Here is a 56,195-nt window from a genome sequence, read left to right as displayed (position 1 = left end):
GTATCCGCGCTCCTTCGCTTCGTCGATGGCGCGCGCGAGGTGCATGCGCAATGCCGGCTCGCCATCAATGAGATTGGCGAGCGCACGCACGGCAGCCACTGAGGGTGTCTTTGACGGACGAGACAGCGCTTGCGCAACCAGCTCGGCGCGAAACGCCGCAAGTTGTGCCTCGCCTTCCGGCAGCCAGTTGCCGAGCCGGCGCCGCCGGTCCAACGGAACATTCGGTGCAGCTTCCAAAGTGGTCTCCTCGTCCATGCGGGAGGCCAAGCAACGTGCGTTCCACATGGGCGCAGTGGCATTCGGGTTGCTTTGTCGTTGCTGTTCTCATTTGCCTGCCCATGAAGAAGCCCCCTCCCGCCTCCCCGCCCGCCAGCAACGAGACCGACCCCGACCAACAGCCGGACTCGCTCGACGCGTGCCGCCGTTGCGATCTATGGCGGCATGCCACGCAGGCCGTACCGGGGGAGGGCAAGCGGCGCGCCCGCATCATGCTCGTTGGCGAGCAGCCCGGTGACGGCGAAGACCTGGCCGGCAAGCCGTTTGTGGGCCCTGCCGGGAAACTGCTCGACCGCGCGCTGGAAGACGCCGGCATCCCGCGGGACGAGGTGTTCATCACCAACGCGGTCAAGCACTTCAAATGGGAACTGCGCGGCAAGCGGCGTCTGCACAAGACGCCTGGCCAGCGCGAGGTGCAAGCCTGCATGTACTGGCTGGAGCGCGAGCTGCAGCAGGAAGCGCCGGCGGTGGTGGTGGCGTTGGGTGCGACTGCGTTGAAGGCGTTGCTCGACGATGCGCATGCGCGCCTGCAAGAGCATTTCAATCAGCCGCTGCGCCATGAAGGCCGTACGGTGTTGGCGACATGGCACCCGTCATATGCGCTGCGCGCGCCAGAGCAGGCGGCGCGTGAGAGCGCCTATCTCGACATCGTGACCGCACTCAAACATGCGCGGCGGCTTGCTGCCGGCAAGTAGCTGCGCGGGCGCGCGAGTTGCGTCGGTGGAACCGACACGGACACTTCACCGGAGCAGATGATGATTCGCACGCAATATCCCACACGCACGTTCTGCGCAGCGGCAGCACTGTTCGTTGCCCTGGGCAGCGGCAACGCGTTCGCGCAAGCAACAGGTGCACAGTCCGGCAGCAGCGACAACGCACCCGCGGCCAACGCAAACAGCACGACCGCAACGGGCACCACAAGCCGCACCGATCGCCCAACCGGGCGTGACGCCACGCGCAACCGGACTCGTACCGACAGGGCCAATCCTTCCGGCGAGTACGTGCCGCGAACGGGTTCCAGCTCGCATCAGGACAAAAACGGCAACGTGGTCAAGGACAGATCAACCGGCGGCAGCCCGCACGGTCGCGAGCGTCCGCCCGCGACCCCGCCGAACATTCCGGCCACGCACCCTTGAAGCAACACATACCGACTCGCGCGCATTCAGGAGCACCTCATGAACAACGAAAACCCCATCCCTGGCACGCCTCCAGCGCCCGTCGCACCTGGCGACGAAGCGGCGCCCGGGGCACCCAGCAGCGGCGAGGCGGTCTGCCCTGTGTGCAACGGCACCGGTCAGCGCGACGATGGCAGCCCCTGCCCCATGTGCGAGGGCAGCGGCAAGATCATTCAAGGGATTGGTGGAGGCTGATGCGCCCCGCGTTCCGCGCTAGCCGCCGGGCGGGGACATCGCAGACACGTCACTCGCCCCTGCACTCAGGCCCAGGCAACGACTGGCTGCATGCAATGAAGAAAGGTGCGCTCAGTGGGACACGGCCATCGAACGGCGGCCGTTGGTGCGAACGTGGCCGGAAGCCTTGAGCAGGACGTAGCCCTGGAGGGTTACCCGGGCATAGCAGTGATCGGGGCCACGGCGCTCCAGCGTAACGAGCTGTCGCTCGATGAGCGCTTCGACATCGGCGCGATCCAGGTCGTCGGATTCAGCGCCGTCGTTGACGAGAAGCAAAACGGCAAATTCATGGGGACTCAGCACAGTTGTCTCCAGCTTGTCTATTGGTCACGGCATGCGACGCGTGACTGGGGTGGGCTTGGTTTTCACTGACACCATGAGCACTGCAAGAGCCGCCAAGACCACCGGGAGAGAGCAGCTGGGCTTGCAGGAGAAGCCAGCATAGGCACGCGCGCAGCCGCATTCAAGAGTGCAAATCGGTGCGTCGCCCACTGGAGGCATGTCACCCAATGGTCGATGATGGGGCACCAACCGTTTGCCGTGCAGTACAGCGCACGGGCGGTAACGATTGCGCAGTGCAGGGAACGCCGCCCTCCTCCGTTTGCGCTAAGTCAATTGCACAAAAGAATGCGCCCCGGTGACTCGCATCACCGGGGCGCTGCACGCTGCGCTGGAGCGTTGACCTTACACGTCGTCGGCGACGATGTTGGCGCGTCGGCCAAAGCCGTGCAGCGGGTCAATGCGTTCGACGCGTTGGAGTCGCGCGTAAGGATCGTCCAGTTGTGCATGCGCACCAAATGCATGCAGCGCGCGATGGCGTTCTGTGGCTCGGTCCGCTGCGTGCACTGCAGCACGGCCGTGCACCACTGCGGTCACGCTGCCGTAATGGCGGGCCATGCCGGGCCGCATCGCGTACGTCTGCACAGGGGACGCAGCCGATTCGGGCGCTTGCGGCTCGACCCAATCGTTGCGGCCCAGACGCCCTCGGTAGCCGAAGCGATGGAAGCCCGAGGCCTCGGCTGTCACGGCATCCACGGCCTTCACCACGTCGCGCGGTTGTTGTGCAGGTGCATCAACGCGCGCCAGCGAAGGCTCTTCCCGATCGAGGTTCTCCAGCACGATCGCCTCGCTGACGGGGCGGGCGCCCAGTACCGGCTCTTCCGGGTCGTATTCCGGGCTGCGGGTGAAGGGTGTGGGCGGCGTGGCGGTGCCGGCAGGTGCAGGGCGGCCCGCCCACTCCTGCCATGAGCGCACATGGGTGATATCGCCGTCGTCGTCGTGATCGACCACCAGCAGGCGCGTGTTGCGCGGACGCTGCCACGCGGGCTGCTGCGCATGCAACGCCCCGCGCGACGCGCGAGCGGCGGCCCCGGCGGATGGAGCCGGCATTGCCGGCGCACGCACGAGCCTGCGGCGAATGGCACGGTCCAGCCGCGACAGAACCATCCACACCACGAGCACCCCACCCATGCCGGCGATGATGTTGCCGTACATGCGCAGTTGCTCGAATGGCAGGCCGCTGGGGCCCACACTGCTGATGGAGTAGCCCACGTACAGGCCCAGCAGGCCCCAGATCGAGATCACGAGCACCGGACGGAAGATGCGGAACCACAGCACATGGTGCAAGGTCCCGACGACACCCTTGTCCGAGAACGACTGTCGGATCGAGTTTCGCGAAACATCAATGACGAGCATGGTCATGGCGAATTCCCCTGTTGTTGTTGGATGCCCCGGTCGGGGCTCGTCCAGCGGGCACGGGCACGGGTACGCTGGAAGGCGACGGCCGGAAAGCCGACCACCGTGGTGACAAGGTTCAGGATCCAGAACGCAACCGGATACCAGACGGTGTCGATGAAGTAGCGCAGGATGTTGTCGTCGTAGCGGCGATCGATAAAGCAGCCGATCAGCAACTGCAGCACGCAGGTGATGAAGAGCAGCGTGCCGTGCCAGCGCGGGAGTGCTTCCATGCGCCATTCGGGAGGCAACTCGACGAAGAAGCCGACCATCGACCACGTGATGACGATCAGCATGTTGTACGCCCACACCACCGACAGTGCGTACTCGAAGAAGATCGGCCACATCATCGATTGCCGCAGGCTCGCCATGGCCGGCGCGTACTTGATGAGCGCCTGGATGCCGCCCTTGGCCCATCGCAGGCGCTGCTTGTACAGGCCGCGGAAGGTCTCGGGCATCAGGATCCACGACAGCGCGCGCGGCTCGTAGCGGATCATCCAGCCGCCCACCTGCAGCTTCCAGCTGATGTCGATGTCCTCGGTGAGCATGTCATTGCTCCAGTAGCCGACATCCTCGATGGCGTGCTTGCGGAACATCACGACCACGCCCGACACCGTCAGCAGCCGGCCATAGACCTGCTGCGTGCGCTTGATGAGCCCCACGATCGACGAGAACTCGCCCACCTGCATGCGCCCCAGCAGGGTGGAACGCGTGCGGATGCGCGGGTTGCCCGTCACCGCGCCAATGGTCGGGTTCTCCATCAGGTGGCGAATCATCCAGGCAATGGCATCCACGTCCAGGATCGAATCGCCATCGATGCACATCAGGTATTCGGCGTCTGTCACCTGCGCGGCGGTGGTGAGGCCAATTGCCTTGCCCTGGTTCGACGACTGGTGGATCACCACCAGCTGCGGGTATTCCGCAGCCAGTTCGTTCAGGCGTTCACCGGTGCGGTCGGAGCTGCCGTCGTTCACGGCGATGATGTCGTAGTTCGGATACCGCATGCGTGCGAGGTGGCTGATCACCTCGCGCACATTGGCCTCTTCGTTGTAGCAAGGCACGATGATCGACACCTTGGGGTAGCTCTTCACCCCAAGGAGTGCCAGCGGATGCCGCACATTCTGCGTGCCGCGCTCGAGCAGGAAGTAGTGCAGCAACCCGCCGATCATCCAGAAATACGACATGAAGAACGGGTAGTAGAAGACAAAGCCAGAGATCCAGCGCTTGGCGGTGAGTGCGTCCACCATCTCAGCCTCCCGCCTTGTTCGCGTGGGACGGCGCTGCCGCTTCGGTGGTCGCGGGCTTCTTGTCTGCACCCGCGGCGTTGCCATTGGGCGACGGGCTCTGCGGTGCGGCGCTGCTCTCGAGCTTCTCAACGCTGGCCTTATTGCCGCCGGGCGGCTTGCGCGTCTCGATATACGTCTTGAGCGACATCACATCGCGCAGCACCTCGGTATCGGGCCGGCCGGCAATGAAGTCATCCGGGTAGTAGCCATAGTTGAGAGCCCCTGCCGAGCGCAGTGCGCGCATCTGGTCACGCAACTCGGTCGTGGGGATCGGTTTGTCCTGATTGCGCCAGTCCACCGCCTGCAGCTCGAAGATGGTCTTCTTCAGGCCATCCTTGTGCTTGGCCACGGCGGCGGTCAGCTTCTTCATCCAATCCTTCGGGTCCTTGGCTTCTTCCATGTACGGCATGGCTTCGAGCGCAACGTAGTCGTACGCCTCCAGGAAGTCGTCATAGTTCTGCGCCGTCCAGGTTTCAGCCTTCGGATCGAGCACCGGCCCCGAAAAGATATTGCGCGCGGTCAGCATGTCGCGGCCGTTCTGATAGCCCTGCGCCACCGCGATCAGCTCTTTCGAGAACGAGATCAACGCAGCGGTCTTGGCGCGCGACCACTTCTGCATCAGCTCGGGCGACTGGCGGATCTTGTTGATATCGCCGGGCAGGCCCATGGCCTCGTAGGCCTTGAGCGCGGCGGGGCTGGCATCTTCGTAGTCGTCGAGCACGCCGTCGTCGTGGAACAGCACGCCGTCGATGATCGAGTTCTTGGCCAGGTCCTCATAGATGTCCCGAATCATCTGGCGCGCCTGCGGATCGAACGGCGACAGGCGCGGCGGCTTGACGGTGCCCGGCTTCTGCGGCGCGCCCGGCAGCGACTGCACCAAGTGCGTGGCCGCCGGATTGTTGGCCGGCAGCTTGTACGACAGCATCGGCAGCCACGCGTATACCTCTACCTTTGCACGCGTCTTCAACTGCCACGACACGCGCGAGAACAGGTCTGCACGCATCGGCATGTGCCTGTTCGGGAAGTACACGGCGTCCACTGCGCCGTTGCCCTTCGGGTCGGCGAAAGCCTGCAGATACACCACACGCGGCGCGAGGTCCTTGATGCGGTCGATCAGCTTGCCGAGGTTGGCTTCCTGCTGCTTCGGGTCCGGGTCGTAGATGTAATCCATGTCGACCTGAACCACGCGCTGCACGGGGTTGATCTCACCGTGGTGCGTCACAGGCTCGCGCAGCGAACGCTCCAGATCACCGGTGTCGGTGTCGTAGCCCATCAGGCTGCGGCGGATGGCGGTGAGCGGCACGTCCGGCGTGTTCGGACCCGGCTCCAGCGTCAGCATGTACTTCAGGCCCACGTTGGCGGCTTCCTGGTCGAGCATCTGGTTGTGGGCGCCATACGGCCACACCACCGTCTGCACCTTGGTGCCCACGTTCTTCTGGATCAGGTCGATGCTGCGCTGCAGGTCGTCATGCACGCGCTTGCGGTACTCGTCGTCGGTTTCATAACGGCCCAGATTGCGCAGATATTCGTGCGTGGTAGCCGCCGGCATCTCGTTGCCCTGCGGGTTGCCCAGCGCACCGTGGTGCATGTCCGCCGTGTGGGTGGCGAACTCGGCCAGCCCCGAGGCCTGCATCTCGCGGATCTGGTTCCAGTTCATGAAAAAGTCACGTGGCACGATCTGCTTGTCCGACAGCTTGATCTTCGCGCCCGCAGGTGCGTTGGTCCACTCCGTGACCAGCCCGAACACGGCGGGGAACCGGAACTGCTTGAGCAGCGGGAAGACCTTCGTGTAGTGGCTTTCATAGCCGTCGTCGAACGTCAGCAGGATCGGGCGCTTGGGCAGCGGCTTGCCGCCGTGGCGCGCGGCGTCGATCTGCGCGAGCGTGACCGGGTGGTAGCCGTTGGCCTGGATCCAGCTGAACATGTTCGTCAGCATCTTGGTATCGACGGCAAACCCATCGGGCAGCTTCTCGAAACTGGCACGCAGGTTGTCGCGGATGTCGTGAAAGCACAGCACGCGGAACGTCTTGCCGTCGTCCGGATCGGGCTTGGGCAGGAAGTCCACCTGAACGGCGGCGGCCGGTCGAACGGCGGCAAGGAAAGCCAACGTCAGGGCCAGCGCCAGTCTCGGTGCCATCCAGGCGAAGAATCGTCGCAATGACGGTTGTCGGAGAGCTTGCATGGGCATCACAGCGGAATGTTGAGGTTCAGGTACAGGAACTTGCGGTTCTCGGGCTGGCCGTCGTAACGATGGCGACCAAAGCCGATGCCGTAGGACACCTGCGTCTTGCGATTGATTTGCCACACGTGCTCCAGCCGCGCTTCGACCATCGGGCTGCTGCCGAACGACTGCTGGTTGTACATGCCACCGGTCAGGTACACGCGCTGCGTGAACGACTTGTCGGCGTAGCGCCAGGGCGTCCACGACCAGATGGCCGTGGCCTGGCCGCTGTAGTCGCGCGACGGGCTGAAGTAGTTCAGCCCCGTCATCGTGTTGCGGCTGGTATCGGCCCCGAACAACACGCCGATGGTGTGCCGCGGCGAGGTGAACACCTGCTGGTAGAAGTTGGCTGCCACGCGCTGGCGCAGGTTGTCGTCGGTGTAGCGCGACACGCCGTACGTGAGCGATGCGTAGCGCGTTTCGTCCCAGGTGTAGCGAACGTTGCCGCTGACGCTCTTGCCGGTCACGCCGACCTGGTACGCCTTGTAGGGCACTTCCAGGTCATCGTTGGTGACCATGCCCGACACCTTCCAGTGGTCACTGGGTATCCACGTGGCATCCAGGGTGCCGCCGGTCTTGCCAGCCGCGCCGACAGACTGGTGCACCTCGCCGTTCACCTCGACGCCGGTGTCGAACCACTGCAGGCCCGCGCCGTTGCGCACGCGGCTCTCCGATGCGCCGTCAAACTGCGCACGGCCCGCAAAGTTGTGGAAGAACAGCCGATAGTGGTCTGCAAACGGCCCGCTGTATGCCTTGGTGTCGATACCGTACTCGTTGTTGGCGAACGCCGAATTGCCCTTGTCCGCCGTCGACTGGATGATGAGCTGCGGGCTCTGATAGACGTCCAGATCCTTGCGCAGCGCACGCACCGAGCCATTCTCCGGAAAGCGTTCGTCCAGCCCGTTGGCGACGTTCTTGGCGGTCTTCAGATCGTCCACCGCCAGCGACGCGCGGCCATAGCCGGCCACCACGCTCAGGTCATCCGGGTGCTCTGCAAGCGCCGTCTTGTACATGTCGCGCGAGCGATACGGCTCGGTCTGCACCATCGCGCCGTCGGCACGTGCGCTGACAAGCGAGGCGGCGAACGGCGCTTCGTGCCGCCACTTGTCCAGCTCGGCAATGCCCTGGTGCGTGCGGCCCGTCAGGATCAGGTACTGCGCTTCCAGACGCTTGATGCGCGAGTAATCGGGATTGGGCGTACCGGCTTCCGGCGCCAGGCGCACGTATTCCGGGTTGTCGGCCTTCATCTTGTCGAGCAGCGCGCGAGCCTCTTCAAAGCGGCCGGTGTCGAGCATGGCGTAGAACAGGCCTTCCTGAACGTCGCCCGTTTCGATCTCGCCGGGGCTCGCATCCTTGAGCGCGCGGGCGTAGGCGTCGGCGGCCTTGTCCGGCGTATCGAGATACGCATAGGCATCGCCCGCGGCCACACGTGTGTAGGCCGGCACCTTGCCCGTCTGCGACATGGCTTCGTAGCGCTTGACGGCGTCTTTCATGCGCCCGCGCGAAGCCAGTGCCACCACTTCATCGGCCACGATCTGCTGGCGGAACTCTGCGTTTTCCGGCGTGTCGGGCACCTTCTTGAGCAGCGCCTCGATTTCGGCCACCGCCTGATCGATGATGACGAAGCGCTCCGGCCCGTTGATGACCTTCAACTGCTGACGCCCCCAGCGGATGCGCTGCGCGGCGGCGGCATGGTCGACGTGCCACGATTCGCTTTCCTTGAACCAGTCCGGATGCTGGCGCAGGTTTTCTTGCGCAAGCGTGGCCGCGCCCTCGCGCGACTCCCGCATGACCTCATCGTGGAACGCCTGACGATCGGTCGGCATCGCGCCTACGGGCGCGTTGTCGGGCGCATTGCCAGCGGCATGGGTGGCCGCCGCATTGGCCGCTTCCGGCGACACCTGCAGCGGTTCGAGCGCGCCGGGCCCTTGAGCGCTCGGGCCTGAAGGCATGGCCGGCGCCTGTGCAGACGTATCCGGTGCAGGCGTGCCCGGCGGCAGGATCACCGTGGGTGACGGCGATGCGGGCCGAGGTGCGGGCGGCGCTGCCTCAACAGCAGGCATTGGCGAGGCGGCGGCCGGTGCGGTTGCCGCGGGCGATGTCTTGACGGACGAGTCTGCCGGCGGCACCGCCTGTTGCGCAACGAGCAGCGTGTTGGCCGGAGACGCCGGCACGTCGTCACCTCCGGCGATGACGGTCGTGGATGCAAACGTGGCCGGGCCCTTGGCGGCGGCGTCGGTCAGTTGCGAATCGATCAAGCGGCGCGTGGCCGCGTTGGAAGCATCGTCGGTCGCGGCGTGCGCGATCATCGGCACCGTGCCGACCACCACAACGGTGGCAGCAGCAATAGCGCAGCGGCGGGGATGCCATGCCGCGGCCGCGCTGGTGCGCTCGGCCGGCAGGCTCCAGGAGAGTGGCTCGTGGGTTGTCATTGTTGTCATGTCCAGTGGGCGGCGCGTGCGGGCGCACGCCATCCGCATTGCATGAAGGGCTGCCGGGGCTGAGTCAGCCGAGGCGGGCCGTACCGTTGGCGGCGCGCACCGGGGCGCGCATCGGCTTGGCAGGCGTCACGCCCCCAAAGGCTCGCGTCATGGCAGCCCAGCGCGATTCGGCGCCCAGTTCAGCGCCCGATGCGGTCACCGACGTGGTGGTCCGTTCGGACGCCCCCGGCTGGGGGGAGGAAGACGCCATCACCGCATCTCGGGCCGGTACGCCGGCCTGGAGCGGAGTCGATGTGCGTGCAGCGGTTTGCACGAACACGTCTGCGTCTTGCGCATCTCCAGACACCTGGACCGATGTCTGTGCGGATGTAGCGTTGGTCGTGGCGGCAGCCCCGCCCTGCAGTTCCAGCGGAATACCCAAGCGCATGGCGGCATACACCGCTTCGCTCTTGTTGCGCACGTTCAGGCGTCGATACAGCGTGCACGCATGCGTCTTGACGGTGGCTTCCGAGATGCCCAGGAGACGCCCAACGCCCTTGACGGAGTGCCCGCGCGAGAGCAGCACCAGCACTTCGTACTGCCGTAGCGACACATTCAGCCGCTGCGCCGCTTCGGACGCATCCAGCGAGAGCATCGGCATGGCTGCATCGGCTGCACGCGGTATCAGGGCCGGATACGACTGGCCGCCGGCCAGCACAAGCCGCAGCGTGGCCAGCAAGACTTCCGGCGATTGCGATTTGGCGCAGTAGGCATCGACACCGCACGTCATGGCAGCGTGCGCTTCTTCAGCAGACAGGCTGGCGGCCAGCAGCACCACGCGGCTGGCCTCGCTGGCGTCCATCGCTTCGCGCAATTGGGCAGCGAATTGACCAGCGTTGAACGGGCCCTCGGCCTCGTCCAGCCCGATGACGAGCAGATCAGCTCGCTCATCGAACGCGTGCAGTTCGCCAGGGATGCCCGCAGGCAATGCCGGGGCGACGACCTCCAGGCCGAGGGTGGGATGCGCCAGCAACTGCGCAAGTCCGGCCCGTAGCAAGGGATGATTCTCCAGCAGGACTGCTTTCATGGTTTCCTCGTTTTCTTGTGAAGCGATTCCGGTCAGGCGCGCACAAGCCAGCCGCTGCGGGCGAGCACGCATATGACCGTCGAAACCCCGGGACCGTCCGAGAGAAAGCGCCCTGCCGCCAGCGATGCGCCGGCTCTGGAGAAGCGAAGTGCGAATGCCGTGGGGACCGTGGGGCCGTGGGGACCAATCCGGTTCCGGATCCGCTTATGGGAAAAACCTGTTCTGCAGGTGGCGGAATTGCCTTGCACATGCAGAGTGACCGCACGACATAGAGCAAGCATCGGGCCACCTCCGTGCAGCGCAACATCTGCTTACACTTGCGGCACAAATGATGACGTGCAGAAGGCGGGCGAAACCCGCTGTGGCAAAGGATTGGCGGGCCGCGGCACCGGTTGGTGCGATGCCGCAAATTCACTTCATTTCTGTAACGATTCAGTTACGAATTCGCGACGTGTGACGACCGGCCCGATCATGCCGCCGGTTGTCCACTGAACGTTTTTACAACCTGTTTTAAAACTTACCGAGCGAGCGCGGCAGACGCCACATCACAGGCATGCCCGCGGTGGATAGATGACCGATGCGCCCCCTTCAGGGCTTATGGCGCATGGCAAAGAGGAAGAGGCTGTCGATGGCGCCCACCATGAAGATGATGCCCGCAGCCGTATGCAGCATCCAGGCACCGTCGGAAAAGGGCAGTTGGATCGACGTGTGTGGAATGGCCGCCACCGCGCCCGCGGCCACCGACATGCGCAACACCGGCACCCACCAGGTGCGCTTGGCGGGCTGCGGATCGTCGCGATGGCGCGGCGCGGGGTCGGGTGTCGAACAAGACATGCGGCAGGGACGAGAAGTGATGGCCATGCTGCATTGTTGAACACAACCGATCGAAGCGAAACACAAAACAGCGCCCTGCAATGCCCGCAATTCCCCTAACTGAAGCTGCCTAGGCTGGATGCGCAGCCAGGTGGGCGAGGTTCTGCAGCATGTCGGTCGTCATCTCCGCCACACCGTATTCGGGCTTCCAGCCCCAGTCGCGCCGGGCAACCGAATCGTCGATGGAATTCGGCCAACTGGCCGCGATCGCCTGGCGGAAATCCGGCGCATACGCCACCTCGAACGATGGACGATGCCGGCGGATCTCGGCCGCCAGTTGCTCGGGCGTAAAGCTCACGCCTGCCAGGTTGTAGCTGCCGCGCTGGCTGATGCGCTCGGCCGGGGCCTCCATCAACTCGATGGTGGCGCGCACGGCGTCCGGCATATACATCATGGGAAGCGCCTCATCGTGCTCCAGGAAGCACGTATAGCGCTCGCCCTTCACGGCCGAATGGAAGATGTCGATGGCATAGTCGGTCGTGCCGCCGCCCGGCGCAGTCTTGTACGAGATCAGCCCCGGATAACGCAGGCTGCGCACATCGACACCGTGGTGCTCGAAATACCAGCGGCACCAGCCTTCGCCCGCCAGCTTGGAAATGCCATAGACGGTCTTGGGCTCCATGATCGTGCTCTGCGGGGTGTTGTCCGCAGGCGTGGTGGGCCCGAACGCGGCAATCGAGCTGGGCCAGAAGATGCGCTCAAGCTGATGATTGCGCGCCGCCTCCAGCACATTCAGCAGACCGTTCATATTGAGCGCCCAGCCCCACGTGGGCGACTGCTCTGCCGCGGCCGACAGCGCTGCAGCCAGGTGATAGATCTGCGTGATGCCGTGGCGCTCGATGATCTCGCGCAACTGGCCGCGATCGGTCACATCCAGCGTTTCGTGACGGATCTGCGGGTGGCGGCCACGGGGCACCATGTCGCTCGTCACGATGTTGCCAGTGCCATAGCGCTCGGCCAGCGCGGCGGCCAGCTCCGTCCCCAATTGCCCATTGGCGCCGATGATGAGGATGCGCGGCGCCGTTCCAAAATTCGCGCTCGTACCGGTGCTCATCAGATGATCCCCAGTTCCTTGCCGGCGGTTTCAAACGCCTTGAGCGCCGCGTCGAGTTGCGCGCGCTCGTGCACCGCGCTGATCTGCACGCGGATGCGCGCCTGCCCCTTGGGCACCACCGGGTAGAAGAAGCCAACCACATACACGCCTAACTCCAGCAGGCGTTTGGACAGCGCCTGCGCCTTCTGCGCGTCATACACCATGATCGGCACGATCGGGTGGTCGCCCGGCTTGATATCGAAACCCAGCTCGACGATCTTGCGGCGGAAATACAGCGCGCTGTCTTCCAGCTTGTCACGCAGCGCGGTGTCGGCTTCCAGCAGATCGAGCACCTTGATGGTGGCCCCGACAATGGACGGCGCCACCGTGTTCGAGAACAGATACGGCCGCGAACGCTGGCGCAGCAGCGCCACCACTTCCTTGCGCGCACTCGTGAAGCCACCCGACGCGCCGCCCAGGCCCTTGCCCAGCGTGCCGGTAATGATGTCGATCTTGCCGAACACGCCGCGGTGCTCGTGCGAGCCGCGGCCGCGCTTGCCAAGGAAGCCCGTGGCATGGCATTCGTCAATGCCGAGCAGCGCACCGAACTCGTCGCAGATGGCGCGGATTTCATCCAGCCGCGCGATGGTGCCGTCCATCGAGAACACGCCGTCAGTAAACACAAGCTTGAAGCGCGCGCCCGCCGCATCGGCTGCCTGCAATTGCGCGCGCAGATCCTCCAGGTCGTTGTGCTTGTAGCGATAGCGTTGCGCCTTGCACAGGCGGATGCCATCAATGATGGACGCGTGGTTCAACTCGTCGCTGATGACGGCGTCTTCGGCCCCAAGCAGCGTTTCGAACAAGCCACCGTTGGCATCGAATGCCGAGCCGTAGAGGATGGTGTCTTCCGTGCCGAGAAACTTCGCCAGCCGCGCTTCCAGCGTCTTGTGCAGGTCTTGCGTGCCGCAGATGAAGCGCACCGAGCTCAGGCCAAAGCCATGCGTGTCGAGCGCCTCGTGCGCCGCCTTCAGCACCTCCGGGTGCGACGACAAGCCGAGGTAATTGTTGGCGCAGAGGTTGATGACCTCCTTGCCGTCAGCCGTGCGGATCACGGCGCCCTGCGGCGAGGTGATGATGCGCTCGGTCTTGTAGAGACCGGCTTCCTCGATCGCCTCCAGTTCGCGGCGGATGTGCGCGTAGAAGGCGTCGGTGGAGGCGTTGGCTTGCGTTGTCCCCATGGTGCTGCTCCTGTAGACTGCGTTGATCGATAAATCGAACATGTTCGATATATCGAATAATTCGTTCAATTTACAAGATACCAACCGATGGCACAAGCCCCCGCCACCGATGTCCTCGCCGACGGCCCGCCCGCCGTTGGCGCCAAGCTGCAAGCGCTGCGCCAGGCGCGCAAGCTGTCGCTCGATGAACTGTCGCGGCGCGCGGGCGTGTCCAAATCCATGCTCTCGCAGGTCGAGCGCAACCTGGCCAACCCGACCGTCGCCGTGCTGTGGCGCCTGGCCACCGCGCTCGGCGTCGGGCTGGCGGATTTCCTCTCGCCTGAAGGCGCGGCCGATGCGGCGCCCTCCGTGACGGTCATTCCCGCTCACTCCATCCCAGTCATCAAAAGCCCGGATGGCAAGTGCGAATTGAAGATTCTTGGCCCGGTGGACCTTGCCGCGCGCTTTGAATGGTATGAACTGGCAATCCAGCCCGGCGGCGTGCTGGCGTCAGAGCCGCACGAGCTGGGCTCGAAGGAGCACATCTCCGTGCTCAGCGGCACGGTGACGGTGCAATCCGGCCCGAGTGAGAAGAAGGTGCGGCACGGGGAATCGGCGCGCTATCCGGGGGATGTGCAGCACGCCATCTCGAACGCCGGCAAGACGGTGGCGACGGCGTTGCTGGTGGTGGAATACGCGCAGCAGTAGGCGCTGCAGATTGGTGCCGCCTAGGCCGCCTGCAGTTCGGGCGCGCGCCACACGCGCGGCAGCAGCACCCCAAGCATCAGCCCGCGCACGGCCATGAACCCCAGCATCGACAACCACAGCCCGTGGTTGCCCCACAGCGGCTGCAGCGTGACCGACAGGCCCCAGAACGCGGCAGCCGCCGCGGCCATCGTCACCAGCAGTTCACGGGTGCGCGTCGCGCCGATGAACACGCCGTCAAACTGGAAGCCCCATACCGACACGATCGGCAGCAACGCCGCCCACACCAGATAGTGGCGCGCGGCTTCGCGCACGGCAGGCTGATCGGTCAGCACGCCGATGATGCCGGCGCCGGCCAGCGCATACACGGCGGCAAAAAGCCCAGCGCCAAGCACCGACCAGAACGTCGACACGCGAATCGCCATGCGCAGCGCAGCGCGGTCCCGCGCACCCATGGCGGCGCCCACCAGCGCTTCGGCCGCGTGTGCGAAGCCGTCCAACCCGTAGGCCATGAAGGTCAGGAAATTGAGCAGCAGCGCGTTGGCAGCCAGCACCACATCGCCCTGCTTGGCGCCCGCGTGGGCAAACCAGCCGAAGGCGGCCAGGAGGCAAAGCGTGCGCAGGAAGATGTCGGTGTTCAGGCCCATCAGGCGACGCCAGGCGTCGCGGGCCAGCAATTCAGCGAGCGTGAGCGTCGGCAGACCAGTGGGTCGTTGCAGCCAGAGCAGCAGCATGCCGAGCCCAAACCCCGCAATGTCGGCCAGCGCCGTTGCCGCGCCAATACCGCCCACGCCCATGCCGGCCCCAAGCACCAGGGCCAGCACTGCCGCCATGTTGACGGTGTTGATGAACACCTGCAGCAGCAGCGCCCGCCGCACCTGCTGACGCCCGAGCAGCGTGCCGAGCACCACGTAGTTGGCCAGCGCAAACGGCGCCGACCAGATGCGCGCGTGGCAATACACCTCGGCCATGCGGGTGACGGATTCGCTCGCACCGAGCAGCGCCAGCGTGATGCGGATCGCCGGCACCTGCAGCACCAGCAATGCCGCTCCAATGGCAAAGGCCAGCAGCAGCGCGCGCACCACGCTCGCCCGCAACGCCTGCGTGTCGCCCGCGCCGTGTGCCTGCGACACCAGCCCCGTGGTGCCCATGCGCAGAAAGCCAAAGCCCCAGAACACAAAATTGAAGAAGACCCCGCCCAGCGCCACGCCGCCAATGTATTCCGGCCCCGGCAGATGGCCGGCCACGGCGGTATCCACCGCCGAGAGGATCGGCTGCGTCAGGTTGGCCAGCACGATGGGAAACGCCAGCGTCAGCACGCGCCGGTGCCACTGCGCAGGTGACGCAGGTGCAACCGAAGTGGCGAAAGAGGACTCCATGGGGAGAAAAAACTGCGAGGAACGATGAAAAAGGCGGTGCAACCGTTCACGATTTCGCTATCATTGCGCCCCATTGCGGGCTCCGGAAATCGGGCGGCAAGTGCGGCACCCCGCACAACGTCGTCGATGACTATACGCGAATCCCCCCGGAAGGCAGACACCGTGTTTTGCCTTTCATCGCGGCCGGACGGGTGCGGTTGATGCTACGCATCATCCGGCACACGCATGTCCTAGGCTGGTGACACCCACCACATGGGACGGCGGGCGACGCCCAAACAGCGTCGCCTCGGTAGAACTAAGCGGACTGGTAAGCAACCGCGATGCCCTGTCGAACTTCCGACTCGCCGGGGCGGAGACTCCTCTTGGAAAAAAACGTACAACGCAATCTGGGCGCCTGGGCATTGATGCTGACCGGGCTGGGCTCGATCATCGGCTCCGGCTGGCTGTTCGGCGCCGGCCACGCTGCAAAGGTGGCGGGCCCCGCTGCCATCTTCACCTGGATCATCGGCGCCGTCGTCATCCTGGCCATTGCCCTGACGTATTCCGAACTGGGCGCGATGTTCCCGGAATCGGGCGGCATGGTGCGCTATGCGCGCTACTCGCATGGCTCACTGGTGGGCTTCGTGGCGGCCTGGGCAAACTGGATCGCCATCGTCACCGTCATCCCCATCGAGGCCGAAGCCTCCATCCAGTACATGAGCAGTTGGCCGTGGCCCTGGGCGCAGTCGCTCTTCCAGCACGGTGAGCTGACGCCGCCTGGGCTGGTGCTGTCGGCCGTGCTCGTGGTCGTGTACTTCCTGCTGAACTACTGGGGCGTGAAGGTGTTTGCCAAGGCGAACAACGCCATCACGATCTTCAAGTTCATCATTCCGGCCGCGACAGCGGTGGCGCTGGTTGCAGCCGGTTTCCACCCGGGCAACTTTGGTGGCAGCTCGGCCGCGAATGTGGCGGGACAGGGCTTCGCCCCGTACGGCTGGTCTGCGGTGCTGACCGCCATTGCCACCAGCGGCATCGTGTTTGCGTTCAACGGTTTCCAGAGCCCGATCAACCTTGCGGGCGAGGCGCGCAACCCGGGCCGCAACGTGCCCATCGCGGTGATCGGTTCGATCCTGCTGGCCGCGGTGATCTACGTGGCGCTGCAGGTGGCCTTCCTCGGTGCGGTGCCGCCTGAGTCGCTCGTCAATGGCTGGCACGGCATTGATTACCACTCGCCGTTCGCCCAACTGGCGATTGCGCTCAACCTGAACTGGCTGGCCATCGTGCTGTACATCGATGCGTTCGTCAGCCCGTCGGGCACCGGTAGCACGTACATGGCCACCACCACGCGCATGATCTACGCGATGGAGCGCAACAACACCATGCCGGCCATCTTCGGCCGCGTGCACCCGCTGTTTGGCGTGTCGCGTCCGGCCATGTGGTTCAACCTGGCAGTGTCGTTCATCTTCCTGTTCTTCTTCCGTGGCTGGGGTGCGCTGGCGGCTGTCATCTCGGTGGCGACGGTCATTTCGTACCTGACGGGGCCGATCAGCGTGATGTCGCTTCGCCGCACGTCGCCGCAACTGCATCGCCCGCTGCGTCTGCCGGGGCTCTCGCTCATCGCGCCGTTCGCGTTTGTGTGCGCATCGCTCATCCTGTACTGGGCCAAGTGGCCGCTGACGGGCGAGATCATCGTGCTGATGCTGGTGGCGCTGCCCGTGTACTTCTACTACCAGGCCAAGGCCGGCTGGCCCGACTTCAAGACGGAACTCAAGGGCGCGTGGTGGATGATCGCCTACCTGCCGACCATCGCCGCGCTGTCCTACTGCGGCAGCACGGAGTTCGGCGGCCACGGCTACATCCCCTACGGCTGGGACATGGGCATCGTGGCGGTGCTCTCGCTGTTCTTCTACCACTGGGGCGTGGCCAGCGGCTGGCACACGCGCTATCTGGATGAAGTCGAACACGTACATGACGACGTGCAAGCGCACGACACCAAGCGTGCGCCGCGCGCCGTGCCGCAACGCGCCTGATACCGCTTTGCTCGTAAGAAAAAACGCCCGACCGGTTCTGCCGGCGGGCGTTTTTTCGTTGCAGCAGTGATGCCGTAGCGAGAACCTCAGCTGCTAAGGTTCAGACGGCGTCTTGGCCCGACCCTGCCTTGATGAAATCGATGAACGCCCGGAGCGGAGCCGGAACGAGCCGCCGTCCCGGGTAGTAGAGATACGGCCCAGGGAACGGCCGCCACCAATCCTCGAGCACGGGCTCGAGCGCCCCGCTCACAAGATGCGGGCGCAGCCAGTCTTCGTAGAGGTGGACGATGCCGACGCCTGCGACGGCGGCATCCACGACAAGATCGGTCGCGCCACCAATACGGACGAGCAGCGGGCCAGATGGGTCCACGTTGACCACTTCACCATCACGCTCGAATTCCCACGGCGGCATGGCGCCGCTCGCAAACCGGCCGCGCATGCAGGCGTGGCCGAGCAGGTCGCGCGGATGCGTGGGGCGACCGCGTCGATCGAGATAGCCGGGTGCGGCTGCCGTCGCGAACCGCTGCGTTCGCGGCCCGATCGGAACGGCGATCATGTCCTGTTCGAGCCGCTCGTCATAACGGATGCCTGCATCGCAGCCCGCTGCCAGAATATCCACAAAGCTTTCTTCGGCCACGACCTCAAGCCGGATCTCAGGATAGGCTTCGAGGAATCCGGGGATGACGGCAGGCAGCACAAGCCGCGCGGCGCTCATCGGCACATTGAGCTTCAGCGTGCCGGCAGGTCTTTCGCGGAAATTGTTGACCACGTCCAGCGCGGCTTCCACCTCGCTCAAGGCGGGCCGCAGGCGGGTCAGCAGGCGCTGCCCCGCTTCGGTGGGTGAAACACTGCGCGTCGTGCGGTTCAGCAGGCGCACACCAAGCTGCGATTCCAGCCGCCGCACGGCCTCGCTCAGCCCGGATGCGCTCGCGCCCATCAGCCTTGCACCTTCGCGAAAGCCCTTGGCCTGCGCCACCGCCACGAAGGCATTCAGGTCACCCAGATCGACTTGCATTGTTCGCCCTCTCGCACAACCCGTGCGGATTATGCCCACTTATCGAGCAGCGAGCTTGCGCCTAACCTGCCGTCACCTCGTCTTTCACACAGGAGTGTGACCATGTCTCCCATCCTTCAATCCGGCACGTTTTCCATCGGCGGCCACCAGGTGCACCGTCTCGGCTATGGCGCCATGCAGCTCGCTGGCCCAGGCGTTTTTGGGCCGCCCAAGAACCGCGACGCCGCGCTTGCCGTATTGCGCGAAGCCGTTGCCTCGGGCATCAACCATATCGACACGAGCGACTTCTACGGCCCCCACATCACGAACCAGTTGATCCGCGAAGCCTTGCATCCGTATCGCGACGATCTGCTCATCGTCACCAAGATCGGTGCCAGGCGCGACGCCCAAGGCGCATGGCTGCCGGCATTTTCAGCGCAGGCGCTGACCGAAGCCGTGCACGACAACCTGCGTAACCTGGGCGTGGATGTTCTGGACGTGGTGAACTTGCGGATCATGTTCGACACGCACGGCCCGGCCGAAGGATCGATCGAGGCGCCCCTCTCGGCCTTGGCCGAGCTGCAACGGCAGGGACTCGTGCGGCATATCGGGCTGAGCAACGTCACGGCCAACCAGATCGCACAAGGGCAACGGATCTGCGAGATCGTCTGCGTGCAGAACCACTACAACCTCGCCCACCGAAGCGACGACGGGCTGATCGACACGCTGGCCGCCGACGGCATCGCGTATGTCCCGTTCTTTCCGCTGGGCGGGTTCAACCCGCTGCAATCGTCCACGCTCAACGATGTGGCAGCGCGGCTCGGTGCAACACCGATGCAGACGGCACTCGCTTGGCTGCTGCACCGGTCGCCGAACATCCTGGTGATCCCGGGCACCTCGTCGGTCGCCCATCTGCATGAGAACCTGGGCGCGGCGACGATAACGTTGCCGGAAGATGCGATGCGCGACCTCGACGCCGTCGCGCTTTCCACGGACGAGGCCGCCTGATTTTGTGCAAACGACCAACGGGCCCTTCGGTCATCATCGAACGCGATCGGTACCCGCCGTCTGCGCCGCTGCTACGCCGCCTTCATCAGCCCTTCCATCGCCTCGCGCACATAGGCGATCAGGTCCGGGCCCATCCACGGGCTCGCGGATAGCTCGGGCTCGCGCTCCATTGCCAGTCGCACCTTGGCTTGCGTTTGCGGATCGTCCCCCGCATACGCGCGGAACAATTCGATCCAATGGCGCGCGAGCTGCTGCATGGCAGGCGCATGCGCCGGCGTGCCCTTGGCCAGATGCTGGCGCACCTCTGCAATCAAGGTCGGCCACTCGTTGGCGCGCTTGCCAAAGTTCTCGCGCATGAACTGCAGCTCTTGCGCCGACAGATACTTCGCATAGATCGCCAGCTTGGTTTCGTTGGCCGCCTCCATGATGAAGTCGAGCATTTCCAGGCTGATGCCGGTGCGCTCCTGCAACGCCGGCTCGTTGATGTGCATTTTGTGCAGCTTGGCCGAGAGGATCGGGTCGAGCGCCGCATCCTGCGCGAGCAACGCCATCCACTGCTTGGCGAGCGCCTGCGCCTCGCTGCTGCGTGAAGGCACCTGGCGCGTCATTGCATCCTGCACGATCGACACCAGCGCCGCCCACCGCTCATGACGGGCCGTATCGGCATCCATGCGTTCGGCACGGGCACGTTCTTCCTGCGAAAGATATTTGTCGTACATGGTCATCCATTCCAAGGTTGTGAGCCACTCGGTCAATTCGGGCTCCTCTTGGCGCACGAGCTGGCCGTGCAGCCGCGACAACCGATCGCGCAGTACGCTGGCTTGCGTGATCTGCTGATCGAGCATCGCAATCTGCCGTTCCACGATCGTGGTGAGGGGAATATCCGGATTGGCCAGGAAAGCTCCGACATCGGCCAGCGACATGCCGAAGCGCCGCAACGCCTGGATCTGGTGCAGGCGCGCGACGTCGGCCTTGTCGTACAGCCGGTAGCCGCTGTCGGAGCGGGCCGAAGGCGTGAGCAGGCCGATGGTGTCGTAGTGGTGCAGCATGCGCACCGTGAGGCCGCAGCGTTTGGCGAGATCGCCCACTTTCAACAACATGGTGGCTCCTGTCTTCTGGCTTGGACACAGGCTAGGACCTCACACAATGTGAGGGTCAAGCACGGCGTGATCGGATCGCAATGAACGGCGCCCCCGGGAAGACGCAGGCGCGTCCAGCATTCTGGACCAGTCCCCTCTGTGGTGGGGACCATGCGCCGCGAACCCGCGCCGCTGCGTGCGTCACAAAAAGTTCATTCAACTCTGTGTTCAGCGGGTCGTTTAGCGGAATGTCCGATCTTGCGTCTGCCGCCAACGTCATGACTTTCTCACCGCTTCCCTTGCCCGCGGGCATTGCGCCCGAGATGCTGCGCACGGTGTTCCAACCGATCTTCCGCCTATCCACCACCGAGGTGCTCGGCTACGAAGCGCTGCTGCGCGGACCGGTGGGTTCGGCCATGGAGTCACCCGCAGCGCTGTTTGGCGCAGCGTCGGACACCGCGGGCACGATTGCCCTGGAGACCACTGCCGCGCGTCTGGCCATCGCCAATTTCTCGACGATGCGGCTGCCGGGCAAGCTGTTCCTGAACTTCAGCGCGCTGGGTGTACGCCAGTTACTGGAAGACCATGCCCGCCTGCTGCATGCCATTGCCGACCACGACCTGCACCCCTCGCGCATCGTCATCGAGCTGACCGAGCAGACGCCCATCGACGATCTGGCCAGCTTTGCCGAGGCACTGTCGGTGGCACGCGACTTTGGCCTGCAATGCGCGCTTGACGATTTCGGCACGGGCAATGCCAACCTGAACCTGCTGATCGAACTCACGCCCGACTTCATCAAGCTCGACAAGTATTTCCTGCGTGACATTGCCAAGCACCCGGCCAAGCTGGACATGGCACGCACACTGCAACAGACGCTCAAGGGCGGCGCCACCAGCATCATTGCCGAAGGGCTGGAAACTGAAGACGAACTGGGCGTGGTGCGCGACCTGGGCATCCGCTTCGGGCAGGGCTTCTTCCTGGCGCGTCCACAGGACAAGCCGGCGAGCGACATGTCGAGCCACGCCGCGCGCGTGCTGCAGTCTTCGCAGATTGCGGTGTTTCCGCAGGCTGTGCGCGTGGGCTGGCGCGCCATCACGGCCAGCAAGCTGCTTCGCGTCGCGCCCACGCTGCCCTTGCGCAGCAGCAACGACGACGTGCTGCACCTGTTCAACCGCCACCCCGATCTGCACGCCATGGCGCTGCTCGACGAAGACGGGCGCCCGCTCGCGCTCATCGCTCGCCGAGCCTTTATCGACCGCTATGCGATGCCATATCACCGCGAGCTGTACGGCAAGAAACCGGCACTCGCGTTTGCGAACCGGCAGCCGGTGCTGGTGGAAAAATCCGCTTCGCTGGAAGACATGTCGGCGCTGCTGATGAGCGAAGACCAGCGCTACCTGACCGACGGTTTCATCATCACCGAACATGGCCGCTACCTGGGCCTGGGCACCGGTGAAGAGCTTGTGCGCACCGTGACGGAAATCCGCATCGAAGCCGCGCGCTACGCCAACCCGCTCACGTTCCTGCCGGGCAACATTCCGTTGAACCTGCACATTGAACGTTTGCTGGAAGCGCGCGCGGAGTTCTACGCCTGTTATGTGGACCTCAACCACTTCAAGCCCTTCAACGACCAGTACGGCTATTGGCAAGGTGACGAAATGCTGAAGATGGCCGCTGCCGTGCTGGCCAACGCATGCGAGCCCACACGGGATTTTCTTGGCCACGTGGGCGGCGACGATTTCCTGATCCTGTTTCAGAGCGCCGACTGGCAGGCGCGCATCACGCAAGCCATGGCAGCGTTCAACGCCAACGCGCTCGCCATGTACACGCCGGCGGACCGCGCGGCGGGCGGCATCCATGCAGAAGACCGCAAGGGCCTGCCCACGTTCTTCCGCTTCGTGACCATCGCGGTGGGCGCGCTGCACGTATATCCCGGAGCGGCGCACAACAGCGATGACATCGGCACCGCCGCAGCCCTGGCCAAGCGACGTGCCAAGCAAAGCGAAAACGGCTTCCATCTGGAAGCCATGCGCCCTGCCCCTGCCGTGCGGGCCATCGCATGACACCGCTGAGCCCACGCTACGCCATCGCCGGAATCAGCCCCATCAGCGCGGCCTTCACCACGGCATGCGTCTTGTTGGCGGCGTTGAGCTTGATGATGGCGTTGCGGATGTGGAAGTTCACGTTGCGCTCTGTCATCTCCAGGATGGCCGCGACTTCGGCCGCCGTCTTGCCTTCGGCCGTCCAGTGCAGCGTCTGGCGCTCCACCTCTTTCAAACGCGTGGCGGCATCGGGCAAGACTTTTTCGGCCATCAGCGTGCTGAGGCTGGCGTGCGCGCGCTGGCTCAGCCAGATCATTTCGGGCTCGCTCGCGGCCAGCTCATCTTCGGTGATGGGCGTGGCGCGGCGCACCAGGCTGAAGGTACCGAAGATGCCGGTGTGATCTCGTATGGTGTGCGACCAACCGTGGTTCAACCCATGGCGGCGCGCGTCGATCCAGAACGGCGCGTCTGCGGTGGCGATGCTGGACCACAGCGTTGGCTTGATGCAGCGCTGCCCGAACTGCAAGACCGGGTCGACGGCCAAATAGCCGCGCAACCGGTAATGCTCGCACCAGGGCTCCGGATAGGTGCTCCAGCAGATGGTGTTGAAGCGCGTGATCGGAATCGCTGCACGCAGGGCGTAGGCGCAATAGTCGAAGCCGAGCAGAACCACCGCCTTCTGCAGGCAGCGGATGACTGCATCGGCATCGCGCGGGGCAGTCAACTCGCGCAGCAATGCCGCCCGCCAGGATATTGCGCAGCCATGCGGCACTTGGTTGTAAACGCCCATTCCCTCGGCCTCCAGAGCCCCCCCTAAATCGCCATGCCCGCGCCCATTCCCGCTTATCGGCCTTCCTTATTTCAAACGGGCGGAGAGCGTGGTCTGTCTTGCGTTTTACCAAGGGCAATCATTGGCGTGCTGAAACTATACCTAATCCGAAACGAATTGCAGGCCACGCATAGCCAATGCAATTAGTAGATTTTCTCGAATACAGGAATAGCGCAATACAGAAATAAATGAATTGATTGCCAAACACTTTTGCGCAAAACAACATTCATTATTTAAATCTGCTTTTTATATACGGCATACCCGCCCTCGACATTGCAAGCTGGCTACAGGGGCCAGCTTTTTTTTACAACGCCGAGGTAGGCCGAATTCGTACCGTCGGCTTCCGCCAATGCCGGTTGGGGGCGGCATAGGTGCGCCTCGCAGCGCATGACACGCTTGCCGTATTGAAAACGCCGCAAAGCGTGCGCCGACGCCACTTCCGAATGGTGCGCAAACGCGACACCCAGCAAGGTTTGCACCGCGGGGGCGCGGCAAAACGCCGCAGTAAAAATAACAATAACGCCTTCGCACGTGCAGTTTGACCGACGTCCGGAAAATTTGACGTGTCAGATTTACACGTGCGTGTGGCGATTCGCTACCACGGCAGCGAATTAGGGCAAGAACGGCGTTCTTATTGGGGTTTCACAGTGTCAGTGAAACCCTTACAGTCTGGTCCGCGACTCGCCCTCTCGATGTAGTCGAGGCCCCGACAAGAAACACGACGGTACGAAGCAACAGGGTTTTCTGGCGCGTCTTTATCTTCGTCACTCCCCCGGTTTGTGGCGCTTTTTCAAATCCGGATTTCCCGGAATTGGCGGAGCTTTGCCCAAATTCAGAAAAGTGACGCGGACTTAATGCGGCGGTAATCCCCGCCCCACTGACCCATTTGCATAGGAAGTCCCGTTTCATGCGCTCCACTCTGATGTCTCTTGGCCTTGTCGCCACCGCAGCCCTCGGTCTGTTCTCTGCTGGCGCCCAGGCCAACTGCGTTGCCAATCCGCCCACGCAATCCAACACGAGCTTCCCCGCCAGCCTGACCGGCAAGCTCGCGTATCACAGCTACGTCAGCTACGGCGACGGCACCAGCCAGATCTTCATCTACGATTTTTCGGCACGCACGCTGCAGCAGGTGTCGAAGGCGGCCTGGGGCATCCAAGACCCGATGAATGCGGTGTTCAGCCCAGACGGCAAGTGGATCGCCTTCATGGGCATCACCAACAACGCGTGGAACGTGTTCTTCTGGCAAGTCGGTTCGACCAACATGCCGATCAACCTGACCAACAGCACCGGCCAGACGCGCAATGAAGATCCGAAGTTCAGCACCGACGGAAAATCGCTGTTCTTCAAGCAGAACGGTGATGTCATGCAGGCTGCGCTGTCGTACACCAGCTCGGGCCCCGTCTTCACCTCGACGGTGAATTTGACGCGCACGGCACCGACGCTGGAAAACTCGATGCCGTTTGCGACGCCGGACGGCACGGCCGTCTACTACACCACGGGCACGGGCTCGGGCATGGGCCTTTACAAGCAGACCGTGGGCAGCACCACCAAGGTGGCGTTCGACACGCCCGCCGGCCTGGCGACGTACTACCCGATCGTGCGCGCCGACGGCACCGTCTTCTATGCCCGCTGGCATGACGCCACGAGCCAGGCCGACCAGATCTACACCAAGGTCAACCCGAGCGACACACCCAACCAGCTCACGCTCAACGACTGCAACAGCAACAACTCTGATCCGTCGCCCGTGAACGGCACGAACTACGTGTTCTTCTCGTCGACGAGTGCGGGCGGCTACCAGCTCTACCTGGGCGACGCGAGCAATGGCCAGCGCTGGAGCCTGTCGCAGTTCGGGGTGAACTCGGACACGACCAAAGCCAAGCTCGGTTCGAACTACTACCCCGGCACGCCGACGGCCGCTGCACAGGCTGTCACCCTGCTCTCGCAGGGCAAGCCGGCCAGCGCGTCCACCAGCTACAGCGCCAGCCTCGGCCCGGCCTACGCGTTCGACGGCAACACCACCAACACACGTTGGGATTCGGTGGAAGGCGTGGCCGGCGCGCAATGGCTGAGGGTCGATCTGGGCTCGACCCGCACCATCACCGGCGTCGACCTCTACTGGGACGCTGGCGCCAAGGTGTACTACATCCAGACCTCGAACGACGGCGTGACTTGGACGAACATCTACTCGACTTCGAGCGGTGCCTCGTGGGGCCACACATCGCTGGCCAACCTCAAGGGCAGCGGCCGCTATGTGCGCATGTACGGCACGCAGCGCGCCACGCAGTGGGGTTACTCGCTGGATGAGATGCAGGTGTGGGGCTACTAAGCCGCAGCCTCCGCATCAGCATCGTCTGACATGACAAACGCCCCGCTGGCTTCGGCCAGCGGGGCGTTTGTCATTGGTCATGGAGTCGACGAGCGGCCCGCATTGGGACCTACCCCTAGATTGTCAAAAGCTGAACATTCAGCATGGGTACGACTCGGCACGATGGCGTCTCCGCACCACGCCAGAGGATCACGATGCCCTCCCGCACACCCCCGAAGACGCCTGCGCACGGTATGAGCCGGCGCGATTTCCTGACGCTAGGCACCGCCGCCGCGGGCCTCGGCGCGCTGGGCCTGAGCCTGCCGGAAGGCGCACAAGCCGCCGCACGTGCCGCCGACGCCAACTGGCATGCCGGCCAGCTCGCGCATCTGATTCCCGCGGCCAGCCACGACCGCTTTCTCATCAAGGCTTCGTTCCAGGCGCCGCTTGCACGTGCGCCGTGGCTAGTGGTCAACGGCAAGCGCGTCGCCGGCGAGCAAACCGATACCGCCGGCCGCTTCTGGCGCTTCGATGCGCGTGGCCTGCAGCCCGCCACGCAATACATGCTGCGCATTGTCGATGCGGCCGGCAAGCCGCTGGCCGACGCGTGGCCGCTGCGCACCTTTCCCGCACCCGACGCCACACCCGCGCGCCTGCGCATCCTGGCCTACACCTGCGCAGGCGGCTACGATGGCCCGCCGGTGGCCGGCAAGACCGCGTGGCTCGACATGACAGCGCGCCGCCGCCTGCTCGCGCGCGGCATGTCGTTCGCGCCCGACACCGTCATCGCCAACGGCGACCACATCTACTGGGATCTGCAGACCTCGCAGAACAAGCCGTTCGCCCGCCAGGTGCGCGAACTGATGTGGGCGAAGTTTGGCGGCGCGCTCGACACATCGGTGCCGATGTCGCACCCGAAGAACGAAGCCATCTTCACGCGCGTGTGCGACTACCAGATCAGCGGGCTGTACGGCACCACGCTGCGCTCCACGCCCGCGTACTTCCTGACCGACGACCACGATACCTTCGAGAACGACGAGTTTGACGACAAGGTGGCCACCCTGCCGCCGGAGCCGTACGGCCTAGTCGGCGCAGAGCTGACACAGCGCCGCTACTACCCCGAATTTCTGCCCGACGCGAACCGCCCCGTGTGGCTGCCTGGCGGTGACAAGGCCGGCATGCCCGCCGACACCAACAGCGCCTTCGGCACGCTGCGCTACGGTGCGCTGCTCGAAGCCGTGCTGTACGACTGCCGGCGCTTTCTCGACAACAAGGGCATCCACGCACGCGTGGTACCTCAGTGGGTGGAAGACTGGCTCGTGGCACGTACGCGCGCCGAAGACACCGCGCATTTTTTCCACGTGCCTTCGCTGCCGTTTGCGTATTCCTCGGGCAAGCTGGGGGACTGGTACCCGGACCTGCTCGACAGGAAGACCGGCCGCCTCGTTGCCAACCAGCCCAAGCCCGGTTGGCAGGCCGGCTGGCACACGCAGCACCAGCGCCTGGTGGCGGCGCTGGCCGAGCAGAAGCAGCGCGCGGCCGTGATCGTGCAGGGCGACTTCCATGCATCGGCAGCCGGGTCGATGTCGCGCTCGGGCGATCTGGCATTCGCCCATCCAGTGCATACAGTCATGACAGGCACGCTGGGCACCGGCGACCTCGCCTTCCCGTCGGCATTCCGCAGCATCGAGACCACGCCAGCGCTGTCCGTCGCCATGCAGGAGGCGCTGCGCCCAACCGAGAAAAACGGCTTTACCATCATCGACGTGACGCCCGAGAAGATGACCTTCTCGCTGTTCATGTGGCGCCCGCCCGAGCCGGTGGAAGCCATCGATACACTGCAGCCGGCCCTGGTGTACGAGGTGCCGCGCCTGGCTTGAGGTGCCAGCGCAACAACAAGGAGACGCATGGCGAAGATCTGCATCGTGGGGGCCGGCTCGATCGGCTGCTATCTGGGTGGCCGTCTGCTGGCGGCCGGCGCCGATGTTTCGCTGGTCGGCCGCGCGCGCATCGGCAACGAGCTGCGCGCGCACGGTCTCACCTTGACGGACTATCGCAACGGCCGCTGGCAAGTACTGCCGGCTGACGTGCGCTACGTGACGGATCCCGGCGCTCCCGCCGATGCCGATCTCGTGCTCGTCACGGTCAAATCTGCCGCCACGCAATCCGTCGCCGATGAACTGAAGCCCGTGCTGCGCGCCGGCGCCATCGTCGTCAGCTTCCAAAACGGGCTTGGCAATGCCGACGCGCTGCGGGCCACTCTGCCGCAGCACACCGTGCTAGCAGGCATGGTGCCCTTCAATGTGATGCAGCCTGGCCCGGGCGCTTTCCATCAAGGCACGGGCGGCGAGCTGGAAGTGGCAGCATCCCCCGCGCTGCACCCGTTTCTCGATGACTTCCGCCGCGCGGGTCTGCCGCTCACGGAACGCACCGACATGGCAGCCGTGCAATGGGCCAAGCTGCTGCTCAACCTGAACAACGCCATCAACGCACTGGCCAACCGGCCGCTGAAGGAAGAGCTGTCGCAGCGTGCGTACCGGCGCTGCCTCGCGCTGGCGCAGATGGAAGCGCTCCGGCTGCTGTCCCGCGCGGGCATCCAGCCCGCCAAACTGACGCCGATACCGCCGACGTGGATTCCACGCCTGCTCGCCACACCTGACGCGGTGTTTGCGCGGCTGGCCGGCAAGATGCTCGCCATCGATCCGCTCGCGCGTTCGTCCATGTCCGACGATCTGGCCGCCGGGCGCAAGACCGAAGTCGACTGGATCAACGGCGAAGTTGTGCGCTTGGCGAAGCGCCTCGGGCAACGCGCGCCGGTGAATGCGCAACTGTGTGCGATGGTGCATGCTGCCGAATCGGCCGCCACGCGCCCGAGCTGGTCGGGCAACGATCTGCTGGCGGCCTTGGGGGCGTCGAGCTAGGGGCGGCGGGTTAGTCGGCGCCGGCTTCGCTGGCGCCAAGCAACAGCGCCATGTCCTGAATCTCGATGTGCCCATAGCGCAGGCGGATCGCACCGAGCTTGACCAGCGCCTGCAGCTCCTTGCTGAGCGTCTGCCGGCTGATGCCCAGCATCATCGCCAGCGCGTCTTGCGAGGTGGAGATGCTCGCGCGGCCTTCTGCCGATTGCGACACGTCGCCGTGCGCGAGCGAAGCAATACGCCGCGCCACGCGCGCCCGCGTGCCGTGCAACGCCGCACTCGCCAGCGAGCCATACGCCAGGCGCAAGCGCGTCGCCACCAGTCGCGCAATCGCTCCGGCAAATGCAGCGTCGCGCATCAATGCTTCAAAGCGCGCCACGCTCACCCCCAGCACGTCCGAATCTTCCAGCGCAATTGCGCAATGGCCGCGCGGTTGTTGATCAAGCGTCGACACCCCGCCAAACCAGTTACCTGGCTCCACCAACGTGAGGATGGCCTCGTCTCCATCGGCATTGAAGATGGAGAGCTTGAGCGCGCCACTGGCCACGCCAAAGAATGCGTGCGAACTGGCGTCCATCGGATCGCCCTGGCGAAAGAGAAATGCACCGGCGGCGATGTGCAGGGGCACCGTGGCTTCGAGTAGCGCGTCGGCAACGTGCGGAGGAAGGCTCCGGAACCAGGGGTTGGCGGCAAATGCGTTCATCACGATTCAGTTTCCGCCGCTCAGCGCCGGCGCCCTAACACCCACCCAACCGACAGCACATAGCGGCTGCCCCCCACCACGCGCGTCACGCTGTGCTCGCACGCATCGGGGCGGAACAGCTTGATACGCCGCGTCTGGAAGATCGGGCTGGCGCAAACGAACTCGCCGCCGGCCCGCGGCGACTTCAGCACGATGTTCAGCCGATAGTGCCGGCCGTTGGTGACGGGGTCGGTATGCGGCGGAATTTCCGAACCGTCCGGATAGCGGATCAGGTAGCTGTCAAACGGGATGGGCCACGGCGCGGTGGCCAGCAGCATCTTGTCGTAGCCGGTGCCCTGGCGGCCGCGCTGCCAGCGGAAGGCCGTGCTGAAGAATGCGCGCAAGGAAGACATGGAAACGAAGCAGCCCGATGGAATCCGGGCATGGTAGCCGGGAACTATCGGCGCTTGTCGAATTTCTGCCAGTATCCGAACGGCTCCTGGTGGCACTCGTAATCCAGCTCGGCCACACGCGTGTGCAGGCGTTCCTGCGCCTCCTGCACGGCAAGGTTGTAGACCACCGGGCCGATCTCTTCCAGAAAGAAACTCAGCAGCGCACCGGCCTGGATGTTGCCGATGCGCTCTTCCATGTGCTCGTTGAAGTAGCGCTGGATGGATCGAACGGCTTCTGCGCGGACGTCGCGGTCAAGTTCGATGGGCATGCGAGGGGCCGGTGGTGGCGGAAGAAACCGCCAGCTTACTGCCCGCGGCCATACGCATCCAGCAGCTTGAGCGTGACACCGTTGGTCCAGCCGAAGCCGTCCTGCAACGGATACTCACCCCCGCCGCCGCCCGTGCCCGTTCCATCGACGATGTATTTCTCGACGAGCTTCTGCTGGCTGGCGTAGAGCTGCTCCACGCTGCCGAGAAAGCGCTCACCGATCGCCTGCGCAAGCGGCTGCCAACCGTATCGCTGCGCCCCGCGCAGTGCGATCCATTGCAGCGGCGCCCAGCCGTTGGGGGCATCCCATTGCTGGCCGGTCTTGAAGGTCGTGGTCGACAACCCGCCCACCTGCAGCAGCGCCTGCTGGGTCCATTGCAATGTCTTCCACGCGCGGTCTGGGCGTGCAGCGCCCACAAACAGCGGATAGGTCATCGCGGCGGACTTGTTGTCGCGAATGCGGCCGAGCTGCCAGTCGTAGTCTGCGTAGTAGCCGGCCGGGTGCCACAGGTAGCGCTCGATGGCGACGGCACGTTTTCCGGCGCGCACGGAGTATTCCACCGTGCACGCAAAATCGCGCGCCGCTGTACAGCCGCGCGCAATCGTCTTCTCAAGCTGGAACATCAGGCTGTTCAGATCCACCGGCACGATCGACGTCGTACGGATGGTGCCCAGCGTAGCGTTGTCGCCAAACCAGCGCGAACTGAAATCCCAGCCGCTTTCAGCCGCTGCGCGCAGGTCGCGCCAGACTTCGTTGGCAGGGCGTGCGGGTGTTTGCTGCGCGGTGGTCACGTCTTGCAGATAGGACTCGGGGCGCGGGGTGTCCTGGTCGTCCCAGTAGCGGTTGAGCACAGTGCCGTCGCGCATGACGACGACGTTGCTGCTCGCCTGCCCGGCGGGCGTAGTGGCGGCGCCGCGCATCCAGTACGCATATTCCTTGCGAAGTTGCGGCAGGTAGCGCTTGAGCGCCGCGTCGCCCTCCTGCTGCGCGGCCAGCTCCACCATCAACGCAAAGAACGGCGGCTGGGAGCGGCTCAGGTAGTAGGTGCGATTACCGTTCGGGATGTGGCCGAACTGGTCGATGGCATAGGCGAAGTTGTCGAGCATGTTGTCGACCAGGTCTTCGCGGCCGGCCTCCTGCAGGCCAAGCATGGTGAAGTAGGTATCCCAGTAATAGCCCTCGCGAAAACGGCCGCCAGGCACCACGTAAGGCTTGGGCAGGGGAATGAGCGAGCTGTTGTCAGGCGCGCTGGTCGTTGTGCGTGTGAGGGCCGGCCACAGCCAGTCGATGTGCGCGCGCAAGGATTGCCCCGCCGGCGGCGTCACCGGCGTATCCACCGGCGGCGTGAAGTACTGGTCGACGAACGCCTTGAGCGAGAAGCCCGGCACGCCCTTCTGTGCCTGATACGCCTGGAGGATGACGGCCGGCGCGGCCTTGGGCACCGCATCGACGAACGTCTTCTGATCCGGATACACCTGCGCCGTCTGCACCGCCACGAACAAGTCGCCATAGAGCTTGTCGGGCGACGGCGGCAGTGCGGCACCCACGCCCACATCGGCCAACGCGGACGAGGCCGCCAAACCAAACGCCAGCCATGCGGCAACGTTCGCCACACGGCGCCGGATCAAAAAGTGAGCCTGTCGATGCATCGTCATCTCCTGCCTGGTGGACGGAAATCCAGTCCAGAAAAGGAGACGCCGACAGCGTTGTCAAATCGACAGGTTTTGCGCAAACGGCGGCAAACCCAAGTGGCAGGAATGGCGCCGTATCAGGCTCTGCGGGCAAGCAATTTGCTGATGGGCGGCGATGCGCGGCGCGGTCATCCGGCCCGGCGACCCTGCGCTGAAATATGCGCTACCCGCGCACGACCTCGTAGCGCATTTCGACGAAGGTGTTCTTGTAGGGCACGGCGGAAGTGAGCTTGAGCGCGGGCTGTACGATGCGGCGTGGCAACAGCGGCAGCCCGGTGCCCAGCGTGACAGGCATCACCTGCACGATCAGTTCGTCCAGCAGCCCCGCATCGAGAAATTTGCCGGCGAGTTCACCGCCGCCAACGATCCACAGATTGCGCCCGCCGGCTGCAGCGAGCATGTCGCGGTGCACGGGCGCCACTTCACCATGCACGAAGCGGACGTCTGCGCCTTGCACCGCCGGCAGCGTGCGCGATGTGAAGACCCACGCAGGCTGCACGTAAGGCCATGGCTGGGCTTGCCCCTCGGGGCCGGGCTTGGCCAGTTCGCGAAGCAGCCATTCGTACGTGGACGCGCCCATCGCCAGCGCGCCGACGTCGCGAATGAAGCTGTCGTAGCTTGTGCCTTCCAGCGAGCCAAACTGCATCAGCCAATCGAGCGAGTGATCCGTCGTGGCGATGAAGCCGTCCAGGGTGGCAGCGGCGTAATACTGCGTCTTCGACATGGCGGGCTCCCGTTGAAACTCAGGAGCTAAATGCTACGTCGTTCGGATTGTCGTTGCCTTGCGCGCCCGACGGGTCAGGGGTGCAACACGTGCATTCCGGGACCGCCGCACAGGACGATCAACGCTTCGGCCCGAGATCGTCCACGGCATGTCCGCCAGCGGGCTGTAACGCAGCTTCGGCGGCATCAACCTGGGTGGGCTCGGCATCGATGGTCAGCAGAAAGCGCCCGCCGATCACGACGTTCTGGAATTTGCGCTCGTAGGTCTCGGCGTTCTCGCCGCCGGGCTCGTAGTCGCCGCAAAGGAAGTTGCCGCACAAGGCACCTGCCTCGTCACCCTGATGCGACAGCGAGACGCGCTCCAGGGTGAGGCCGGTATTCAATACGGCTTCGCGGGCCGCCTCAGCAGCGGCATGGTCTGTGAAGATGCGGACGATGGTTGGCATGGGGGTTCTCCTCGTCGTGGTGAACCCAACGTTGACGCATCGGCCGTGCCCATCGACACGCCGGACGAGGGCGTTCAGAACAACGCCATCTGCCGCATCCCAAACCCGATCGCCTCTTCGACCCGCATGCGTGCGTGCGTGAGCGACCCCTCGATGCCCGAGAGCGTACCGGCGAGCCAGCGGTAGAGCAGCGGTGCCTGACCGCGCGGGCTCAGGTGGATTTCACCGAGCTTCTTGCCGCGCTTGTCGCGGTAGTAGTGGGAGCGGTAGCCGCGTTCCCAATGGGTGATTGGGCCGCGCCATCGGCGCAAGCGGCGGGGTTTGGTGGGGGAAGTGTCGGCTGGCGATGCCGACGCCGGTTCCTCCCAGCCGAAAGCGGGTTTGGCGAACAGCGGCAAACCTTCCAGATCGGGGTAGAAATCCATCGTCGTATGCTCAGCTAGCCGCGCCGCCGCAGGCTTTGCGGACAAACACGGCGCGTAGCCCGCATGATACCTGGGTTTGTGGCAGACAGCACGTGCAAACGGCCTAACGGCGGGCATCGGAACAACGTTGCGCACGCCGGCCGGTCAGCGCTTCGGTATGATTGCCGCTCCCAGTCTCATGACACGCAGCTATCGACCGGTACTTAGCATGAAGAACGCCTTTAACACGTTGATGACACCCCGAATTGCCTGCACCCTGCTGTTGGCGGCGAGCTTCGCCACCCAGGCTCACGCCCAGGAAGGCGCCTTCGCACCGCTGCTCCGCCATCTGGCGGATCGCCTGGTCACCGCCGATCAGGTTGCGCTGAGCAAATGGGACAGTGGCCAGTCGGTCTACGACCCGGCGCGCGAAGCCAAGGTCATCGCCAATGCCTCGGCGCAGGCGCCCGCCTACGGCCTGGCGGCCGCGGACGTGAGCGATGTCTTCACAGACCAGATCGAGGCGAACAAGGAAGTGCAGTACGCCCTGCTGAACGACTGGCGCCGGGCCGGCGCCGCGCCCACCGCGCAGCGGCAGAGCCTGCCGGATGTGATTCGCCCCAAGCTCGATGGGCTGCAGAAATCCATTCTGCAAACGTTGCACGATGCTGCGCCGGCACGCCGGCAGGCGGATTGCCCCGTACAGGTAGCGAAGGAGATCGGCAGAGTGTCGCAGGAGAAATCGCTCGACACCCAGCATCGCATTGCGTTGGATCGAGCAACGGCACGGCTCTGCACCGCACCCTGATCCAGTGAAAGAACGGCGCGGCCCGCATCGGGCACGCGCCGCAAACAAGAACGAAAAAGCCGGCCCAACAGGACCGGCTGATCTGGAAGAGGCGATGTTCCCGGCGACGTGGCGCCGGAACGTATGTCAACCCAAATCCACAGGCACGAAGATCTTCGTATCGTCACGCTGCACCAACAGCGCGACATGCTTGCCGGCGCGATCCACCAGCGTGCGCAGCTCCTGCACCGATGACACCGGTGTGCCGTTGAGCGACAGGATCACGTCGCCGGGCTGGATGCCGACCTTGGCCGCCGGGCCGGTTACGTCCATCACCACGAGGCCGCCAGGCAGGCCGTTCTGCCGCTTCTCTTCCGCTTGCAGCGGACGCACCGCCAAGCCCAGACGGCCTTGGTCGGGCGCAGCTTTTTCACTGGACGCCACCTTGGCGTCCTTGGCGGCACCCACGGTCACAGTCAGCGTGGTCTGCTTGCCCTGGCGGATGATCTGCAGCGGGACGGTGGTCCCAGGCTTGATGTCGGCCACCTGTTCGGGCAGATCACCCGACCGGTCGATACGTGCATCGCCAATCTGCAGGATCACGTCGCCTGGTTGCAGGCCGGCCTTGGCTGCGGGGCCGCCGTCTTCGACCGAGTTGACCAATGCGCCTTCGGGCTTGGGCAGCTTGAAGGAGTCGGCAAGCGACTGGTCAACCTCCTGCACCGCCACGCCCAGGCGGCCACGCGTGACCTTGCCGGTCGACACGAGCTGCTGCTCCACCTTCATCGCCACATCGATCGGCACGGCAAACGACAGGCCCTGGTAGCCGCCGGTCTGGCTGTAGATCTGCGAGTTGATGCCGATCACCTCGCCGCGCTGGTTGAACAGCGGGCCACCCGAGTTGCCGGGGTTCACGGCCACATCGGTCTGGATGAAGGGCACATAGGTATCGTCCGGCAGCGAGCGCGACTTGGCGCTCACGATGCCCGCCGTGACGGTGTTCTCGAAACCGTACGGCGAACCGATGGCCAGCACGGGCTCACCCACCTTGGTATTGGCTGGGCTCCCAATTTGCACCACCGGCAGGTTCTTGGCCGAGATGCGCAACACTGCCACGTCGGATTGCTTGTCGACGCCCAGCACCTTGGCCTTGAACTCGCGGCGATCGGTCAGCTTGACGTTGACCTCTTGCGCGCCATCCACCACGTGGGCGTTGGTCAGGATCAGCCCATCGGCCGAGACGATGAAGCCAGAGCCCAGACCGCGCACGATCTGGTCGCCGCGCTGCTGCGGCATCTGCGGCATGAAGCGCTTGAAGAATTCGGAGAACGGATCATCCGGGCTCATGCCGGGCGGCAGTCCTTGCATGCTGGTGCGCTGCGCGTGCGCGGTGGTGCTGATGTTGACCACCGCCGGGCCGTAGCGATCGACGATGCCGGAGAAATCCATGGGCGCCGCAACAGCCACCGCAGCTGCGCCAGGAGCGGGCGCGGTGGTTGCCGCTGCGGTGGCCACGGGTGCTGCCACCGCACGCGAAATCATGTCTTTTTGAAGATAGGCATAGCCGCCTGCAACGGCGACCACAGCGGCCAGGCCAGCCGCACTGCGTGCCAGGGTTTGACGTGTCATTGTCGTGTCCTCTCTTGCTGAGCGCGAGGGTCACGGCCTGCGGAGTCGCCAGTCGTGCCCATCGGTTGAAGGCATCGTAGGCGGGCAGACTTAAACGAGACTTAAAGGTGCAAGGTGCACGCGCACATCACACGAAACAAAATGTTTCTACGCGCTGGCCTTGAATGGAAAGCGCAGCACCACGCGCAAGCCGCCACCCTCGCGCGCTTCCAGCGCAAGGGCGGCGTCGTGCGCCTGCGCAATTTCGCGGACGATGGCGAGCCCCAGGCCGCTGCCGCCCGTGGGCGCCTGCGCAGGCCGATAGAAGCGATCGAGCACGCGTTCGCGTTCTTCCGCAGGGATGCCGGGGCCGTTGTCCTCCACCACGAGCTGCGCGCCACCGTCTGGCGTATGTGCCGTCGACACATCGACGCGCGCCCCGGCCGGACAGTATTTCAACGCGTTGTCGACAAGGTTCACAAGCAGCACACGCAGCGCATCGGAATTGCCCATGACCGAAGCCGGCTGCGACTCCACCGCAATCCCCAAATCAATGCCCTTGTGCACTGCCGCCGGCGACAACTCGGCAACCACGTCGGCCGCCACGGCGTCTAGCGCAACGGATGCGCGTTGCGTATCGGCGGCGCCAGGCTCCTGCCGCGCGAGCGTGAGCAACTGGCCGACGAGACGGATCATGCGTTCCACACCCCGATGCAGATCAGCATGTGCGGCGCGGCGTTCGTCTTCGTTCTCGGCGCGGTCGGCCACCTGCAACTGCAGCTTGAGGGCGGCCAGCGGTGTACGCAGCGCGTGGGCGGCGTCGGCAACGAACGCGCGCTGGTGCGCGAGCGCGGTGCCGAGTCGCGCAAGCAGATCGTTCAATGCATTCGTCAGCGGGCGGATCTCGTCAGGCAAGCCCTGCGTGGGCAACGGCGACAGCGCTGCCGCATCACGCGCCTGCACCTGCTTGGCCACCGAGCCCAGCGGCGCCAGCCCACGCCCGACCGCAAGCCACACGATCCAGCCCAGCAGCGGCAACAGGATCAAGAGGGGAGCCACCGTGCGCAGCGCCATGCGCGCCGCCACCTCGTGCCGCGCGCTGTATGGCTGGGCGATCTGCACCACGGCAGGCCCGAACGCAACGCTGTAGATGCGCCATGGGCCTTCCGGCGTATTCGCGTCTGAGAAACCCAGCTCCGCCTGGTCCGGCAGATCGGGACGCGCGTGCGAGAGGTACAGGCTGCGCCCGGTGCCGTCCCAGATGCGGATCACGACATCGTCGTCACGCGCAATGCCGGCGAGCGCCGGCGGCGGCGGGTCGATCCACTGGCTCGGCAAGGCGGCGGCCACCTGCTGCATCTGGTAGTCGAACAGCGCGTTGGCCTCCTGGCGCGCCTGCGCGTAGATCAGGCCGGTGGCGATGACAATGCCCGCCAGCAGGCCGCCGGCCAGCCACCACAGCAGGGTTTTACGGATCGATTGCATGGCTTATTGGTGCGCGTCGTCGCCGGCAGGTTCCGCAGGCGACGTTGCCGCCTCACGTGGAATCACATACCCCACGCCGCGGATGTTCTGGATGAAATGGCTGCCGAGCTTCTTGCGCAGCGCATGGATGTAGACCTCGACCGTGTTGCTGCCGACCTCTTCATCCCAGCCGTAGAGGTTGTCCTGCAGTTGTGCGATCGACCACACCTTGCCCGGCCGCGCCAGCAGCGCATGCAGCACCGCAAACTCGCGGCCCGACAGCTTGACCGGCACCCCCGCGCGCAGCACCTCGCGGGTGACAGGGTTGAGCAGCACCTCGCCGTGGCGCATGAGCGGATCGGCACGGCCGCCTTGTCTGCGCAGCAGCGCGTGCATGCGGGCGGCCAGTTCCTGCAGGTCGAACGGCTTGACCAGGTAGTCGTCTGCGCCGGCATTAAGACCGGCCACGCGGTCGGCCACGGCGTCGCGCGCGGTGAGGATCAGGATGGGGATGGCGATACCGCGCTGGCGCACCTCGCGCACCACGTCGAGCCCGTCGCGCTTGGGCAGGCCGAGGTCGAGCAGCATGAGATCGAACATGGTGGTGCCGGATTCTGCACCGGCAGCGCCGGGGGCGGTCACGGCGTGCACGGCAGCCTCGCCGTCGCGCACCCAATCGATGGCGAAACCGTCGTGGCGCAAACCCTTGCGCACGCTGTCGCCGATCATGTCGTCGTCTTCTACGAGGAGCACACGCATCACTGTCTACCTGGGGTATTCGAGAAACCTACGCTGAAGCCTACGCTCTGGCATGCATCCATGCCACCCGCCCTCACCGCCGAACGCATCATAGCGCTGTCGGTGCACCCGCCCCATGGAAGCCGGCCCGTGCCAATGTCGTGACGCTTGGCACCTGTTTGCGTCCAGAGGCGAGTGCCACGATGACGTCGTAGGCGTACTGCAGCGTCATGCGCCTTAACGTCAATGGAGAACGAAGATGCCACGCAGACTCTCGGACCAAACTCTGAAGAAAGGCAATGGGGAAATCGCAATCACCTTCCTGCAAGAAGGCTTCGGCAACTTCCAGGCAGTCAAAACAAATGACCCGGGTGATGGCTCAGAGGAGTGCACAGTCACGTTGCATTACAGCGGCGGCTCTATCGAGGGCAAGACTGGCAACGGCCATGGGCACGCAGAAATGGACGCCCTGCACCAGTTGTGGGCCGACGTCTGCAACAAGGACCTGAATACCTTCCTGACCTATTCGCGCAACCTCACGCTCGACTGCACTGACAAGCCGTGTTGCGTCAAATGCTCCTCGGTGCTCGGGTGGATGGGGGTTTTGCCGCGCACCGCCGATACGAAGAAAACGCCGTACACGATGGGCAAAACGTCATGGAACGTCAGCACTGACGTACTGAACCTGATCCGCGAAGTCACGAAAGTGCCCACCGATGCCTTCCGGCAGTTCGCCAACATGAGCCAGTCCGATGTCCGCAAGCATCTGTAGCAGTACGGCTGGGCGGGCGGCTCGCGCTTTGTGCAAAACCGCCCGCAAACTCACCCCCGCGTCAGAACCCGCCCGATTTGATCAGTTGATTCAACGCGCCGATGTTCAGGCTGCCCCAACCCGTCGGGTAGTCCCAGCCTTGCGCGGCGTTGTAACCGTAGCCCTGGTAGCCGTTGTTGCCCGAGACCACGTCATAGCGCAGCAGCGACGCGTTGGCCGGAATGGCGCTGTACAGGCGCGCCGCCGGGAAGCCCAGGTTGCCGTTGGCCGCCAGCAGCCGTGCCCAGAAGCCGACGAAGATGGGCGATGCGAGGCTTGTGCCGCCAATCTGCTGCAGTCGCCCGTAGTTGTAGATGTAGGCGCCGGTGCTCTGCGCCGCGTCGAACGACACATCGGGCAACAGTCGCGCATTGCCGCCTTGCCAGCTCGGCGCCGGCAGGATCTGGCTGATGCCGCCGCCCGTGGCCCAGAGCTTGCCGTTGCCGTCGAGCCCCTCGTTCCACACGCTCTCGCTGGCGAAGCTCGATCCGCTCGTGTAGAGCGTGGTGCCGCCAATGGCCAGCACGTGCGGTGACGATGCCGGCCACGATACGCTGTAGTTGCCGCCATCCGGATAGCCGCGGTTGTTGCACTCATAGACGCCCTCGTCGCCCGAAGACACGGAGAACGTCTGCCCCTGCGCGGCGGCCGTGGTGAAGATGGCCTCTTCGGCGTCGAGCGTGCCGTCGGCGCTGGCGTCGTTCTCGCACCAGCCGAGCGACACGTTGATGATCTTGGCGGTGTTGTCGGTCACCGCCTTGTTGAAAGCCTTGGTCAGGCCCGTGTTGCCCGGCGCATTCAGGTCGGCCATGTAGAAGGCGAGCTTGCCAACCGCGCCGCCGGCCGCACCCACGATGGACTGGCTGTCGAGGTTCCACTCACCCTGGCCTTCCTGGTCATCGGTGTAGTTGCCGCTGGTGCCGTTCGTCTTGATCGTGGTGGTGGACACCGTGGCGTAGCCGTTGTTGCTCGTAAACGTCCGCAAGTCACGCAGCGTTTGCGATACACCGCCGATGGTGATGACACCAACGGTGGTGCCCGCCGCCGTCGGCACGCCGGTCGCGCCATACAGCGCCGGGAATTCCTTCGGGTAGTGGCCCGTCGCGGTGCCCGCCGCCAGCGTGCGCGCTTCGGCCACATCGCCCACGCGCAGCAACGGACGCGCACGCGCCACGTTCTGCAGGCCCAGCACCGAGCCGACGATACCGCCCAGCGCGCGCGGCACCTGCGCCTTGCCGCTGTTCGCAAACCCGCTGCGGCCGGCCAGCTGGTAATGCACCAGCGGCGTGTTGAACGCCGCCTTGACCGTGCCGGCCGTACCGCGCGCCGACACCAGCAACCGGTTGGGCGCAACGTCAATATCGATAAAACCGTTCTGCCGCAGATAGCGCACCACGGCATCCACCTGCGCCTGCGTGGGCGCGTGGTCGGCCAGGAACTGCTCGCTCGTCAGGTACTTGCGGTAGCGCGGGCTGCGCGGGTCGTTGACGTCCCGGGCAAGCGTCTTCAGCGTGGCCTCGTTGCGCAGCTTGAGGCTGATCAGCACGTCGGTCGCCTGGCCCGGTGCGACCTCGTTGGCGGCACCGCGCGCCATGAGCTGCGGGCCGGTCACGAACGCCTTGGTGTGGGTGTCGACCCAATCGGTGGCAGCATGCAGCGGCCCGGCCGCAAACACCAGCGGCCATGCATACGGCAGATGGCGGCACAGGTTGGAGAAACGCTGCATGGAGAGAGCAGTACGGAGCATCGGATGTCCTTTTGAGGAGTACGACGTTGCAGGACCACGCCGCTTGTGACGACGTGGGCGTCGTTCACCGTATCCAACCCGCTGCCCTCGCAACAGTGCAAAAACAGTCAGTTGCACTCGGAGCGCGCTGCATCTAGCAACCCCTCGCCGGGCGGTTGCGCACGGCTGCGCTTGCCTTTATCGTGATGCGGTCCACCATTCGAACCCGCGCGCAGATGAGCGCCCAGCAAGCCACTTCCTCCGCCACACCTGAAGCACCGACCGACCTGCGCGAGCGCATCCGCGCGGCGCGCCCGTCGCTCTCTCCGGCCGAACGCCAGGTGGCCGACTGGGTGCTGCGCCAGCCCGGTACGGTGCTGAGCCTGCCGGTGGCCGCCATCGCGCGCGAGGCCGGTGTCAGTCAGCCCACGGTTATCCGCTTCTGCCGCTCGATGGGCTGCCATGGCCTGTCGGATTTCAAGCTGCGGCTCGCGCAAGGCAACGTCGCCCGCGATGCTGCACCGGCGCGCATCGCGTCTCCCTCCGGCACGCGCGTCCTGCAAAACGCCATCGATTCGCTCACCACGCTGCAGGACCGCTTCGACCCGCGCACGCTCGATGCGGCGGTTGCGCTGGTCGACAGCGCCCACCGCATCGACCTGTACGGCTTCGGCAGTTCAGGCGTCGTGGCGCTCGATGCGCAGACGAAGTTCTTCCGCTACGGCATTCCCGCGAATGCGTATAGCGATCCGTATCTCGTGTCGATGTCGTTGAACGTGCTGCAGGCGGGCGACGTGGTGATCGCCATTTCCAAATCGGGCGCGTTGCCCGAACTGCAGACGGCGGTGGAGCGCGTGCGCGAACTGGGCGTGCGCGTGATTGCCGTGACTGCGCCAGACAGCCCGCTCGCGGCACTCGCCGATGTGGTGCTGCCCGCCGACGTGGACGATGCCGTGGCCGACCGTTCGATGGTCGCGCGCCTGTTACACCTGGCGCTGCTCGATGCGCTGGTGCTGGAAGTGGCGCTGCGCAAGGGCAGCGCACTCCATCACGCCGATCAACCTGAGTAACGCCAATGCGAAAGCGGCGTCAGTGCCCCTGGGCCACCGCGTGGTCCATGGCAGCACAGAGGCCGATCAGCCCCGGGTACGGGGAATGAATCACGTACACCGGCATCGACGCCACATAGGCCGAGAAGCGTCCCTTGTCTTCAAAGCGGCGCCGGAACGGTGAGTTGGCAAACGCCGGCCCCAGACGCGGGACGATGCCGCCACCGATGTACACGCCCCCGCGCGCACCCAGCGTGACCGCCAGGTTGGCCGCAATGGTGCCGAGAAACGCGCAGAACGTATCGACGGCATAGCGGCAGCGCGCGTGGTCGCCTGCGGCGTCTTCCATCTCGCCCAGCGCGATGGCGGTGATGTCGGCCGCGCGGCGCAACGTTGGGCCTTGCTGCCAGAGATCGAAGCACGCACCCAGCGCCTCGTAGATCAGCTCCAGGCCCATGCCCGAAATCAGCCGCTCGGCCGACACATGGCCGAAGCGCTCGCGTGCGAAGCGCCAAATGACGGCTTCCTCGTCGTTCATCGGCGGAAAGGCGACATGCCCGCCCTCGCCAGCCACGGCGATGTAGCGGCCCTCGGCCGTCGGCAGCAGCGATGCGACACCCAGGCCCGTGCCGGCGCCGAGCAGCGCCCGCGGTGCATCGGCCAGGCTCGCGCCGCCGCCCACCTGTTCCAGCTCGTCTGCGGGCAGATACGGCAACGCGTGCGCCAGCGCGGCAAAGTCGTTGAGCACGACGAAGGTGTCGAAGCCCAGCGACTGGCGCATCGCCTCGATCGAGAACGCCCAGTCGCGGTTGGTCATGCGGATCTGGTCGCCCAGCACCGGATTGGCGATGCCGATGGCCGCATGGCGCACGCCAGCGGTTGCGATTTCCGGCGGCAGCGAAGCCAGGTACGCGCGCATGGCTGCTTCCAGCGACGGATAGTCATCGCCAGCAAGCACACCGATGTGGGCCAGGCGCATGGGCGCCATCTCCAGCGCAAAGCGCACGTTGGTGCCGCCCACGTCGGCCACCAGCCGCGGGTAGGCCAGCGCATCGGCCAATTGGTCGGCCCCCGTGCCCGCGTTCACCTCATGTAGTCCAATAGACATCGAGCGGCACCTCCCGCTGATGAATGACGTAGCTCACCGGCAGCGCGCGCTGGGCCACGCCTCGCGCGGCATCATCGAACACACCGCGCTTGACCGGCCCGGAGATCGAAAGGAACAACCGCCGCGCCGCACACAGCGCAGACAGATTCAGGCTGATACGCCGATGCGGCGCTGTGCCCGGGCGCACCGGCAGATAGGCCGGCGCCTGCGTGCGATCGATGCCCTCGTTCAATTCGGGCGCGTCGGGAAACAACGATGCGGTATGCCCGTCGTCGCCCATGCCGAGAATCACTACGTCGGGTTGCTGAAACGGATCATTGGCAGTTGCCACGCATGCATCCACGTCCACCGATTCGCCATGCACATGCGGTGACAACACCAGCGGAAAAAAGCGCGCCGCAGCCGCGGCATCCTGCAACAGGTGCTCGCGGACAAGGCGCGCGTTGCTGTCGGCATGCCCGGGCGGCACGGCACGCTCGTCGACCAGCGTGATCAACACATCAGCCCAGCGCAGCGGCAACACGCGCAGTGCGGCAAACAGCGCGATGGGCGAACGCCCGCCAGAGACAGCCAGGCACGCACTGCCCTGTTCCTCGATCACATGCGTGAGCGTGTTGGCAACGGCCGCTGCCAGCGCTTGCACCTGCGCAGCGGCGTCCGGAACTGCGTGCCAGCGCATCGCCATTACATCTCCTCGTGCCAGGCGGCGTTGTCGCGCGAGAGCAGCGCGCTCGAAGCCGCCGGCCCCCAACTGCCCGCGGTGTAGCCCTTGGGCGCAATGCGAGCTTCGTTCCACGCTTCAATGATCGGCTCGACCCAGCGCCACGCTTCGGCCTGCTCATCGCGGCGCACGAACAGGCCGAGCTTGCCGTTGACAGCGTCCATCAGCAGACGCTCATACGCGCCGGCATGGCGCACGCCGCCGTGGTCGGTAAAGTCCAGATCCAGCGTGGACGGCTGCAAGCCCAGCGCCGCGCCCGGCGTCTTGGTCAGGAACTGCAGGCGGATGCTTTCTTCCGGCTGCAGGCGGATGACCAGACGGTTTTCCGGAAACTGGATCAGCGGCTTGGGAAACAGCGCATGCGGCACATCGTGAAAACGCACCACGATCTCCGCGAGGCGCTGCGGCATGCGCTTGCCCGTGCGCAGGTAGAACGGCACGCCAGCCCAGCGCCAGTTGGCAATCTCGGCCTTGATCGAGACGAACGTTTCGGTACGGCTGTCGGGCGGAATGCCCTGCTCATGCAGATAGCCCTGCACCGGCTGCCCCGCAATAGCGCCTTCCTGATACTGGCCCCGCACGGTCTTTTCCGGCACCTCCTGCAGCGGAATGGGCTTGAGCGCCTTGAGGATCTTCAGCTTTTCGTCGCGGATGGCGTCTTGCGACAGGCTCGACGGCGGCTCCATGGCGACGATACACAGGAGTTGCAGCAGGTGGTTCTGCACCATGTCGCGCAGCGCGCCGACGCCATCGTAGAAATCGCCGCGCTTTTCCACGCCAAGCTGCTCGGCAATGGTGATCTGCACGTCCTTGATCCATTCGCGGCGCCACAGCGGCTCGAACAACGCGTTGCCAAAGCGGATCGCCATCAGGTTCTGGACGGATTCTTTCCCGAGGTAGTGGTCGATCCGGTAGATCTGGTCTTCGGCAAAGAATTGCGCCACGGCGGAATTGATCCGTTCGTTCGACGCGAGATCGGTGCCCAGGGGCTTTTCCAGCACCAGCCGCACATTCGGCGTATTCAGCCCGACACGGGCGAGCTGCTTGCAGATGTCGATGAAGAAGCCCGGCGCCGTGGCCAAGTAGCACACGGTTACCGGAGCGCGGTCCTCGCCCAGCGCGGCGGCCAGCCCGTCGAACTGCTCGGGCTTGCGGGCGTCGACCTGCTGATAAACGATGCGCTCGGCAAACGAAGCCCAGGCGTCGTCTGAGACGGGCGCCCCGGAGTACAGGCGCATGGTCGGGCGCGTTTCACGCTCCAGCAGGGCAAGGTAGCCGGCGGTCTCCAGCGGCTGCGTGCCGATGGCGAAGATCCGCCCGCGCGGGTGCAGTTCGCCGCCCTGATGCGCATCGAACAAGGCCGGAATCAGCTTGCGGCGGGCAAGATCGCCCGTACCGCCGAACAACACCATGTCGAATGCGGGCACCGACATCGTCATCTCCTGTGTGTGAGCCATCGATTAGGCTAGCCTAGCTGACTAGCAAGACAACACGTGTTTTTAGCTCATTTTGTAGTATTACTACATCGCGGGCAAGGCATTCATGAAACTGCCCCGGCAAGCGTTTCCGGCGAAACTTTTGCCGCGGGGCGCCAGCTTTGGCGCGCCTTCTGGCACGCAATTCGCGTGCTCGCCCGTGTTAAGGGCGCTGCATCGGATGCGGTACCTGTGGAAAACCCTGCACCACATTCGGCGCATTTGTAGGAAAATTACAGCATTCCGTCCTGCCCGGACCTACCCCCCAGGAGAACCCGCATGGCCCTGCACCGCACTTTGGCCGCCGTCACCCAACGCATCATCGACCGCAGCCGCGGCCCCCGCCAGGCCTATCTGGACGTCACCCGCAAGAACGCCGGCCGCAAGGTCGAGCGTACGCTGCTCTCGTGTACGAACCTCGCCCACGGTTTTGCGGCCATGCCGGGTGAAGCGAAGATCCGCCTGAAAGCGCTGGAGCGGCCGAACCTCGGCATTGTCTCGGCGTACAACGACATGCTCTCTGCCCACCAGCCGCTGGAGGCGTTTCCCGCGTGGCTCAAGCAGGCCGCGCTGGACGCTGGCGGCACTGCACAGTTTGCCGGCGGCGTGCCGGCCATGTGCGATGGCGTGACGCAGGGGCAGGACGGGATGGAGCTGTCGCTGTTCTCGCGCGACACGATTGCCTTGTCGACAGCAGTCGCGCTGTCGCACCAGATGTTCGACGCGGCGCTGTACCTGGGCGTGTGCGACAAGATCGTGCCAGGGCTGGTGATTGGCGCGCTGTCGTTCGGCCACCTGCCCGCCGTGTTCGTGCCGGCCGGCCCGATGACCACCGGCATCAGCAATGATGAAAAAGCCCGCACGCGGCAGCTTTACGCGGAGGGCAAGCTCTCGCGCGCCGACCTGCTCGAAGCCGAATCCAAGTCGTACCACGGCGCCGGCACCTGCACGTTCTACGGCACGGCCAACTCCAACCAGATGCTGATGGAGGTGATGGGCCTGCACCTGCCGGGCACCGCCTTCATCAACCCGAACACGCCGCTGCGCGAAGCGCTCACGCGTGAATCGGCGCGCCAGGCGCTCAAGCTCGTCTTCAGCGGCGACCAGTACACCCCCATTGCCGACGTGCTGAATGAGCACGCCTTCGTCAACGGCATCGTCGGCCTGCTGGCCACGGGCGGCTCGACCAACCACACGCTGCACCTGATTGCCATGGCGCGCGCGGCCGGCATCCTGCTCACGTGGGACGACTTCAACGATCTGTCGGGCGTGATTCCGCTGCTGGCGCGTGTCTACCCGAACGGCAAGGCCGATGTGAACGAATTCCAGGCGGCGGGCGGCCTGTCCATCGTGATTCGCGAGTTGATCGATGCCGGCCTGCTCCACGACGACGTGACGACCATCATGGGCAAGGGCCTGCGCCGCCATGCGCAAGAACCTTTCCTGGACGGCGACAAACTCGTGTGGCGCGATGGCGCCGCCGCCTCGCTCGATACCAACATCGTGCGCGGCGTGGCCGAGCCGTTCTCGCCGGACGGCGGCCTGCGCGTGCTCGACGGCAACATCGGGCGCTCGGTCATCAAGGTGTCGGCAGTCAAGCCGGAACATCGCTTTGTGGAAGCGCCGGCACGCGTGTTCCTCGCGCAGGACGATCTGATCAACGCATTCAAGGCCGGTGAACTGGAGCGCGATTTCGTGGCCGTGCTGCCGTATCAGGGCCCGGCCGCCAACGGCATGCCCGAACTGCACAAGCTCACGCCAACGCTGTCGGTGCTGCAGGAGCGCGGTTTCAAGGTCGCGCTGGTGACGGACGGCCGCATGTCGGGCGCGTCGGGCAAGGTGCCGGCCGCCATCCACATCACGCCGGAAGCGCTCAACGGTGGGCCGCTGGCGCGTGTGCGCGATGGCGACATCGTCGTGCTGGATGCGGAAGCGGGCACGCTGCAAGTGCGCGTGCCGGAGGCGGAGTGGAAAGCCCGCCAGGTCAGCACGCCGGATCTCTCGCACTACCACGCCGGCGTTGGACGGGACTTGTTCTCGGGCTTCCGCCGCAATGTGTCGGCGGCGGAAGAAGGTGCCTGCACGTTGTTCGTATCGGCCGGCGCATAAGCTGAAGCCAGACCGACCGGCCCCGCCCGATACGGGCGCCGGTTGCGTCTACAGCATCGACTTGTCGATCGAGATGCCCAGTTCACCGGCCATCTGTTCGACGAGCGCCTGCAGCCTGGCCACCTTGTCGGCCAACGCCTTCTGCTCCGCCTTCAGCGCCTCGAACTCGGACGGCGCGATGGACTCATCAGCGCCGCCGGTTTGCCGAATCTCGGCCTGCCCAACTTCACCGCACAGCAGGTGCATCCAGCGGCTTTCGCGCTCCCCCGGCATACGCTGCAGCTTCACGACATAGGGCGGATCGTGCTCGGCCAGTTCGTCCAGAAACGCTTCAACGGATGAGATATCGGCAAAGGCGTGGAACCGCGCCGCGTTCAGTCGCAGCTCGGCTGCGGTCTGCGGACCGCGCAGCAGCAGCACCGTGAGCAACGCAATGGACTGGCTTGGCACAGCCAGCACGCGGTTCATGTTGTGCTCGAAGCGCGGCACGCGGCTGCTGCTGCCTTCCATGACGAGGCTCATCGATTTCAGCCCGTCGATGGCCGTGAGGATCTCGGCTTCGGTCACGGACATGACCGGCGCACGCGCGGTTTTCTGGTTGCAGCCGGCGGCCAGCGCGTTGAGCGTCAGCGGATAGGTGTCGGGCACCGTGTGCTGCTTTTCGACCAGAACGCCGAGCACGCGGCCTTCAAGCGCGGTCAGGGTACGGATGGCGCGACGCTGTGGAGCGTCGGAATGGATGTTCATGATGGGACGGCGACGGATACGCTGTGGGTTGGGGCCAATCGGATCCCAGCATCATATCCGCCACGCGCAGGCAAGCGACCCTGCCTGCGCAACAGCAAGCGAAACTCAGCCCTTGGCCGGACCGCGCACCAGCAACACCGGCGTGGTCGCCTGGCGGATGAACTTCTCGGCCACGCTGCCCAGCATCGCATGCGCCAGCCCACGGCGGCCGTGCGTGCCGATCACCACCACATCGGCGCCACTGCGCACCGCTTCGCCTTGCAGAGCGGCGGCCACATCTTCCCCCACGTTCTGCGTTTCCACCAGCACCGTTTCCTGCTGCAAACCGGCAGAGGTCAGCGTTGCGGCGGTGTCGGCCAACAACGCGGTGCCGGCCTGGATAAACGACTTGCGCAGCTCGGTCGGGTCGTAATAGCCGACGTCGAACAGCATGGCAGGGCTGTCGACAATATAGACCGCGCGGACAGTGCTCTGGAATGCCTTGGCCAGGCGCACGGCCTCGGCCAGGGCCAGCTTGCTGGTTTCGCTGCCATCAATGGCGACCAGGATCTTCTTGTACATGGTTCAAGCCTCGCAGGGGAGTGGTTGTCGAAATACTGTGCCGGGGCAGCAACATGGCCGCCTACGCACTATTCTGTGACATCCACGGCCCTTTTGCGTTGCGCCAGATCAGATGGCCGCGACCATGCGACGCAACAATGCACCGCCATCCGCCCGCCCCTACGCCCGAGTTGATTGCTGCTTACCGCAGCGCGCGGTATCGCGTCAGCACGCCGGAAGGCGACGTGCTGCTGCGCGTCGACGCCGTCAACCCATGCGTGGCGGCTCTGCTTGCGCAAGCCAACGCACCGTGGGCCGTCTTCGTGACGGCGCATGAGCCGTTCTCCCACCCGGTGTCTGCCGATGAAAACGCTGCGCGGCAGGCTGAACTGCTCGCCTGGGCCATCGCGCGCGGCATGCCGTGGCTCGATGGCGAAGGCGGGCCACCGGAAGATTCCCCGGCAAACCCGTGGCCGCCCGAGCCGAGCCTGCTGCTGTTCATTGAAGACGAGGCCATCGCCGACACCCTGATGCTCACGTTCGAGCAGAACGCCGTAGTGCTGTGCGATGCGCACGGATTTTGTACCTTGCGTTGGCACCCGTATCTGCCAGACTGATTTTGCACAGGGCACTTGGCAGACAGCGCTTTGCAGCACCCTAAGTGGCGCTTCCGATTCCTAAGTGCTTGCGTGGATACATCAGCAGGAGGTTCGTATGGAACTGCACATGCAATCGCATCATTGGGAGCGCCGCATGCCGGACTGGCTCGCCGCCAGCGTGGCAGGCCTCGTGGGCGGCGCACTGGTCATCGTGCTCGAGTTCTTCTGGTCAACCATGGTGCTCAATGAAAGCCCATGGCGCCCGACCCACAAGATCGCCGCCATGGTCATGGGCCGGGGCGCGCTGGAAGAGATGTCCCTGTTCAGCTACAGCATCGTGGCGACGGCGCTCGTGCTGCACTTCGTGCTGGGCGCGATCATGGGGATGATCCTTGGGGCCATCATCGCCCCGTTCCACTTCGACTCGAGCCCCGGCATGCTCGCAGCCGTTGGCGTGGTCTTCGGGATCGTGGCGTACGTGGTGAATTTCTACGGCATGACGGCCGTGTTTCCTTGGTTTGTGTCGGAGCGCGGCTCGGGGCCGCTACTGGCCAACCTGCTGTTTGGGGTGGCGGCGGCCATCACCTACGGCATGCTGGAGCGGCGCGTGGGCGAACCGATGCACTGATCCCCCGACCTTTTTTCCTGCGGCGCCGCAAGCTGAGCGGCGTCATCAGGACGCGGCCGCCTCTGGCAACCCATGCCGGAGGCGGCCGCTTTGCATTGCGGCGCAGCACGCAGATGCCGCATTGGCGCGATCCGTACGCGCGGTGCGCCTCGTCCTTACGTTGCCTTGCACGATCCGGGTGCGCGACCTAGCCTGTCTTTAGCGTCTTGAGGGAATCCCTCGCCGGAGGTGCCCATGGCCCTTGCGATTGCGCTCGTGCTGATCGTCGTGCTGGCGGTGGGGTTTCACTTTGCCAGTCCGTGGTGGATCACCCCGATCGCCTCCAACTGGGTGCGCATGGACGACACGCTGACGATCACCATCGTCATCACCGGCGTGCTGTTTGTCGCCATCAACCTCTTCGTCGTTGCAGCGCTCCTGCGCTATCGCCATCGCGATGGCCTTCCCAACCAGCGCGCCGCCTACGAGCCGCACAACACGCGACTGGAATGGTGGCTGATCGGCGTCACCACGGTGGGTGTGGCGGCGCTACTGGCGCCCGGCCTGTTCGTCTATGCCGATTACGTACGCCCGCCACCAAACGCCCTGCAGATGGAAGTGCTGGGCCAGCAGTGGCAATGGCGCTTCCGCTTTGCCGGCCCCGGCGGCAAGCTCGGCACGACCGACGTGCGCTACATCAGCAACGACAACCCGTTCGGCATGAACCCGGCCGACCCGAACGGGCGCGACAACTACCTGATCGAAACCCCCGAACTGCACCTGCCGATCAACCGCCCGATCCAGGTGCTGGCGCGCTCCCGCGATGTGCTACATGACTTTTACGTGCCGCCGTTCCGCGCACGCATGAACATGGTGCCGGGCATGGTCACCACGTTCTGGTTCACGCCCACCAAGGCGGGGCGTTACGACATCCTGTGCGCGCAACTCTGCGGTATCGGGCACTCCAACATGCGCGGCGTGGTGGTCGTGGAAGACGAGGCATCGTTTGCACGCTGGCTCGCACAGCAGACCACCTTCGAGCAGAGCCAGAAGGCCACGGTGCAGGCCGCCCCCGCCGCTGCCGGCGGCAGCGCGCAGGCATTGGCCGAGCAAGGCCACACGCTCGCCCAGGCCAAGGGCTGCGTCGCCTGCCACTCGGTGAATGGCAGCCCAGGCGTCGGCCCGACATGGAAGGGTTTGTACGGCTCCACCCAGACCATGGCCGACGGTTCGACCGCAGTGGCCGATGAAGCCTATCTGCGCGCCTTCATCCGCGATCCGAAAGCGCGTGTGGTCAAAGGCTTCGCGCCCATCATGCCGACCTTCGACCTGAGCGAGCAGGAGCTTGCAGCGCTGGTGGCGTACATCAAGGCGCAAGGTGGCGACGCAGCGGCGACCGCTGCAAAACCGTAGCGAGGAGAAACCATGTCCTACGCACACGCCGACCACGGCCAGGATCACGCACCACAAAGCTTCTGGACACGCTACGTCTGGAGCCAGGACCACAAGGTCATCGCGGTGCAGTATTCGCTCACGGCCATCGCCATCGGGCTGGTGGGGCTCGTGCTGTCGAACCTGATGCGGCTGCAGCTGGGGTTTCCGGGCAAGTTCGCCTTTATCGACGCCAACCACTACTACCAGTTCGTCACCATGCACGGAATGATCATGGTGGTCTACCTGCTCACGGCGCTGTTCCTGGGCGGCTTCGGCAACTACCTGATCCCGCTGATGCTGGGCGCGCGCGACATGGTGTTTCCGTTCCTGAACATGCTCAGCTACTGGGTGTATCTGCTGGCCGTGCTGGTGCTGGTGGCGAGCTTCTTCGTACCGGGCGGGCCCACCGGCGCAGGCTGGACGCTGTATCCGCCGCAGGCGATCCTGCCCGGCACGCCCGGCACCGAATGGGGCATCGTGCTGATGCTGGTGTCGCTGGCGATCTTCATCGTGGCGGCAACGATGGGCGGCCTGAACTACGTGACCACCACGCTGCAGGCGCGCACGCGCGGCATGACGCTCATGCGCATGCCGCTCACCGTTTGGGGCATCTTTACGGCGACCGTGCTGGCGCTGCTGGCGTTTCCGGCGCTGTTCGTGTCGGCCATCATGATGCTGCTCGACAAGACGCTGGGCACCAGCTTCTTCGTACCGGCAGTGGTATCGATGGGGCAGCAGCTCAAGCACAGCGGGGGCAGCCCGTTGCTGTTCCAGCACCTGTTCTGGTTCTTCGGGCACCCCGAGGTGTACATCGTGGCGCTGCCCGCCTTCGGCATCGTGTCGGACCTCATCAGCACGCACGCGCGCAAGAACATCTTCGGCTACCGGATGATGGTGTGGGCCATCGTCATCATCGGTGTGTTGTCGTTCGTCGTCTGGGCGCACCACATGTTCGTCTCGGGCATGAACCCGTACTTCGGGTTCTTCTTTGCCACCACCACGCTCATCATCGCCATCCCGACGGCGCTGAAGGTCTACAACTGGGTGCTCACGCTGTGGCGCGGCAACATCCACCTGACCGTTCCAATGCTGTTTGCCATCGGCTTTATCAGCACGTTCCTGATCGGCGGCTTGACGGGGCTGTTCCTCGGCAACGTCAGCGTGGACATTCCGCTGTCCAACACGTACTTCGTAGTTGCGCACTTCCACATGGTGATGGGCGTGTCGCCGATCCTGGTGGTGTTCGGCGGGCTCTATCACTGGTACCCGAAGGTGACGGGCCGCATGCTGAACGACACGCTGGGCCGCGCGCATTTCTGGATCACCTTCATCGGCACGTACCTGATCTACTTCCCGATGCACTACCTGGGCTTGCTCGGCATGCCGCGCCGGTATTACGCGTATGAAGGCTACAGCTTCATCCCGCCCTCCGCGCTGACGTTGAATACGTTCATCACCGTCATCGCCATCATCGTTGGCGTGGCGCAGTTGCTGTTCCTCTTCAACCTGGCTTGGAGCCTCGTGCGCGGCAAAAAGGCCGACGCCAACCCGTGGCGCGCCACCACGCTCGAATGGCAGACGCCGCAGACGCCACCCGTGCATGGCAACTGGGGGCCGACGCTGCCGGTGGTCTATCGGTGGGCATACGAGTACAGCCCGCCCGGCCGTGCCGATGACTTCGTACCGCAGAACGAACCACCCACCGGCGCACCCGACATGGGAACGGAAGCAGCGCCGGGCACCGACATCCTCCACACCAGCGGGGTGCGCACATGACGACCCTTCCCCGCCACTTTGTTCCCGATACCGCGCCTATCCTGCCGCACGCCGGGCGCATCGGCTTGCGTGTGTTCATGGCCGTGGTGACGGCGCTGTTCTCGCTGCTGATCCTGGCTTATTCCATGCGCATGCGCGAGCCGGATTGGATGCCGGTTCCGCACCCGGTCCTGCTGTGGTGGAACACCGGCGCGCTGGCGCTGGCCAGCGTGGCCATGGAACTGGCACGGCGAACCGACGCGCGCCGCACGATCTGGCTGCTCGCGGGTGGCGCGCTTGCCGCACTGTTCGTGTTCGGGCAATGGGCAGCATGGCAACAACTGTCGGCCACGGGGCAAGGCGTGTCGGTCAACCCATCCAACAGCTTTCTGTATGTGTTCACCGGCTTGCATGCAGCGCATGTCATCGGTGGTCTCGTCGTCTGGGCGGTGACGGTTGCACGCTTGCACCGCAACGCCGATCGCACGCAACGTGCCGTTGCCCTCTGCGCGACGTACTGGCACTTTCTGCTGGCCGTGTGGCTCTTGCTGCTGGCCGCAATGTGGTGGATCACGCCCGCATTCGTCAGTGCCATCTGCGGGCCGCTGTACGGAGCCACGCCATGAGCAACCCCACGCTTCCCACCGACCCGGCCAACGCCTTGCCCGAAGGTTGGCCCGGCGTCGTCAACGACTGGTCTGGCGACCGCGAAGCCTTCAAGGTGCCGTGGGGCAAGGCCATGATGTGGATCTTCCTGCTGTCGGACACCTTCGTCTTCAGCAGTTTCCTGATCGGCTACATGACAGTGCGCATGTCGACCACGGTGCCGTGGCCCAACACGGCCGAAGTGTTCGGCATGAAAATCGGCGGCGTGGAGGTGCCATTGCTGCTGATCGCCATCATGACCTTCGTGCTCATCAGCAGCAGCGGCACCATGGCCATGGCCGTCAACTTCGGCTACCGGCGCAACGCCAGGCGCGCCGCCGCGCTCATGCTGGCCACGGCATTGCTCGGCGTCTGCTTCGTCAGCCTGCAGGCATTCGAGTGGACCAAGCTGATCGTGCTCGAAGGCGTGCGGCCCTGGGGCAATCCGCTGGGTGCGGCGCAGTTTGGCGCGTGCTTTTTCATGATCACCGGCTTCCACGGCTTTCACGTGACCTGCGGCGTGATCTACCTGTTGCTGGTCGCACGCAAGATCCGGCAGCCGGGCTTTGCCGAACATGGCAACTTCCAGATCGTGGAGATCGCGGGCCTCTACTGGCACTTCGTCGATCTTGTCTGGGTGTTCATCTTTGCGTTGTTCTACCTGTGGTGAGGCAGCCATGAACCACACCGACCCATCTCCCACGTCAGCGGCGCCCGACACCCATGGCCAGCAGCACAGCATCAGCGTCTACCTGAAAATCTGGGGCCTGCTGTTCGTGCTCAGCACGCTGTCGTACTTGGTGGATTACTTTCGCGTGGAAGGCCTCACGCGCTGGGTGCTGATCGTCGTGCTGATGATCGCCAAGGCTGGGCTGATCGTCTCCGTGTTCATGCACATGATGTGGGAGCGGCTGGCCCTGGTGTACGCGATCCTGATGCCGCCGCTCGCGCTGCTGGTGCTGATGGTGTTGATGGCGGCGGAGGCGCATCACACGTTCGGGATGCGCATGCTGTTCTTCCATTGAGCCGCCTCTCGGCTGTCGTTTGACGGGCCGCCCAGTCCGGCCACGCCTACCTTTTCCGTCCAGTATCAATCTGGTGAATGTCGCGCATTCACCAGCCGACTGGCGTGCCTCCTCGGTGCCCGCTACCTTCAGCGCACACCTACAAAAAACTGAGGAGACACCATGCTGCCCCACCCTGCAACCATCGACGTGCGCGCGTGGCTCGATGGCCAGCGCTTTTCCGCGTTCCAATGGCGCGTCGTCGCGCTGTGCTTTTTCATCGTCGCCATTGACGGCTTTGATACCGCATGCGTCGGCTTCATCGCACCGGCGCTCGTGCAGGACTGGCACGTCACCCCCGGCGTGTTGGGCACCGTGTTCAGTGCCGGCCTGGCGGGGCTGATGGTTGGGGCGCTCGCCTTTGGCCCATTGGCCGACCGCATCGGGCGCAAGCGCACGCTGCTGATTACGGTCTCGGCGTTTGGCGTTGCCACGGTGGCATCGGCGTTTGCACCAAACGTCAGCGCGCTGATTGCGTTGCGATTCCTGACGGGCCTCGGCCTGGGCGGCGCCATGCCCAACGCCATCGCCCTCACGTCTGAATACTGCCCGGAGCGGCGGCGCTCCTTCCTCACCACCGTCATGTTCTGCGGCTTCACATTGGGGTCGGGCTTTGGTGGCATCGTTGCCGCGCAACTGGTGCCCGATTTTGGCTGGCGCAGCGTGTTGCTGTTCGGCGGCGTCGTGCCGCTGGTGCTGGTGCCGGTGATGGCCTTTGCATTGCCGGAGTCGGTGCGCTATTTAGTGTCCAGTGGCGCAAGCAACACAGCGGTCGGCAAGCTGCTCAACCGGATTGCGCCATTGGACGTCACGCCCGACACCCGCTTCGCGCTGCATGAAGCCAAGGCGCTGGGGTCGCCGGTCCCGCAGCTCTTCCTGCCGGCTTTCCGCACGGGCACGCTGCTGCTGTGGACGGTGTTCTTCATGAGCCTGCTGATCGTCTATCTGTTGACGAACTGGCTGCCGACGCTGATTCACGCGGGTGGCGTGTCGCTCGCGCTGGCGTCGCGCATTGCGGTGATGTACCAGGTGGGCGGCACCATCGGCGCGCTCATCATCGGACGGTTGATGGATCGGCACCCCGCGACGATCGTGCTGTGCGGCACCTACGGCCTGGGCGCCATATTCCTTGCTCTGACCGGCGTGACGCAAGGCACGATGCTCGCCTTTGCCGTCACGGGCGTCGGTTTCTGCATCAGCGGCTCGCAAATCGGCGCGAATGCGTTCGCAGCGCAGTTCTATCCCACTGCCAACCGTGTAACGGGCATCAGCTGGGCACTGGGCGTGGGCCGCCTCGGTTCGGTGTGCGGTGCGCTGGTGGGTGGCGTCTTGCTGACGGCAAACATCGGGTTCCAGCTGCTGTTCCTGATCGTGGCGGTGCCGGCAGCAATTGCGGCGGTGGCCATCTTCCTATGCGGCAGCCAAGCCAAACGCTCCGCCGCTGGGCAGGCGTTGCCCATGGCGTCGGAAGGCACCTAAGCATCCGGCCCGTCGAGAGCGGATTGCGGACCTCAAACAGTGAAGCTCCACTGTCTGAGGTCGAAAATCTCGACCTCCAACTGCGGCGCTCGACCGTCCGGGAGCGGAACGTGAATCGCCCCGCTGCCAGTAGACACCTGTGAGCCTCAAACTAGAGGTTAGACAGGAGTTGCGATGAGTGCGCAGAGATACACCGAAGAATTCAAGGTCGAGGCGGTCAATCAGGTCTTGGACAGAG

Annotated in this window: 52 protein-coding genes (1 of these 52 running past the window's edge); 22 read left to right on the top strand and 30 right to left on the bottom strand. The window is 64.9% G+C overall.

Translation table 11 applies throughout. From position 1 onward, the window contains the following. Nucleotides 1–255 carry the start of a phophatidylserine decarboxylase associated domain-containing protein gene (locus ACU8YE_RS20800; protein WP_446929484.1) on the bottom strand. The gene continues 1,023 nt to the left of window position 1, outside the view, so the window shows 255 of its 1,278 coding nt (coding positions 1–255); its start codon is at nt 253–255; its stop codon lies off the left edge, out of view. Nucleotides 256–338: 83 nt separating this feature from the next. On the opposite strand from ACU8YE_RS20800, the gene ACU8YE_RS20795 reads away from it, so the two are divergent. From ACU8YE_RS20795 to ACU8YE_RS20785, 3 genes are read left to right on the top strand one after another with little or no spacing between them, the layout of a single operon-like run. Next, nucleotides 339–971, top strand: a complete 633-nt coding sequence (locus ACU8YE_RS20795) for a UdgX family uracil-DNA binding protein (protein WP_322018029.1) — start codon at nt 339–341, stop codon at nt 969–971. 60 nt (nt 972–1,031) lie between these two features. Beyond that, the gene (locus ACU8YE_RS20790) at nt 1,032–1,412 is read left to right on the top strand and encodes a hypothetical protein (protein WP_446929483.1); all 381 of its coding nucleotides are present in this window, start codon (nt 1,032–1,034) and stop codon (nt 1,410–1,412) included. A 39-nt stretch (nt 1,413–1,451) separates the two neighbouring features. After that, nucleotides 1,452–1,646: a hypothetical protein gene (locus ACU8YE_RS20785; RefSeq protein WP_253540313.1), complete on the top strand. Its 195-nt coding sequence runs from the start codon at nt 1,452–1,454 to the stop codon at nt 1,644–1,646. Between the two features lie 111 nt (nt 1,647–1,757). Here ACU8YE_RS20785 and ACU8YE_RS20780 read toward each other — a convergent pair whose 3' ends face one another. The 9 genes from ACU8YE_RS20780 to kbl form a co-directional block, all read right to left on the bottom strand. Beyond that, nucleotides 1,758–1,988 (bottom strand): hypothetical protein, encoded by a 231-nt coding sequence (locus ACU8YE_RS20780; RefSeq protein ID WP_232038967.1) that lies wholly within the window; start codon nt 1,986–1,988, stop codon nt 1,758–1,760. Between the two features lie 381 nt (nt 1,989–2,369). After that, the gene (locus ACU8YE_RS20775; protein WP_260803431.1) at nt 2,370–3,386 is read right to left on the bottom strand and encodes a PgaD family protein; all 1,017 of its coding nucleotides are present in this window, start codon (nt 3,384–3,386) and stop codon (nt 2,370–2,372) included. After that, nucleotides 3,383–4,666 (bottom strand): poly-beta-1,6-N-acetyl-D-glucosamine synthase, encoded by a 1,284-nt coding sequence (gene pgaC / locus ACU8YE_RS20770; protein ID WP_232038965.1) that lies wholly within the window; start codon nt 4,664–4,666, stop codon nt 3,383–3,385. Before pgaC ends, ACU8YE_RS20775 begins: the two co-directional genes overlap by 4 nt. 1 nt (nt 4,667) lies before the next feature. Further along, nucleotides 4,668–6,842 carry a poly-beta-1,6-N-acetyl-D-glucosamine N-deacetylase PgaB gene (gene pgaB / locus ACU8YE_RS20765; RefSeq protein WP_316879896.1) on the bottom strand — a complete coding sequence of 725 codons (2,175 nt, stop codon included), beginning with the start codon at nt 6,840–6,842 and terminating at the stop codon, nt 4,668–4,670. A gap of 50 nt (nt 6,843–6,892) precedes the next feature. Then, complete coding sequence (gene pgaA / locus ACU8YE_RS20760) at nt 6,893–9,358, bottom strand: poly-beta-1,6 N-acetyl-D-glucosamine export porin PgaA (RefSeq protein ID WP_260803433.1); 2,466 nt, start codon at nt 9,356–9,358, stop codon at nt 6,893–6,895. Between the two features lie 73 nt (nt 9,359–9,431). Then, nucleotides 9,432–10,433: a LuxR C-terminal-related transcriptional regulator gene (locus tag ACU8YE_RS20755; protein WP_446929482.1), complete on the bottom strand. Its 1,002-nt coding sequence runs from the start codon at nt 10,431–10,433 to the stop codon at nt 9,432–9,434. 588 nt (nt 10,434–11,021) lie between these two features. Further along, nucleotides 11,022–11,267 carry a hypothetical protein gene (locus ACU8YE_RS20750; RefSeq protein ID WP_260803435.1) on the bottom strand — a complete coding sequence of 82 codons (246 nt, stop codon included), beginning with the start codon at nt 11,265–11,267 and terminating at the stop codon, nt 11,022–11,024. Between the two features lie 109 nt (nt 11,268–11,376). Then, entirely contained in the window at nt 11,377–12,360 is a 984-nt protein-coding gene (locus tag ACU8YE_RS20745; protein WP_446929481.1) for an NAD-dependent epimerase/dehydratase family protein, read from the bottom strand. After that, nucleotides 12,360–13,577, bottom strand: coding sequence for a glycine C-acetyltransferase (gene kbl / locus ACU8YE_RS20740; protein ID WP_147217788.1), 1,218 nt, complete (start codon nt 13,575–13,577; stop codon nt 12,360–12,362). The genes ACU8YE_RS20745 and kbl overlap by 1 nt, the downstream gene beginning before the upstream one ends. An 87-nt stretch (nt 13,578–13,664) precedes the next feature. Here kbl and ACU8YE_RS20735 point away from each other — a divergent pair, with 87 nt between their 5' ends. Further along, nucleotides 13,665–14,264, top strand: coding sequence for a helix-turn-helix domain-containing protein (locus ACU8YE_RS20735; RefSeq protein WP_232038958.1), 600 nt, complete (start codon nt 13,665–13,667; stop codon nt 14,262–14,264). A gap of 20 nt (nt 14,265–14,284) precedes the next feature. Here ACU8YE_RS20735 and ACU8YE_RS20730 read toward each other — a convergent pair whose 3' ends face one another. Then, entirely contained in the window at nt 14,285–15,640 is a 1,356-nt protein-coding gene (locus ACU8YE_RS20730; protein WP_322018021.1) for an MATE family efflux transporter, read from the bottom strand. A 362-nt stretch (nt 15,641–16,002) separates the two neighbouring features. Here ACU8YE_RS20730 and ACU8YE_RS20725 point away from each other — a divergent pair, with 362 nt between their 5' ends. Further along, nucleotides 16,003–17,649: an APC family permease gene (locus ACU8YE_RS20725; RefSeq protein WP_260803438.1), complete on the top strand. Its 1,647-nt coding sequence runs from the start codon at nt 16,003–16,005 to the stop codon at nt 17,647–17,649. Between the two features lie 100 nt (nt 17,650–17,749). Here the strand turns inward: ACU8YE_RS20725 and ACU8YE_RS20720 are convergent, their stop codons facing one another. Continuing rightward, the gene (locus ACU8YE_RS20720) at nt 17,750–18,664 is read right to left on the bottom strand and encodes a LysR family transcriptional regulator (protein ID WP_232038955.1); all 915 of its coding nucleotides are present in this window, start codon (nt 18,662–18,664) and stop codon (nt 17,750–17,752) included. A 102-nt stretch (nt 18,665–18,766) separates the two neighbouring features. Here ACU8YE_RS20720 and ACU8YE_RS20715 point away from each other — a divergent pair, with 102 nt between their 5' ends. Continuing rightward, entirely contained in the window at nt 18,767–19,651 is an 885-nt protein-coding gene (locus ACU8YE_RS20715; protein WP_446929480.1) for an aldo/keto reductase family oxidoreductase, read from the top strand. A gap of 71 nt (nt 19,652–19,722) precedes the next feature. Here ACU8YE_RS20715 and ACU8YE_RS20710 read toward each other — a convergent pair whose 3' ends face one another. After that, nucleotides 19,723–20,751 (bottom strand): MerR family transcriptional regulator, encoded by a 1,029-nt coding sequence (locus ACU8YE_RS20710; RefSeq protein ID WP_446929479.1) that lies wholly within the window; start codon nt 20,749–20,751, stop codon nt 19,723–19,725. 227 nt (nt 20,752–20,978) lie between these two features. Between ACU8YE_RS20710 and ACU8YE_RS20705 the strand changes: the two genes are divergently transcribed. Next, nucleotides 20,979–22,793: a phosphodiesterase gene (locus ACU8YE_RS20705; RefSeq protein ID WP_316869118.1), complete on the top strand. Its 1,815-nt coding sequence runs from the start codon at nt 20,979–20,981 to the stop codon at nt 22,791–22,793. Nucleotides 22,794–22,809: 16 nt separating this feature from the next. On the opposite strand, the gene ACU8YE_RS20700 is transcribed toward ACU8YE_RS20705, so the two are convergent. Then, complete coding sequence (locus tag ACU8YE_RS20700) at nt 22,810–23,562, bottom strand: autoinducer binding domain-containing protein (protein WP_316869119.1); 753 nt, start codon at nt 23,560–23,562, stop codon at nt 22,810–22,812. Between the two features lie 946 nt (nt 23,563–24,508). On the opposite strand from ACU8YE_RS20700, the gene ACU8YE_RS20695 reads away from it, so the two are divergent. From ACU8YE_RS20695 to ACU8YE_RS20685, 3 genes are all read left to right on the top strand, one after another. Beyond that, nucleotides 24,509–25,927, top strand: a complete 1,419-nt coding sequence (locus ACU8YE_RS20695) for a discoidin domain-containing protein (protein WP_446929478.1) — start codon at nt 24,509–24,511, stop codon at nt 25,925–25,927. Between the two features lie 194 nt (nt 25,928–26,121). Beyond that, nucleotides 26,122–27,786 carry an alkaline phosphatase D family protein gene (locus ACU8YE_RS20690; RefSeq protein WP_446929477.1) on the top strand — a complete coding sequence of 555 codons (1,665 nt, stop codon included), beginning with the start codon at nt 26,122–26,124 and terminating at the stop codon, nt 27,784–27,786. A gap of 27 nt (nt 27,787–27,813) precedes the next feature. Continuing rightward, the gene (locus ACU8YE_RS20685) at nt 27,814–28,827 is read left to right on the top strand and encodes a 2-dehydropantoate 2-reductase (RefSeq protein WP_446929476.1); all 1,014 of its coding nucleotides are present in this window, start codon (nt 27,814–27,816) and stop codon (nt 28,825–28,827) included. A gap of 10 nt (nt 28,828–28,837) precedes the next feature. Here ACU8YE_RS20685 and ACU8YE_RS20680 read toward each other — a convergent pair whose 3' ends face one another. From ACU8YE_RS20680 to ACU8YE_RS20650, 7 genes are all read right to left on the bottom strand, one after another. After that, nucleotides 28,838–29,527, bottom strand: coding sequence for a Crp/Fnr family transcriptional regulator (locus tag ACU8YE_RS20680; RefSeq protein ID WP_316869123.1), 690 nt, complete (start codon nt 29,525–29,527; stop codon nt 28,838–28,840). Between the two features lie 20 nt (nt 29,528–29,547). Beyond that, nucleotides 29,548–29,919 (bottom strand): 2OG-Fe(II) oxygenase, encoded by a 372-nt coding sequence (locus ACU8YE_RS20675; protein WP_343619058.1) that lies wholly within the window; start codon nt 29,917–29,919, stop codon nt 29,548–29,550. Nucleotides 29,920–29,963: 44 nt separating this feature from the next. After that, complete coding sequence (locus ACU8YE_RS20670) at nt 29,964–30,227, bottom strand: DUF2164 domain-containing protein (protein WP_316869125.1); 264 nt, start codon at nt 30,225–30,227, stop codon at nt 29,964–29,966. Between the two features lie 35 nt (nt 30,228–30,262). Beyond that, nucleotides 30,263–31,876, bottom strand: a complete 1,614-nt coding sequence (gene treA, locus ACU8YE_RS20665; RefSeq protein WP_316869126.1) for an alpha,alpha-trehalase TreA — start codon at nt 31,874–31,876, stop codon at nt 30,263–30,265. A gap of 205 nt (nt 31,877–32,081) precedes the next feature. Next, nucleotides 32,082–32,642, bottom strand: a complete 561-nt coding sequence (locus ACU8YE_RS20660) for a dihydrofolate reductase family protein (protein ID WP_322018010.1) — start codon at nt 32,640–32,642, stop codon at nt 32,082–32,084. Between the two features lie 118 nt (nt 32,643–32,760). Further along, the gene (locus tag ACU8YE_RS20655) at nt 32,761–33,087 is read right to left on the bottom strand and encodes a hypothetical protein (RefSeq protein ID WP_446929475.1); all 327 of its coding nucleotides are present in this window, start codon (nt 33,085–33,087) and stop codon (nt 32,761–32,763) included. 74 nt (nt 33,088–33,161) lie between these two features. Next, entirely contained in the window at nt 33,162–33,512 is a 351-nt protein-coding gene (locus tag ACU8YE_RS20650) for a hypothetical protein (RefSeq protein WP_232038942.1), read from the bottom strand. Between the two features lie 208 nt (nt 33,513–33,720). Between ACU8YE_RS20650 and ACU8YE_RS20645 the strand changes: the two genes are divergently transcribed. After that, nucleotides 33,721–34,299, top strand: coding sequence for a chorismate mutase (locus tag ACU8YE_RS20645; RefSeq protein WP_446929474.1), 579 nt, complete (start codon nt 33,721–33,723; stop codon nt 34,297–34,299). Nucleotides 34,300–34,425: 126 nt separating this feature from the next. Here the strand turns inward: ACU8YE_RS20645 and ACU8YE_RS20640 are convergent, their stop codons facing one another. The 3 genes from ACU8YE_RS20640 to ACU8YE_RS20630 all read right to left on the bottom strand — a co-directional run bounded on the left by ACU8YE_RS20640 (nt 34,426) and on the right by ACU8YE_RS20630 (nt 38,109). Next, nucleotides 34,426–35,907 (bottom strand): DegQ family serine endoprotease, encoded by a 1,482-nt coding sequence (locus ACU8YE_RS20640; RefSeq protein WP_446929473.1) that lies wholly within the window; start codon nt 35,905–35,907, stop codon nt 34,426–34,428. A gap of 147 nt (nt 35,908–36,054) precedes the next feature. Then, complete coding sequence (locus tag ACU8YE_RS20635) at nt 36,055–37,371, bottom strand: ATP-binding protein (protein ID WP_446929472.1); 1,317 nt, start codon at nt 37,369–37,371, stop codon at nt 36,055–36,057. A 3-nt stretch (nt 37,372–37,374) separates the two neighbouring features. Continuing rightward, entirely contained in the window at nt 37,375–38,109 is a 735-nt protein-coding gene (locus tag ACU8YE_RS20630) for a response regulator transcription factor (RefSeq protein WP_260803458.1), read from the bottom strand. Nucleotides 38,110–38,347: 238 nt separating this feature from the next. Between ACU8YE_RS20630 and ACU8YE_RS20625 the strand changes: the two genes are divergently transcribed. Then, nucleotides 38,348–38,860: a hypothetical protein gene (locus ACU8YE_RS20625; RefSeq protein ID WP_232038936.1), complete on the top strand. Its 513-nt coding sequence runs from the start codon at nt 38,348–38,350 to the stop codon at nt 38,858–38,860. 61 nt (nt 38,861–38,921) lie between these two features. Here the strand turns inward: ACU8YE_RS20625 and ACU8YE_RS20620 are convergent, their stop codons facing one another. Next, on the bottom strand, nt 38,922–40,646 hold the full coding sequence (locus tag ACU8YE_RS20620; RefSeq protein WP_446929471.1) for a S53 family peptidase: 1,725 nt from the start codon (nt 40,644–40,646) through the stop codon (nt 38,922–38,924). A gap of 215 nt (nt 40,647–40,861) precedes the next feature. Here ACU8YE_RS20620 and ACU8YE_RS20615 point away from each other — a divergent pair, with 215 nt between their 5' ends. Next, entirely contained in the window at nt 40,862–41,695 is an 834-nt protein-coding gene (locus ACU8YE_RS20615; RefSeq protein ID WP_322018002.1) for a MurR/RpiR family transcriptional regulator, read from the top strand. A gap of 19 nt (nt 41,696–41,714) precedes the next feature. Here ACU8YE_RS20615 and ACU8YE_RS20610 read toward each other — a convergent pair whose 3' ends face one another. From ACU8YE_RS20610 to zwf, 3 genes are read right to left on the bottom strand one after another with little or no spacing between them, the layout of a single operon-like run. Then, nucleotides 41,715–42,782 (bottom strand): glucokinase, encoded by a 1,068-nt coding sequence (locus ACU8YE_RS20610; RefSeq protein ID WP_414563138.1) that lies wholly within the window; start codon nt 42,780–42,782, stop codon nt 41,715–41,717. Further along, nucleotides 42,763–43,467, bottom strand: a complete 705-nt coding sequence (gene pgl / locus ACU8YE_RS20605) for a 6-phosphogluconolactonase (RefSeq protein WP_446929470.1) — start codon at nt 43,465–43,467, stop codon at nt 42,763–42,765. The genes ACU8YE_RS20610 and pgl overlap by 20 nt, the downstream gene beginning before the upstream one ends. Beyond that, complete coding sequence (zwf, locus tag ACU8YE_RS20600; RefSeq protein WP_260803462.1) at nt 43,467–44,936, bottom strand: glucose-6-phosphate dehydrogenase; 1,470 nt, start codon at nt 44,934–44,936, stop codon at nt 43,467–43,469. The genes pgl and zwf overlap by 1 nt, the downstream gene beginning before the upstream one ends. Nucleotides 44,937–45,257: 321 nt before the next feature. On the opposite strand from zwf, the gene edd reads away from it, so the two are divergent. Continuing rightward, nucleotides 45,258–47,087: a phosphogluconate dehydratase gene (gene edd / locus ACU8YE_RS20595; protein WP_446929469.1), complete on the top strand. Its 1,830-nt coding sequence runs from the start codon at nt 45,258–45,260 to the stop codon at nt 47,085–47,087. A gap of 48 nt (nt 47,088–47,135) precedes the next feature. On the opposite strand, the gene ACU8YE_RS20590 is transcribed toward edd, so the two are convergent. Continuing rightward, complete coding sequence (locus ACU8YE_RS20590) at nt 47,136–47,834, bottom strand: YceH family protein (RefSeq protein WP_433868333.1); 699 nt, start codon at nt 47,832–47,834, stop codon at nt 47,136–47,138. Nucleotides 47,835–47,939: 105 nt separating this feature from the next. After that, nucleotides 47,940–48,395: a universal stress protein gene (locus ACU8YE_RS20585; protein ID WP_024977942.1), complete on the bottom strand. Its 456-nt coding sequence runs from the start codon at nt 48,393–48,395 to the stop codon at nt 47,940–47,942. A gap of 137 nt (nt 48,396–48,532) precedes the next feature. Here ACU8YE_RS20585 and ACU8YE_RS20580 point away from each other — a divergent pair, with 137 nt between their 5' ends. The 8 genes from ACU8YE_RS20580 to ACU8YE_RS20545 all read left to right on the top strand — a co-directional run bounded on the left by ACU8YE_RS20580 (nt 48,533) and on the right by ACU8YE_RS20545 (nt 55,957). After that, nucleotides 48,533–48,991: a DUF3293 domain-containing protein gene (locus ACU8YE_RS20580; protein WP_446929468.1), complete on the top strand. Its 459-nt coding sequence runs from the start codon at nt 48,533–48,535 to the stop codon at nt 48,989–48,991. A 97-nt stretch (nt 48,992–49,088) separates the two neighbouring features. Continuing rightward, on the top strand, nt 49,089–49,601 hold the full coding sequence (locus tag ACU8YE_RS20575; protein WP_316879848.1) for a hypothetical protein: 513 nt from the start codon (nt 49,089–49,091) through the stop codon (nt 49,599–49,601). Between the two features lie 234 nt (nt 49,602–49,835). Then, complete coding sequence (locus ACU8YE_RS20570) at nt 49,836–50,993, top strand: cytochrome c oxidase subunit II (protein WP_446929467.1); 1,158 nt, start codon at nt 49,836–49,838, stop codon at nt 50,991–50,993. A 12-nt stretch (nt 50,994–51,005) separates the two neighbouring features. Continuing rightward, complete coding sequence (ctaD, locus tag ACU8YE_RS20565; protein WP_446929466.1) at nt 51,006–52,790, top strand: cytochrome c oxidase subunit I; 1,785 nt, start codon at nt 51,006–51,008, stop codon at nt 52,788–52,790. Further along, on the top strand, nt 52,787–53,395 hold the full coding sequence (locus ACU8YE_RS20560) for a cytochrome c oxidase subunit 3 (protein WP_446929465.1): 609 nt from the start codon (nt 52,787–52,789) through the stop codon (nt 53,393–53,395). The genes ctaD and ACU8YE_RS20560 overlap by 4 nt, the downstream gene beginning before the upstream one ends. After that, nucleotides 53,392–54,084 (top strand): heme-copper oxidase subunit III family protein, encoded by a 693-nt coding sequence (locus ACU8YE_RS20555; RefSeq protein WP_260803470.1) that lies wholly within the window; start codon nt 53,392–53,394, stop codon nt 54,082–54,084. Before ACU8YE_RS20560 ends, ACU8YE_RS20555 begins: the two co-directional genes overlap by 4 nt. 7 nt (nt 54,085–54,091) lie before the next feature. After that, nucleotides 54,092–54,439 carry a cytochrome C oxidase subunit IV family protein gene (locus tag ACU8YE_RS20550; RefSeq protein WP_260803471.1) on the top strand — a complete coding sequence of 116 codons (348 nt, stop codon included), beginning with the start codon at nt 54,092–54,094 and terminating at the stop codon, nt 54,437–54,439. 162 nt (nt 54,440–54,601) lie between these two features. After that, a complete protein-coding gene (locus ACU8YE_RS20545) occupies nt 54,602–55,957 on the top strand; it encodes an MFS transporter (RefSeq protein WP_446929464.1) in 1,356 nt (451 codons plus the stop codon). The last annotated feature ends 238 nt before the right edge of the window (nt 55,958–56,195 follow it).

This window comes from Ralstonia sp. VS2407, from assembly GCF_052950655.1.
The sequence above is the reverse complement of the archived record's forward strand: the minus strand, read 5'-3'. Positions and strand labels throughout refer to the sequence as shown.

What these genes read in the sequence shown, in the direction of transcription:
- ACU8YE_RS20620 (WP_446929471.1), bottom strand. Translation starts at nt 40,646, where the DNA reads ATGCTCCGTACTGCTCTCTCCATGCAGCGTTTCTCCAACCTGTGCCGC.
- ACU8YE_RS20720 (WP_232038955.1), bottom strand. Translation starts at nt 18,664, where the DNA reads ATGCAAGTCGATCTGGGTGACCTGAATGCCTTCGTGGCGGTGGCGCAG.
- ACU8YE_RS20680 (WP_316869123.1), bottom strand. Translation starts at nt 29,527, where the DNA reads ATGAACGCATTTGCCGCCAACCCCTGGTTCCGGAGCCTTCCTCCGCAC.
- ACU8YE_RS20795 (WP_322018029.1), top strand. Translation starts at nt 339, where the DNA reads ATGAAGAAGCCCCCTCCCGCCTCCCCGCCCGCCAGCAACGAGACCGAC.
- ACU8YE_RS20745 (WP_446929481.1), bottom strand. Translation starts at nt 12,360, where the DNA reads ATGAGCACCGGTACGAGCGCGAATTTTGGAACGGCGCCGCGCATCCTC.
- ctaD (WP_446929466.1), top strand. Translation starts at nt 51,006, where the DNA reads ATGTCCTACGCACACGCCGACCACGGCCAGGATCACGCACCACAAAGC.
- ACU8YE_RS20650 (WP_232038942.1), bottom strand. Translation starts at nt 33,512, where the DNA reads ATGGATTTCTACCCCGATCTGGAAGGTTTGCCGCTGTTCGCCAAACCC.
- kbl (WP_147217788.1), bottom strand. Translation starts at nt 13,577, where the DNA reads ATGGGGACAACGCAAGCCAACGCCTCCACCGACGCCTTCTACGCGCAC.
- ACU8YE_RS20585 (WP_024977942.1), bottom strand. Translation starts at nt 48,395, where the DNA reads ATGTACAAGAAGATCCTGGTCGCCATTGATGGCAGCGAAACCAGCAAG.
- ACU8YE_RS20580 (WP_446929468.1), top strand. Translation starts at nt 48,533, where the DNA reads ATGCACCGCCATCCGCCCGCCCCTACGCCCGAGTTGATTGCTGCTTAC.
- ACU8YE_RS20575 (WP_316879848.1), top strand. Translation starts at nt 49,089, where the DNA reads ATGGAACTGCACATGCAATCGCATCATTGGGAGCGCCGCATGCCGGAC.
- ACU8YE_RS20635 (WP_446929472.1), bottom strand. Translation starts at nt 37,371, where the DNA reads ATGCAATCGATCCGTAAAACCCTGCTGTGGTGGCTGGCCGGCGGCCTG.
- ACU8YE_RS20660 (WP_322018010.1), bottom strand. Translation starts at nt 32,642, where the DNA reads ATGTCGAAGACGCAGTATTACGCCGCTGCCACCCTGGACGGCTTCATC.
- ACU8YE_RS20645 (WP_446929474.1), top strand. Translation starts at nt 33,721, where the DNA reads ATGAAGAACGCCTTTAACACGTTGATGACACCCCGAATTGCCTGCACC.
- ACU8YE_RS20705 (WP_316869118.1), top strand. Translation starts at nt 20,979, where the DNA reads ATGTCCGATCTTGCGTCTGCCGCCAACGTCATGACTTTCTCACCGCTT.
- ACU8YE_RS20710 (WP_446929479.1), bottom strand. Translation starts at nt 20,751, where the DNA reads ATGTTGTTGAAAGTGGGCGATCTCGCCAAACGCTGCGGCCTCACGGTG.
- ACU8YE_RS20625 (WP_232038936.1), top strand. Translation starts at nt 38,348, where the DNA reads ATGCCACGCAGACTCTCGGACCAAACTCTGAAGAAAGGCAATGGGGAA.
- ACU8YE_RS20715 (WP_446929480.1), top strand. Translation starts at nt 18,767, where the DNA reads ATGTCTCCCATCCTTCAATCCGGCACGTTTTCCATCGGCGGCCACCAG.
- edd (WP_446929469.1), top strand. Translation starts at nt 45,258, where the DNA reads ATGGCCCTGCACCGCACTTTGGCCGCCGTCACCCAACGCATCATCGAC.
- ACU8YE_RS20590 (WP_433868333.1), bottom strand. Translation starts at nt 47,834, where the DNA reads ATGAACATCCATTCCGACGCTCCACAGCGTCGCGCCATCCGTACCCTG.
- ACU8YE_RS20560 (WP_446929465.1), top strand. Translation starts at nt 52,787, where the DNA reads ATGACGACCCTTCCCCGCCACTTTGTTCCCGATACCGCGCCTATCCTG.
- ACU8YE_RS20700 (WP_316869119.1), bottom strand. Translation starts at nt 23,562, where the DNA reads ATGGGCGTTTACAACCAAGTGCCGCATGGCTGCGCAATATCCTGGCGG.
- ACU8YE_RS20785 (WP_253540313.1), top strand. Translation starts at nt 1,452, where the DNA reads ATGAACAACGAAAACCCCATCCCTGGCACGCCTCCAGCGCCCGTCGCA.
- ACU8YE_RS20555 (WP_260803470.1), top strand. Translation starts at nt 53,392, where the DNA reads ATGAGCAACCCCACGCTTCCCACCGACCCGGCCAACGCCTTGCCCGAA.
- ACU8YE_RS20615 (WP_322018002.1), top strand. Translation starts at nt 40,862, where the DNA reads ATGAGCGCCCAGCAAGCCACTTCCTCCGCCACACCTGAAGCACCGACC.
- pgl (WP_446929470.1), bottom strand. Translation starts at nt 43,467, where the DNA reads ATGGCGATGCGCTGGCACGCAGTTCCGGACGCCGCTGCGCAGGTGCAA.
- pgaC (WP_232038965.1), bottom strand. Translation starts at nt 4,666, where the DNA reads ATGGTGGACGCACTCACCGCCAAGCGCTGGATCTCTGGCTTTGTCTTC.
- ACU8YE_RS20630 (WP_260803458.1), bottom strand. Translation starts at nt 38,109, where the DNA reads ATGCGTGTGCTCCTCGTAGAAGACGACGACATGATCGGCGACAGCGTG.
- ACU8YE_RS20570 (WP_446929467.1), top strand. Translation starts at nt 49,836, where the DNA reads ATGGCCCTTGCGATTGCGCTCGTGCTGATCGTCGTGCTGGCGGTGGGG.
- ACU8YE_RS20685 (WP_446929476.1), top strand. Translation starts at nt 27,814, where the DNA reads ATGGCGAAGATCTGCATCGTGGGGGCCGGCTCGATCGGCTGCTATCTG.
- treA (WP_316869126.1), bottom strand. Translation starts at nt 31,876, where the DNA reads ATGCATCGACAGGCTCACTTTTTGATCCGGCGCCGTGTGGCGAACGTT.
- pgaB (WP_316879896.1), bottom strand. Translation starts at nt 6,842, where the DNA reads ATGGCACCGAGACTGGCGCTGGCCCTGACGTTGGCTTTCCTTGCCGCC.
- ACU8YE_RS20690 (WP_446929477.1), top strand. Translation starts at nt 26,122, where the DNA reads ATGCCCTCCCGCACACCCCCGAAGACGCCTGCGCACGGTATGAGCCGG.
- ACU8YE_RS20775 (WP_260803431.1), bottom strand. Translation starts at nt 3,386, where the DNA reads ATGACCATGCTCGTCATTGATGTTTCGCGAAACTCGATCCGACAGTCG.
- zwf (WP_260803462.1), bottom strand. Translation starts at nt 44,936, where the DNA reads ATGTCGGTGCCCGCATTCGACATGGTGTTGTTCGGCGGTACGGGCGAT.
- ACU8YE_RS20670 (WP_316869125.1), bottom strand. Translation starts at nt 30,227, where the DNA reads ATGCCCATCGAACTTGACCGCGACGTCCGCGCAGAAGCCGTTCGATCC.
- ACU8YE_RS20730 (WP_322018021.1), bottom strand. Translation starts at nt 15,640, where the DNA reads ATGGAGTCCTCTTTCGCCACTTCGGTTGCACCTGCGTCACCTGCGCAG.
- ACU8YE_RS20750 (WP_260803435.1), bottom strand. Translation starts at nt 11,267, where the DNA reads ATGTCTTGTTCGACACCCGACCCCGCGCCGCGCCATCGCGACGATCCG.
- ACU8YE_RS20695 (WP_446929478.1), top strand. Translation starts at nt 24,509, where the DNA reads ATGCGCTCCACTCTGATGTCTCTTGGCCTTGTCGCCACCGCAGCCCTC.
- ACU8YE_RS20550 (WP_260803471.1), top strand. Translation starts at nt 54,092, where the DNA reads ATGAACCACACCGACCCATCTCCCACGTCAGCGGCGCCCGACACCCAT.
- ACU8YE_RS20755 (WP_446929482.1), bottom strand. Translation starts at nt 10,433, where the DNA reads ATGAAAGCAGTCCTGCTGGAGAATCATCCCTTGCTACGGGCCGGACTT.
- ACU8YE_RS20655 (WP_446929475.1), bottom strand. Translation starts at nt 33,087, where the DNA reads ATGCCAACCATCGTCCGCATCTTCACAGACCATGCCGCTGCTGAGGCG.
- ACU8YE_RS20790 (WP_446929483.1), top strand. Translation starts at nt 1,032, where the DNA reads ATGATTCGCACGCAATATCCCACACGCACGTTCTGCGCAGCGGCAGCA.
- ACU8YE_RS20735 (WP_232038958.1), top strand. Translation starts at nt 13,665, where the DNA reads ATGGCACAAGCCCCCGCCACCGATGTCCTCGCCGACGGCCCGCCCGCC.
- ACU8YE_RS20545 (WP_446929464.1), top strand. Translation starts at nt 54,602, where the DNA reads ATGCTGCCCCACCCTGCAACCATCGACGTGCGCGCGTGGCTCGATGGC.
- ACU8YE_RS20610 (WP_414563138.1), bottom strand. Translation starts at nt 42,782, where the DNA reads ATGTCTATTGGACTACATGAGGTGAACGCGGGCACGGGGGCCGACCAA.
- ACU8YE_RS20675 (WP_343619058.1), bottom strand. Translation starts at nt 29,919, where the DNA reads ATGTCTTCCTTGCGCGCATTCTTCAGCACGGCCTTCCGCTGGCAGCGC.
- ACU8YE_RS20640 (WP_446929473.1), bottom strand. Translation starts at nt 35,907, where the DNA reads ATGACACGTCAAACCCTGGCACGCAGTGCGGCTGGCCTGGCCGCTGTG.
- pgaA (WP_260803433.1), bottom strand. Translation starts at nt 9,358, where the DNA reads ATGACAACCCACGAGCCACTCTCCTGGAGCCTGCCGGCCGAGCGCACC.